Raw genomic sequence first — 49591 nt, 5'->3', positions numbered from 1 at the left:
TGCTCGCTGAAGACGTCTACGCCACGCATGGTAGTGGGGGATGTTCCGACTCAAGTAGTCTACGAGCTGAGAGGTATTTCAGCAGCCTGTTAGGTGCAAGCATTAATTCCGCGACGATAGAATCCACTCAGCCACCACACGGTATCCGGGGCAAGATCCCCCGTGATTTTAATTCTTCCATCCTGTTGTTCTTGTTTTGTTCGTCCTCTTTTTGGCCGCCTGCTCGCGTCGTCGCTCCATGTGGCGAACCTGCTTGAACGCACGATCAAACTGCCCTGGCGTGTAAGCGGGTAGGGGAAGCGGAGGGCCAAACTGCTCAATGGCCGAAAAGCGAGCGGGAACAGAAGGCGGATCAACGTAGTGCTTCAATCCTGGCGGAAGCGTCAACTCGTGGCCGGTGATTTGTTGGGAAATCGGAAGCGACACGCCGTGCTCATTGACCAACGAATTGGACAAAGTGTGTCGGAAGCAGTGAAAGCTTTTGAGCCGTTGGGTCAACCCTTGCTTGATCGCATAGGCCCGGAACTGATCACCCAGCGCGTCGCCGTAGCCGTTTTCGGCGTTGTAGGGAAGGTGCGGGAACAGTCGCTCAAAGCCTGCGTGCTTGACCTCATCCACATAGACCAAGAACCCAGCCTCGATCAGGGATGTGGGCAGGGGCACAAACCGGGAGGAGTGGGGGTTCTTCAAGCGTTGATCTGGCTTGGCTCCCCGGAAATGCACGCCCCAGAAATCGCCGACCTTGCCGATGTCGTCAACATAGAGCTGAGCGACCTCATTGACCCGAGCACCGGTCGCAAATCCCAACAGCGTGCCAAACCATCGGTGTGGATACTTCTTGGCCCAAGAGGTGAATGCATTCAGTTCAAGCAGCGCTTCGAGCTCGGCTTAGCTAAACGGATCACGACTCGGCTCATCGGTGAGCGACTTGGCGCGATTGAGGATGGCTTTGTGAGGCGCCTTGCTGATCAGGTCTTCGTTCGCCAAGGCGTTGAAGAAGGACGCAATACGATCCCGATGTTTTTCCTTGGTGCGCATGCTCAGCAGTTCATGACCACCTTGCCGCGCCTTGCTCAGGATTTCGACAGGGGTGAGACCGGCGAACACCGCCTTTTTGGTGGCGTTGCTGGGGTAGTGCTCAAGTGCATCCAGGAACTTTCGGACATCATCAGTCTTGTAGTCTTCGACAGGCTTGTCCCCGACAAGGGCCACAAACAGTCCCAGGCTGTGTTCGGTATCGAGCACGTTTTTCGCGCTTCGCCCCACCCGTCGCATCTCACTGATGTGGATGGTGGCGCGCTCTGACAGCAGCGGTCCGGCGCTCTTCACAGAAGCCAATTGCTGAAGAGGGAGGTGTTTCAGTGCGTCCAGCAGCCGCGCATGATCGTCCGCTCCGTTGGCAGAGAGCTCCACGCCACCGACTTTGATGGTGTAGGGGCGGGTTTCGTTCCCTTGCAACACGGCCAGAGCCTGGCTCAGCAAATCGTCCCGCATGCCCGCTCCTTGCCGCATCTGATCGAATGCTTCCGAGAGTGCCACAGCAGTTCGAGCTACGGCCAGTCGGGCAGCATCACCAAGGGACAAGCGAACGGGACGGACAAGGTAGCGCGAGCCAATGAGGGCTTGCAGGTCGGTCGGGACGAAGAAGCGCACATAGAGCCCAGCAGGGCGGCGCAGAAAATAAGGCTTTGGCACGGGGTTTGATACCTCGTTTGATACCTAACGCAGGCTCAAACTGAACATCAAACCCCGGGCCTAACCTTCGCGAAATCAAGCACTTACTGCTCTTTTCCGCGATCAGATGGTGGAGGTGGGCGGAATCGAACCGCCGTCCGGAAGCACTCCATCCCCAGCACTACATGCTTAGCCCTCCGTTGGATCTCATTCCCAGGCAGCACGGTTGGCAAAGCGCACCTGGAAACCAGCCTGCTTTATCTAACCGGTAGCTGACAGGCAGCCACTACCGATGGTTCCGTGATAATGACCCTACACCTACGAGCACGGGCACAAGTAGGTTCGGGGGTTCGCCTTAGGCGGCTGTAGAACTACAACTAAAGCCAATTAAGCGGCGATAGCGAAGTCCGAACCGTAGTTGTCATCGTTGGCAACTAAAAGTTTGCTGCTGGATTAACGAGGAAAGCTGCCCCCTCGGCATGCGCCAAGCGACTTCGCGACCCCCGTCGAAACCAGTGCACCCCCGGGGAAAGCAGTAAAACGCTGACCCGATCAGTGTAGGGATCGGAGCGCCCTGTCACAAGTGGTGAGACGTGCGGCGCTTACAGTGGCTTCAGTCCTATCTGACGGAAAAGTCTGGTAATCAAGGAGCGAAGCGATGGCGACAGGCAAGCCCCCAGGTCCGCGGCAGGCACGCAGTACGCCCCGCAAACGCGCACCGGGCGTCGACGCCCCCAGGCCTCGGCCCACAGGCGAAGTCGCGCAGCAGCAGGCGCAGGACACCGCGCTGACGCGCGTGCAGGGCAGGGCGCGCACCGTGATCTACATCCATGGCATCGGCAACAAGCCGCCGGCCGAGGTGTTGCGCTGTCAGTGGGACAAGGCCTTGTTCGGGCGGCCGATGGGCGAGCGCACGCGGCTGGCGTACTGGGTCAATCGCGAGCGCTATCCGGTTGCCGAACCCGGTAACTGCGATGCGCGCGATGTCGGCCCGGCGCTCAATCAGGGCATGCAGCGCGCCTTGAGCACGCTTGGGCTGGTGCCAGGCGAGCAGGATCTGCATCTGCTCGCAGATGCCTTGGCGCAGAGCGAGCAAGAGCGTGTCGATCTGCACCGCCTGCTGGACGAACTGGATGCCGCGCCCGCGATGCCGGCGGCAGGCCAGGTGCAGGCCAAAGGTCCGATCGATGCGATCAACCGCATGCTGCTGCGGCTGATCACCGCTGCGCTGCTGCAGGACGTGCACGATTTGTTCTTCGTGCCCGAGCGTGCGACGTTGATGCGCGACAGCCTGATGCAGCGGTTGCGCTCGGGCGGCGGGCCGTTTGTGGTGGTGGCGCACAGCCAGGGGTCGATGATCGCCTTTGACGTGCTGCGTCAGCTCCAGGCGACCGAGTGCGAGGTCAGCCTGTTCCTGACCCTGGGCTCGCCCTTGGGCCTGCCGCAGGTGCGCAGCATGTTCAAGCGCTGGACCGGCACGCGCAAGCTGCCGTTTCCCGCGTGCGTACGGCGCTGGATCAACGTGGCCGATACGCACGACCCGATTGCGCTGGATCCGGATCTCGGCGACGACATCGTCAATGCCAAGGGGCGTTTCGAAAATCTCGCGCGCGCGCGCCTGAATCCGGACTGGCAGCACAACGCGCATTCGGGCTCGGGCTATCTGTCGATTCCGCAGGTGCGTGCGGTGGTGCGCGAGGCGGTAGGCGTCGGCTTCGATCAGCCGGTCTCCAACGCGGTGCTGATCAAGGATCTCAGCGAGCAGCTGGAAGCGCATGGCGCCGAGTACCGGCACGAAGTGCTGATCGAGCTGGATCGACGGTCGTCGGGCGACGATCCGGCCGCCACACGTGCGCTGCTGTTGGCGCAGTTGCGCCAGAGTGCTGCAGCGACCAGCGGCTTGAGCGGCGATGCACTCGACGAGGCGATCGAGCTGGAAGATGGCTTGCAGCGGTTTGTATCGGCGCGGCTGACGCGGTTCGAGATCGAATCGCTGCAGGACCGCTACCGTGCGCTGGGATTCCGGCGGGTGTGGCGCGATGCCGGCAAGCGCGCCCTGATCAACGTGTCCGGCAACGTCCTGCATGCCGATGCGGCGCGCACCGCGTATCGCGCGCGCGGCCAGCAGATCGGCTGGGCGGTGCTGGACACCGGCATCGCGGCCAGTCATCCGCATTTCTTCGCGAAGGGAGAGCGCGAGACGGTGGTGGCGCAGTGGGATTGCACGCGCCGGGGCGCGGCCAGGCGATTGACGCGTGCCGACGGCGATGTGTTCGCCCGGCTGGATCGGCACGGGCACGGCACGCATATCGCCGGGATCATCGCCGGCCACAGCCATGCGGTGATTGCCGATGCGCAGGGCAACCCGGGCAAACCGCTGGAGTTCGCCGGCATGGCACCCGATACCCAGCTCTACGGGTTCAAGGTGCTGGACGACGCCGGCAACGGCCGCGATTCCTGGATGATCAAGGCGGTGCAGCAGGTGGCGGCGATCAATGAGCGCGCCGGCGAACTGGTCATCCACGGCGTCAATCTGAGCCTGGGCGGCTACTTCGATCCGGAGAGCTACGGCTGCGGTTTTACGCCGCTGTGCAACGAGTTGCGGCGGTTGTGGCGGCAAGGCGTGCTGGTGGTGGTGGCCGCCGGCAACGAGGGCCTGGCCTGGCTGATGCGCAACGACGGCGATGCGTATCCAGCCAACATGGATCTGTCGATCAGCGACCCGGGCAATCTGGAAGACGCCATCGTGGTCGGCTCGGTACACAAGAGCAGCCCGCACAATTACGGCGTGTCGTATTTTTCCTCGCGCGGACCGACCGCCGACGGGCGCGGCAAGCCGGATGTGGTAGCGCCGGGCGAAAAGATCCTGTCGGCCTATTACGACTTCGATCCGGACGATCCGGCCAGCCTGATGGTGGAGATGAGCGGCACCAGCATGGCCGCACCGCACGTCTCCGGCGTGTTGGCCGGTTTCCTCTCCGCTCGCCGCGAGTTCATCGGCTTCCCGGATCGGGTCAAGCAGCTGATGCTGGACACCAGCACCGACCTGCAACGCGATCGCTACGTGCAGGGCAGGGGAGTGCCGAATTTGATGCGGATGCTTGGGAAGACGTGATGAATCGGGAGTGGGGAATCGGGAATCGTAAAGGCAGGATGCTTCTTGCGGATCCCGAAATACCCTCGTCGTGAACTAACTTGAGATCAACGCAGCGAGCCTACCCAGCTCTTGCGATTCCCCACTCCCGATTCCCGATTCACGCATCCCGGTTATGCCGCCGCATCACGCGCTGCTTGTCGCGTTGCCAGTCGCGGTCCTTGGCGGCGTCGCGCTTGTCGTGGTTCTGCTTGCCCTTGGCCAGTGCGATTTCCAGCTTGACCTTGTTGTTGCTCCAGTACAGCGCGGTCGGCACCAGGGTGTAGCCGTCGCGTTCGACGCTGCTCAGCACCTTGTCGATTTCCCGGCGGTGCAGCAGCAGCTTGCGGTCGCGGCGTTCCACCGGCACGGTGTGGCTGGAGGCCTGGATCAGCGGGGTGATCTGCGCGCCGATCAGGAAGATCTCGCCGGAGCGCACGTAGGCGTAACCATCGATGATGTTGGCGCGGCCGGCGCGGATCGCCTTGACCTCCCAGCCCTGCAGGGCCAGGCCGGCTTCGTAGCGCTCCTCCAGGTGGTATTCATGGCGCGCACGCTTGTTCAGCGCGATGGTTTTCGTGGCCGTCGCACCGTTTGCTTTATCCTTGGCTGGTTTCTTGCTCATGCCGCCATTGTCGCCGATTCGGCGTCATCAAACGATCTTCCGTCTTTCACAAGTCAGCGAATGCCTACCATCCGTCGCAGCGCCCTGGTCGAACACAGCGCCACCCGCATGTTCGATCTGGTCAATGATGTCGCCGCCTACCCGCGCCGTTTCGGCTGGTGCGATGCTGCGCAGGTGCTTGAACAGGACCAGGCGCATATCGTGGCGCGGCTGGATCTGGGGCTGGGCTCGTTCCGCACCTGGTTCACCACTGAAAACGTGCTCGAACGTCCGCAGCGCATCGTCATGCATCTGCGCGACGGTCCGTTCAGGCGCCTGGAAGGCCTGTGGGAGTTTCAGTCGCTGGGCGAGAATGCCTGCAAGGTCAGCCTGACCCTGGAAGTGGAAACTAGTTCGCGGCTGTTGGGTCCGGCGCTGGCCCTGGGTTTTCAAGGCCTGGCCGACCGCATGGTCAACGACTTCGTGCGGGTCGCCGATCGCGGCGACGTCTGAGCATGCGGGTCGACGTCGTGCTGGCCTGGCCGGACCGCTGCAGTTCGGTGTCGCTGGAGCTGGCCGAGGGCGCCACCGTGGCCGAGGCGATTGCCGCGTCCGGTCTGGCACCGGATCGACCGCCCGCCGCGCAGGCGATCCATGGGCTGATCGCACGCGCGGATCAGGTGCTGCGCGACGGCGACCGGGTCGAATTGCTCAGACCGCTGTTGCTGGATCCGAAGGAGGCACGGCGGCGCCGTGCCGGACTAGGCAAAAAGGCCGGTCCCAGGGGGTAGCGGCTGGCCGCCGCTGCGTTGCGTACGCGGCATAGCGGACGCTTGCGGTGGCGATTCTGCGGCGTGAACGCACCCTGTTGCCTGGACAGGCGCATGTCGACGCGACATCTGACGAAAAGTTCCAGTGATCGGTATCCAGGTCCGCGCTGCGGTCCGTGATCGGACACGCCTTTCCGATCAGACAAAAGAAAAAACGCATCCATTCGAAGGGATGCGTTCGCTGGTGCAGCCGACAGCTGGGCGATCGCGCAGCGCGCGACCAGGCGCATCAACGGCCGCGCTGCTTCTTCTTGTCGCGGGCCAGATTGCGACCGAACTGCTTGGGCGCCGACTTGGCCAGCTGTTCGTCCTGCGACGGGAAATAATCGCCTTCCCAGCGAACGACCTGCTCGTTTTCGAAGAACACGGTGAAGTTCTTGACCTCGGTACGCGCCAGGCGGTCCACGCGTTGGGTGGAGGTGTAGTCCCAGCGCTGCGAGTGGAATGGGTCGGGGATCGAGGGGGTACCCAGCAACGCGCTGACCTGCTGCTTGCTCTGGCCTACCTGCAGTTGCTCCACGGCGTTCTGTTTGATCAGATTGCCCTGGTAGATCGGCTGCTTGTAGATGATGCCGCAGCCAGCGGTGGAAAGAGCAACGGCGGCGACCAGCAGGAGATTACGCATCGGGGATTAAGTGCTGAGGAAATCACGCCGATGATACACTCCCGCCGGTCGCCGCGACCCGTTTGATGGCAGCTGGCGCTAAATCGCCAATGAACGGAGAACATATGGAAACCCACGACCTGCGCAAAGTCGGGCTCAAGGTGACCCATCCGCGGATGCGGATCCTGGAGTTGCTCGAGCAGAAGAGCAACCAGCACCACCTCAGCGCAGAAGACATCTATCGGCAGCTGCTCGACCATGGCGACGAAATCGGTCTGGCCACGGTGTACCGAGTGCTGACCCAGTTCGAGGCCGCCGGCCTGGTGCTGAAGCACAATTTCGAAGGCGGCCAGGCGGTGTATGAGCTGGATCGTGGCGGCCATCACGACCATATGGTGGACGTGGATACCGGCCACGTGATCGAGTTCGAAAGCGAACAGATCGAGGCATTGCAGCGCCAGATCGCCGCCCAGCATGGTTACGAGCTGGAAGAGCACTCGCTGGTGCTGTACGTGCGCAAGAAGCGTCCGCGCTGAGCTTGGTGTCTTGCAGATATGAACGAAGAGGCGGCTTCGGCCGCCTTGTGCGTTCTGGGGCGTGTTGGTGGGTTTGCTGGATGGCTCATGCCCCCATCCGCCCTTCGGGCACCTTCCCCCGCAGGCGGGGGAAGGGAGCTTCGTCAGCGGGGAGGGAGGGAACGGGAACTCTGAATCTGTGAGCTGCTCGTCGCGATCAGGCGCTCTGCAACAGCTTGCGGGCCGCGGCGCGCGCTTCCTTGCTCACTTCCACCCCGCCCAGCATGCGCGCCAGTTCTTCCTGGCGCGCCTGCGGGCCGAGCAGTTCGACCGCGCTCTGGGTCATGCCGTCCACCGGCGCCTTGCTGACCCGGTAGTGCGCATGGCCCTTGGCGGCCACCTGCGGTAGGTGGGTCACGCACAGCACCTGGCGCTCTTCGCCCAGGGCGCGCAGCTTCTGCCCGACGATGTCGGCCACCGCGCCGCCGATGCCGGAATCGACCTCGTCGAAGACCATGGTCGGCACGCTATCCAGCCCGAGTGCGGCCACCTCGATCGCCAGCGAAATCCGCGACAGCTCGCCGCCGGAGGCGACCTTGCGCAATGCGCGCGGCGGCTGACCGGCGTTGGCGGCGACCAGGAATTCGACCCGCTCGGCGCCGTTGGGGTCCGGACGCAGGGTGTCCTGGGGTTGCAACTGGATCAGGAACTGCCCGCCGCCCATGCCCAGCTCGCCGATCAGGGTGGTGGTGGCGGCCGACAAGGCCTCGGCAGCGGTGGTGCGGCTGGCGCTGAGGGTGCTGGCTGCACTGCGCCAGACGCCAATCGCCGCCTCGATATGCTTGTCCAGCTGCTGCAGGCGCTCGTCGGCACCGCGCAGGCTTTCCACTTCCAGGCTCAGGCGGTCGCGCTGGGCGGCCAGCTCGTCCGGGGTGACGCGGTGCTTGCGGGCCAGATCGTGCAGGCGACCGAGCCGGCGCTCCATCGCTTCGAACTGGGCCGGATCGGCCTCCAGGTCGTCGCGCACGCGGTCGAGCAGGGCCAGCGCCTCCTCGATCTGGATGACCGCGCTGTCCAGCAGCGCATCGACCTCGCCCAGGCGCGGCTCGTGCTCGGCCACGCGCGCCAGGTCGTGGCGGCTGTCCTGCAACAGGCCCAGTGCGCAGGCGCCGTCGTCGCCATTGAGCTGCAGGGCCACGCTGTCGCAGGCGCCGATCAATGCGGTGGCGTGCGCCTGGCGGCGGTGATTGACGTCCAGCGCGGCGATCGCGGCCGGGTCCAGATCCTCGCGTTCCAGTTCGCCGAGCTGGTGTTCCAGGAAGCCGATGCGGTCGGAGACATCGCCTTGCGCGGACAGCGCATCGCGCTCGTCCAGCAGCGCCTGCCAGCGCTGGCTGGCCTGGCGCACCTGCTCGCGTTGCGCGCCGTTGCGGGCGTAGGCGTCGAGCAGGGCGAGCTGGCTATGGCGGGCCATCAACGCCTGGTGTTCGTGCTGGCCGTGGATCTCCACCAGCCGCGAGGCCAGCTCCGCCAGTTGCGAAGAGGTCACCGGGCGGCCGTTGATCCAGGCGCGCGAGCCGCCATCGGCACGGATGATCCGGCGCAGCTGGCATTGCGCGTCGTCGTCGAGTTCGTTGTCCGACAGCCAGGTCAGGCCAGGGTGCTGGGCCGGCAGCTGGAATTCGGCCGACAGTTCGGCGCGGTCGGCACCGTGGCGGACCACGCCGCTGTCGGCGCGCAGCCCGGACAGGAAGCCCAGCGCGTCCACCATCAGCGACTTGCCGGCGCCGGTTTCGCCGGAAACCACGGTCATGCCTGGCCCGAATTCCAGTTCGGTGGCGCGGACGACGGCGAAATCCTTGATGGAGAGGTGTCTGAGCATGGGGTCGAGTGTGAACGCTTTGGGGAAGCTTAGGGTGGGAGCGGCGGGCAGGGAATAAGACGCTTGCCAACCGCAGGGCCAGACATTATCTATGCCCAGTCTCACCGGATGATCCCATGCGCGCGTCACAGTCCCCAACGCTCGATCCCCGCGCACGCCAATTGCTGCGGACGCTGATTGCCCGCTATATCCGCGATGGCGAGCCGGTGGGTTCCAAGACGCTGGCCCAGCACGCCGGGCTGGACGTCAGCCCGGCCACCATCCGCAACATCCTGGCCGATCTGGAGGATGTGGGGCTGCTCAGCTCTCCGCATACCTCGGCCGGGCGGGTGCCCACCGCGCACGGTTATCGGGTGTTCGTCGACAGCCTGGTGCAGATGCAGCCGCCCGGCGAGGAAGAAGTGCGCCGCCTGCGCGCCGAGCTGGCCAACGGCAACGGCACCCAGTCGCTGCTGGGCAGCGCCTCGCAGATGCTGTCGGCGATGAGCCATTTCGTCGGGGTGGTCAGCGCGCCGCGGCGCGAGCAGTTCGCGTTCCGGCATATCGACTTCGTGGCGCTGGACGCGCGCCGGGTGCTGGCGATCCTGGTGTTTGCCGACAACGAGGTGCAGAACCGGGTGATCGAGCCGCGCCGGGCCTACGAGCCGGCCGAGCTGGAGCGGGTGGCCAATTACCTCAATGCGCAATTTGCCGGGCGTGCGCTGTCGGACATCCGCGCCTGCCTGCTGCGCGAGCTGCGCATGGCCAAGAACGAGATGGAGCAGCTGCTGGCGCACAGCGTGGATCTGGCCAGCGAGGCGCTGGTGCCGGCAGGTGCCGAGGACATGGTGATGGCCGGGCAGACCCGGCTGATGGGCGTGCAGGACCTGTCCGACCTGGACCGGCTACGCGAGCTGTTCGAGGCCTTCGCCAGCAAGCGCGAGATCCTGCAGCTGCTCGAGCGCACCATCCAGGCGCCGGGCGTGCGCATCTTCATCGGCGAGGAGACCGGCATGGTGTCGCTGGACGACGTCTCGCTGGTCACCGCGCCGTATGCCGCCAATGGCCAGGTGCTGGGCGTGCTGGGCGTGATCGGGCCCAAACGCATGGCCTACGACCGGGTGATTCCGCTGGTGCAGACCGCCGCCCAGGTGCTGGGCGCGGCCATGGAACCGCCCGGCACGCGATAAGCGGCAGCGATCGATACGCTCGTTTTGCTTGAAACGCGCGCGCGCGCCCACATACGGGGTGACATTGGGGCGGGCGTTCCGCTTGCCCGGGAACTGCACATGAACCAAGACCACCCCGAATTCGACTCCGAAGACCTGTCCCAGAACCCACCCGAGACCGATCCGCTCAAGGCCGAGATCGAGTCGCTGCGCAGCGAGATTGCGCTGGTCAAGGCCGATGCCCTGCGCGAGCGCGCCGATCTGGAAAACCAGCGCAAGCGCATTGCCCGCGATGTCGAGAACGCGCGCAAGTTCGCCAACGAGAAGCTGCTGGGCGAGCTGCTGCCGGTGTTTGACAGCCTGGACGCCGGGCTGACCGCCGCCGGTAGCGAGCCCAGCCCGCTGCGCGATGGTTTGGACATGACCTACAGGCAGTTGCTCAAGGTCGCGGCCGACAACGGCCTGACCCTGCTCGACCCGGTCGGCCAGCCATTCAACCCGGACCAGCACCAGGCGATCAGCCAGGGCGAGGCCGAGGGCATCGCCCCGGGCCACGTGGTGCAGGTGTTCCAGAAAGGCTATCTGCTCAACGAGCGTCTGCTGCGGCCGGCCCTGGTGGTCGTGGCCAGGCACGACTGAACCGGGGCGCCCGGTTGAACTGCCGGGCGCACGCGCGAAACGCAGATTTGCGCAGGTGGCTTGAACACCTGCGCACCACCCCCACATCTCAGCCAGACCCGGCGTCGCCGGACACAGCTGAAGAATCATCAGGAGCGTATCCATGGGCAAGATCATTGGTATTGACCTCGGCACCACGAACTCGTGCGTGGCGATCATGGACGGCGGCAAGGCCCGCGTCATCGAAAATTCCGAGGGCGACCGCACCACGCCTTCGATCGTCGCCTACACCAAGGACGGCGAAGTGCTGGTCGGTGCCTCGGCCAAGCGCCAGGCGGTGACCAACCCGAAGAACACCTTCTATGCGGTGAAGCGTCTGATCGGCCGCAAGTTCACCGACGCCGAAGTGCAGAAGGACATCTCGCACGTGCCGTACGGCATTCTCGCCCACGACAACGGCGATGCCTGGGTGCAGACCAGCGACGGCAAGCGCATGGCCCCGCAGGAAATCTCTGCGCGCGTGCTGGAAAAGATGAAGAAGACCGCCGAGGATTTCCTGGGCGAGAAGGTCACCGAGGCCGTGATCACGGTGCCGGCGTACTTCAACGACAGCCAGCGTCAGGCCACCAAGGACGCCGGCCGCATCGCCGGTCTGGACGTCAAGCGCATCATCAACGAGCCGACTGCGGCAGCCCTGGCCTATGGCCTGGACAAGAACGGCGGCGACCGCAAGATTGCCGTGTACGACCTGGGCGGCGGCACCTTCGACGTCTCGATCATCGAAATCGCCGAAGTCGATGGCGAGAAACAGTTCGAAGTGCTGGCCACCAACGGCGACACCTTCCTGGGCGGCGAGGACTTCGACAACCGCGTCATCGAGTACCTGGTCGACGAATTCAACAAGGATCAGGGCATCGATCTGCGCAAGGATCCGTTGGCGCTGCAGCGCCTGAAGGACGCCGCAGAGCGTGCCAAGATCGAGCTGTCGACCAGCCAGCAGACCGAAGTGAACCTGCCGTATGTCACTGCCGATGCCTCGGGCCCGAAGCACCTCAACATCAAGTTGACCCGTGCCAAGCTCGAAGCGCTGGTCGAAGACCTGGTCAAGAAGTCGATCGAGCCGTGCCGCACCGCGTTGAACGATGCCGGCCTGCGCGCCAGCGACATCAACGAAGTGATCCTGGTCGGCGGTCAGACCCGCATGCCGAAGGTGCAGCAGGCAGTTGCCGATTTCTTCGGCAAGGAACCGCGCAAGGACGTCAACCCGGACGAAGCCGTGGCCGTGGGCGCCGCGATCCAGGGCGGCGTGCTGGCCGGCGACGTCAAGGACGTGCTGCTGCTGGACGTGACCCCGCTGTCGCTGGGTATCGAAACCATGGGCGGGGTGTTCACCAAGATCATCGAAAAGAACACCACCATCCCGACCAAGGCCTCGCAGACCTTCTCCACCGCCGAAGACAACCAGTCGGCCGTGACCGTGCATGTGTTGCAGGGTGAGCGCGAGCAGGCCCGCTTCAACAAGTCGCTGGCCAAGTTCGACCTGTCCGGCATCGAGCCGGCGCCGCGCGGCATGCCGCAGGTGGAAGTGTCCTTCGACATCGACGCCAACGGCATCCTGCACGTGTCGGCCAAGGACAAGAAGACCAACAAGGAACAGAAGGTCGAGATCAAGGCCGGTTCGGGTCTGTCGGATGAAGAGATCCAGCGCATGGTCGCCGACGCGGAAGCCAACCGCGAAGAGGACAAGAAGTTCCACGAGCTGGTGCAGGCCCGCAACCAGGCCGATGGCCTGATCCACGCCACCCGCACCGCGATCACCGAGCATGGCAGCAAGGTCGGTGGCGATGTGATCGGCAAGGTGGAAGCAGCGCTGTCGGATCTGGAAACCGCCATGAAGAGCGACGACAAGGCGCAGATCGAAGCCCGCAGCAAGACCCTGGAAGAAGCCGGCCAGTCGCTGTACGCCGCCGCCGCCGCGGCAGAGCAGGGCGGCAACGCCGATGCGGCCAGCGGCAACGCGCAGGCCTCCAAGGCCGCTGACGACGTGGTGGACGCCGAGTTCACCGAGGTCAAGGACGACAAGAAGGCGTGAGTGGGGAATAGGGAATCGAGAATGGGAGGAGCGGTGCTGCGGCATCGCTCCTTCCCGTTATCTGACCCTTCCACTTTCGATTGCGATTTACTGAGGATGTGCGCTTTGAACGATTCCCGTCTCCCGATTCCCGATTCCCTGTCATGAGCAAACGCGATTATTACGAAGTGCTGGGCGTTGCCCGTGGCGCCAGCGACGAGGAGCTGAAGAAGGCGTATCGGCGCTGTGCGATGAAGCACCACCCGGACCGCAATCCTGGCGATGCTGCTGCCGAAGCGGCGTTCAAGGAATGCAAGGAAGCCTACGAAGTGCTGTCCGATGGCAATAAGCGGCGCGCCTACGACGCGCATGGCCATGCGGCGTTCGAGCACGGCATGGGCGGTGGCGGCGGGCCGGGTGGCCCCGATATGGGAGATATCTTTGGCGATATCTTCGGCAATATTTTCGGCGGTGGCGCTGCCGGTCCGCGCGCCGCGCGGCGTGGTGCCGACGTCGGTTACGTGCTGGAGCTGGATCTGGAAGAAGCCGTTGCCGGCATCGAGCGCCGCATCGAGATCCCGACCCTGATCGAGTGCGAGCCCTGCCACGGCAGCGGTTCGGAAGACGGCAAGGTGGACGTATGCGGGACCTGCCATGGACGCGGCCAGGTGCGCATCCAGCGCGGCATCTTCGCCATGCAGCAGAGCTGCCCGCATTGCGACGGGCGCGGCACGCTGATCCAGAACCCGTGCAAGACCTGCCACGGTGCCGGTCGCGTGGAAGAAGACAAGGTGCTGTCGATCAAGGTGCCTGCCGGCGTGGATACCGGCGACCGGATTCGTCTGGCGGGCGAGGGCGAGGCCGGCCCGGCCGGCACGCCGCCGGGCGATCTGTATGTGGAAGTGCGTGTGCGCGAGCATGCGATCTTCCAGCGCGACGGCGACGATCTGCATTGCGAGGTGCCGATCCGCATCTCGCAGGCGGCACTCGGCGACACCGTGCGGGTGGCGACGCTGGGCGGCGAGGCGGAAATCCGCATCCCGGCCGAAACCCAGACCGGCAAGCTGTTCCGGCTGCGCGGCAAGGGCGTGCGCTCGGTGCGCAGCCGCAGCGAAGGCGATCTGTATTGCCGCGTGGTGGTGGAAACCCCGGTCAATCTCACCGCCGATCAGCGCGAGCTGCTGCAGCAGTTCGAAGCCACGTTCACTGGTGAGGATGCACGCAAGCATTCGCCCAAGTCGGCCACCTTCATCGATGGCGTCAAGGGGTTCTGGGATCGGATGACGTCCTGAGGCCGGGAATGGGGAATCGGGATTGGGGAATCGTAAGGGCGGCGTGGCCCGGCCTGCCGGGGTAGTGCGCCAGTGTGGCGATTCGGGATTCGTGGGAGCGGATGGCGGCTCCCGAATGCCCGGAAAGTTGCACCATTGGAGCGAGGTTCTCCAGACAAATGCCGGCCCCGAGGGCCGGTATTTGCGTTCTTGCGGCAGAAGTCCCAACAGATCGGAGGCGATATCGGCTGCTGCCAGCGCATGGACCGGTCTGGCGAAGACCGGCCTGGCGGCGGTGCACGTAGGCGCGAGCGGGTGCCGGTCGCATTGATCGAATGCGGGCGCGCCGTGGCGCTGGCGTAAAATGCGGCGATGAACAATGCCCCCGACAGTCATCTGGTCCACGGTCGCCGCCAGCGTCCGGATGGTCCTTCGCCGATCGATGTGATCTCGGTGCAATCGCAGCTGGTGTATGGCCATGCCGGCAACAGCGCGGCGGTGCCGCCGCTGCGCGCGCTGGGCCTGCGTGTGGCGGAAGTGCCCACCACGCTGCTGAGCAACGCGCCGTTCTACGCCAGCTTGCGCGGCCGCATCCTGCCGGCCGACTGGTTGGCCGACCTGTTGCTGGGTGCCACCGAGCGCGGCCTGCCGCAGCGTGCGCGCATGCTGGTCTCCGGCTACTTCGGCAGCCTGGCCAATGGCGAGGCGTTTGCCGACTGGCTCGAGCAGACCTTGCCGCAGGTGCCGCAGCTGCGGTATTGCCTGGATCCGGTGATCGGCGACACCCACACCGGCCCGTATGTGGAACCCGGGCTGGAGCGCGTCTTCGCCGAGCGGCTGTTGCCGCATGCCTGGCTGGTGACGCCCAATGCATTCGAGCTCGGTCGCCTGACCGGCTTGCCGAGTCTGCAGCAGGACGATGCCATCGTCGCCGCGCGCGCATTGCTGGCGCGCGGCCCGCAATGGGTGCTCGCACACAGCGTGGCCGGTGCGGCCGGTGAGCTGGTGACGCTGGCGGTCAGCGATACGGCGGTGTATCGCTGGGCCACGCCGCATCTGCCGGTGGATGTGGCCGGCACCGGCGATGTGCTGATGGCCTTGCTGATCGGCTTGCTGCTGCGCGAGGTGCCGTTCGAGCAAGCGGTGGGGCATGCGCTCAGCGGCGTGCACAGCGCGCTGGAAGCGACGCTGGCTGCAGGCTTCGAAGAGTTCGACGTGCTGGCCGCCGCACCGGCCGCACTCGCTGCCGCGCCACGCTTTGCCGTCGAGCGATTGGCATGATGGTGCAGCCGGTGGTCGGCATCGTCGGCATTGCCGGCGCCTACGGACGCTGGCTGGCGCAGTTCCTGCGCACGCGCATGCGGCTGGAGGTGATCGGCTTCGATCCGGCCGGTGATGGCAACATCGACGAAGCCACGTTGGCGCAGCGTGCGGACGTGCTGATTTTTTCTGCGCCGATCCGCCACACCGCTGCCTTGATCGAGCGCTATGTGGACCTTGCCGGCGCGCGCGCTGCCTCGCAGCTGTGGCTGGATGTCACCTCGATCAAGCAGGCACCGGTCGCTGCGATGTTGACCTCGCAGGCGGAAGTGGTCGGCCTGCATCCGATGACCGCACCACCCAAATCGCCGACCTTGAAAGGGCGGGTGATGGTGGTCTGCCAGGCGCGCCTGCAGCACTGGTCCACGTGGGTGCAGGCGCTGTGCACCGCGTTGCAGGCCGAGTGCGTGTACGCCACGCCCGAGCACCACGACCGCGTGATGGCATTGGTGCAGGCGATGGTGCACGCCACCCATCTGGCGCAGGCCGGCACCTTGCGCGACTACGCGCCGCTGCTCGGCGAGCTGCATGCGCTGATGCCGTATCGCTCGGCCTCGTTCGAGCTGGATACCGCGGTGATCGCGCGCATCCTCTCGCTCAATCCGGCGATCTACGAAGACATCCAGTTCGGCAATCCGTACGTCGGCGAGATGCTCGATCGGCTGTTGCTGCAACTGCAGCAGCTGCGCGCCCTGGTCGCGCAAGGCGACGATGCGGCGCGCGCGCAGTTTCGCGCCCGGTTTCTGGACGACAACGCGCAGGCGCTGCGGGGCGAGTCGCTCGCCGCCGGCAATTACACCTATGAGCGCGTGGGCTACCTGCTGGCCGACCTCACCGAGCCGCTGACCTTGAGCGTGTATCTGCCGGAAGACCAGCCCGGGTCGTTGCGTGCGTTGCTGCATGTGTTCGAGCGGCACGGGGTGAACCTGTCGTCGATCCATTCCTCGCGCACGCCGGTGGGCGAGCTGCATTTCCGCATCGGGTTCGAGCCGGGTAGCGATCGCGCGGCGCTGGTGCAGGCAGCCAGCGACATCGACCGCAGCGGCATTGGGCGGGTGCTGGAGCGTTCCGATCGCATCGGGTAGCAGCAGTGCGGGGCGGTCGTGGGCTTGACCGCTGTCGATGGCCGCATCGGGGTGCAGATGTCAGGCACCGGTCATGTGCTGACCGAATGACATCGCATGCGATGCCCCCAGGGGCGAGGGTGATTGTCGCTGGGCGCAATGCCGAACAAGGCGCACAGGTTTCATCCACACAGGGTGTGGATGAAACCTGCACAAGCATGTGGATAACTGTGCGTCGCGATTGCGCTGCAACGGCTGCGGACGGGTTGGTCAAAAAATGACCAGTGCCATGTCAGGGCGTCGACAGGCGCAGCTCGCCACCAGCGGTGATGAAGCGCTGGCCCTGCCGTTGCAGGCGGCGGCCATCGGGCAGTTCGTAGCGTGGCGCGGTGTTCGGTTGCGTGCGGCCTTGCTGCCCGTTGCGGGATGCGAGCTCGTCGCGGAATTCGATGATGACGTAGGACTCGCCATCTGCACCGATTGCGGGAAATTGCCGGAAAGACATACGCACCTCCGAAGGATTTCAGGGTCGCAGTGCGAGCCGCCAGGGACCGCACGCCCGGCGCCGGGCCGGTGCAGGCGAGCATGCGCCGGCAGGTGTTACCCGGGCGTCATTGCGCACTGCGGCACCGCTCGGCAAGCCGTCAGACAGCCTGCTCAACGGCTCAGCTGCAATGCGTCCCGGTCGGCCGTTGCCGCCGCCAGCTCGGCACGCGCCGAGGCAATGCGCGCCTGCGCATCGATCAGACGCACGCGGGCGTCGTTGGCGGTCTCCTCGCGCTGATTGACCAGGAAGAAATCGCCCGAGCCCAGTTCGAAGCGGCGGCGCTCGGCCACGGCCAGGCGGTCGGCCAGGCTGCGTTCTTCGTCGGCGATCCTGGCCAGCCGCTCGGCAGCGGTGAGCGAGATGACGATCGACTCGACCTCCACGGTGATCTGGTCGCGCAGGTAGCGGCTGCGCTGATCCAGCGCCTCGATCTCGGCGCGTGCTTCGGCGACCCGGCCCTTGGCAGCCCTGTTTTCCAGCGGCACGCTGAAGCGGAAGCCGATGATCGCATCGGTCGGCGAGCGGTTCGGGCCGCCGACACCGGGCGCCCCCAGATCCTTGCTGACCTCGAAGGTGACATCCAGGCGTGGTTTGAGCTCGTTCTGCGCCAGCATCAGCCGCGCGGTGGCCTGGTCGATCCGGGTCAGCACCGCGCGGTAGTCGGGGCGCTCCACCGGCGCGGCGATCCTGCTGGCACCGGCCAGACCTTCCAGCGCCGACGTATCGGCCGGCAGGCGTTCGCTGGAGACGATCAACGGCATGCCGGCATCGTCGCGCAGGTAGAGCGACAAGGCATTGGCGGCGTTGGCGAAGTCCTGCTCCGAGCGCACCACCAGGGCGCGCCGGCGGACCAGGTTCTGGTCGTTTTCGGTCAGCAGGATGGTGGGCCGCGCGCCCAGCGTCACCTGCCGGGAAATCGCATTGCGACGTCGTTCGGCCAGCTGCAGCAGGTCGTTGTACGCGCGCAGCTTCAGGCCGGCCGCGACCCAGCTCTGGTAGGCATCCACCGCGCGGCGCTGTACGCCGATGGCAACCATTTGCGCCTCGTACTGGGCGACATCGATATCGGCGCTGGCAACGCTGCGCTTGGTGCGGCGTTCGTCGATCACGCGGTCGCGCAGCAACGCGTACAGCGCGCCGACTTTCACTTCGCCGCCGCGGTCGGTGTAGGACCTGTCTTCGTAGACCGGGAACGAGCCCCGCGAGGAACGATAACCGCCGTAGTAATAGCCGCCGTTTTCTTCGAACGGCCGCTTGGCGCCGGTTTCGATCGTGCTGCCGTCGTAATAGCCGGCCTCGCGCGAACGGCCTTCGATATCGAACACGGTATCGAAGGCGCCATCGGCCGAGAGCCCCTTGCCTTCGGCCTGGCGGACCTTGGCCAGCGCTTCGACGATCTGCGGGGAAGCGCGGGCAGAGGAGCGCAGCACTTCATCCAGCGTCAGCGGGGTGGTCTGGGCGGCGACCACGCCCGGTGCGAGCGCGATCAGCAAGGCGACAAGACGGCCAATCATTTCTTGCCGGTCTCGTCGTCTTCGGCCTTGGGCGCTGCCTTGGGCTTGCCCTCATCCTGCGTCGTCGCTGCCGCCGGACGGCGACCGAACTCCAGCGGGAAATTATTGAGCTGGCGCCACAGTTCGTAGCCGACCTTCACCGTTTCGCCCTGCACCCAGCCGCGCACCTTGCCGCCCTGGCGGGCGAATTCCTGCGCCGGCCAGGCCGGCTTGCCCGGCTGCGGTTCGACCAGGATGCGGAACAGGCCATCGGGCGCGGCATTGGGGTCGATGGCGCGCACGCGGCCATCGAACATGCCGTGCGCCACCGACGGCCAGCCGCTGAACTGGATCGCCGGCCAGCCTTCGAACTCCAGCCGCACCGGGCGGCCGGGGCGGATCAGCGGCACGTCGCGGCCGTCGATAAACAACTCGACCGCACGCTCCACCCGCTCCGGCGCGATCACCGCCAGCACCGTGCCGGGCGAGACCATCGCACTGCCGCTGGCGGCGTTGAGCTGCTGCACGCGGCCATCGCGCGGTGCGCGCACCAACTGCGCCGACTGGCGGTTCAACTGGATGTCGATGCGGGTCAGCTTGGCGCGCGATTCGGCCAGCTTGGCATCGGCCTCGCCGACCTTGATCTGGGTCAGCTCGTAGTCGCGGCGGCCGGCCAGCCCTTCGGCGAGCAATTGCCTGCTGCGCGCCACATCGATGCTGGCGACCGCGCGCGATTGCTGGATCGCGCTGATTTCCGCCTGCACCTGGGCCCGCTCGCTGGCCAGGCGGGCGAGCAGGTCGGGGTCCAGATCGCCGACGCGCGCGATCGGATCGCCGCGCGAGACATGCTGGCCATCGTGCACATACCAGCGCTCGACCCGGCCGGGCACGAAGGCGGTGACCTGCTGCTGGCGGTCGCCCGGATCCAGCGAGACCACCTGGCCCTTGCCGCTGGCGGTCTGCACCCAGGGCGCCAGTGCCAGGATCGCGCTGGCAATGACAATCCCGATCAGCAGCATCCAGGCCAGCGCCTTGGCGATGCTGGGTGGGCGCATCGCCGCCAGGGTGGGGAAGTGCGCGATCCGGTCAGAGGCGTGCTGCATGGGTCGCCTCCTGGGTGGACGCGATCAGTTCCGCACGCGTGGCGTAGCGCTGCTGACGCTCCGGTTCCAGACGGAACCAGCCGTCCAGGGTGATGTCCTCCGGCCGGCCGGTGCACAGCAGCACCGTAGTTCCTGCGTCCTTCAAGCGCCGCAGGACCCGGGTCAGACGTTCTGCCGGGAGCAGGTCATACAGTTGCGACAACATCAGCACCCGCGGGCGCACCAGCAGCGCATTGGCCAGTTTCAGCGCCATGACATCGCCGATCCACAACGGGAAACCGGATGCGGCGAGGCGGGTGTCCAGGCCTTGCGGCAATGCGGCGATGCGCGCGCGCAGGCCCACCGCATCGATGGCCTGAAGCATCGCATCGGATGTCACGTCGGCGGCGGCCATCGCCAGGTATTCGCGAATGGTGACCTCCACGATGGTCGGCCGGTCGAGCACGGTGACTTCCGAACGCAGCAGGTACATGTCGAAGGTGGCCATGTCGGCGCCGCCCACCATCACCAGCCCGCGATCGGGAACGACGTGGCGCTTGAGCACCATGGCGAGCAGGCGGTCGGCACCGCCGTCGGCCAGGGTGACCAACTGCTCCCCGGCTTGCAGCGCGAAATCGAAACGCGCGCCCTCGATCACCACGCCATCCAGGCGCACCGCACTGTTGCCCGGCGCTTCGCCGGCGGCCACCACCGGACGCTCCTGCGGGATGGCGTACAGCAGCGACAATTCCTCCGCGCTGGCGACCAGGTCGTAGAACACGTCCAGATAGGTGCCAAGCTGCGCAATGCCGTAGAACACCGCGCTCAGGATCAGCTCGGCCGCCACCAGCTGGCCGATCGACAGCTCGCCGCGCAGGATCAGGCTGCCGCCCAACGCCAGCAGCGCCGCGCTGGCCACCGCATAGGTGAGCAGGAACGCCAGCGTCTGGGTGAAGGTGTAGCGGAAATGGCGCCGATGCCGGTCGACATACGTCGCAGTCACCGCCTCGGAACGATTCATCGCGAAGTTGAGATGGCGGCTGGATTTATAGAAACCGTTGGAGCCGCCCACGCTTTCCAGCCAGTGCGCGGCGTTGTGCTTGGCGTGGCTCAGTTCGACCGCCGAACGGATCGAGCCGCGCGACCAGATCATCCAGATTGCGAAGATCACCAGCAGCAACAGCGCATTGAAACCCAAGAAAAACGGGTGGTAAAAGCTGGTGACGATCAGGCCGACCGCCGATTGCAGCACGATGGTGAACGCACCGATGGCCAGACTGGGCACTGCTTTTTGCACCACCACCAGATCGAAGTAGCGGTTGAACACATCGCCGCGGTTCTGGTCGGCGAAGAACGGGTTCTGCGCATGCACCGCACGCACGGTGATTTCCGCCACCACCCGCGCAAACAGCCGGCGTTCGAATAGCGCCATCACCCACACCCGCATCGCGCTCAGTGTTGCCACCAGCAACAGCAGGCCGAGCAACAGGCTAGACAAGGTCCATAGCGGCGTGGGCAGCGCGGTGTTGGCAACGCTGTTGATCAGCAACTGCACCGAGATGGGCGTTGCCAGCGACAGCAGGCTGATCGCCACGCCATACACCATGGCCAGGCGCACATACGGCATGTCCGGGCCGACGATTTCCGCCAGCCAGCTTGCCGCTTCCCGCCATCCGATCCGCTTGGCCGCCATTCGATATCCGTTGATGAGTTCAGTGAAGCATTGACGAGTTGCAGGGATTGGACAAGGCTGCAGCGCTTATTCACCGCATAGGATTTTCCTATGCGGCGACCGCACGCAGCAGATTGGCGATCAAACCGAAGGCCGGCGCGCGACCGGCGCCTTGCCGCCACAGCAGGCCGATCTCCCTATAGTAGCGCCCGCCTTTGATCGGCCGAACCACCACGTCGTCGCCTTCGCGGATTTCCTGGCGGACGTACAGGTCCGGGAGCAATGCAAGGCCCATGCCCATGCCGGCCATCTGGCGGATGGCGTCCAGGCTGGTGCCTTCGTAATCGCGCAAGACATGCGCCCCCACATCCATGGCGATCGCAGCGACCTGTTCCGCCAAGCGATATTCCGGCATCAAGGTCAGCAGATTGGCGCCACGCAGATCGGCCGGGGTGATGCAGGCCTTGGTGCGCAACGGATGGTCGGCGGCCATGGTGACGTGCAGCGGTTCGCGGAACAGCCGCTCGCTATGCAGGCCGCGGCCGGCCACCGGCAGTTGCGCAAGAATCAGATCGTGCACGCCGCTGCTCAGGCCTGCGGCAAGCGCGGTCGGCAGGCCTTCGCGCACGTGCACGCGCAGCGCCGGGTGTTCGCGATGCAAACGTGCCACCAGGCTCGGCATCAGATAGGCGCCGAGCGTGGGCGAGACCCCGAGCCGGATGGTGCCGATCAAGCTGTCGGCAGCGGTCGCGCGCACATCCTCCAGATCGGTGACGTCGAGCAGGATGCTGCGCGCGCGGTCGAGCAGGTCGCGGCCCAGCGGGGTCAGGATCGCCTGCGCGCCGCGTTCGAACAGCGGCGCGCCGATGATGGCTTCCAATGCGCGGATCTGCTGCGACAACGAGGGCTGCGAGACACCCATCTGCTCGGCTGCGCGGGTGAAGCTGCCGGTGTCGGCCAGCGCGACGAAATAGCTCAGTTGGCGAAGGGTGGTTCTGGGGCGGGGCATGGGTCACATCGCGACGTCGGATTGCGTGGGAGCGCACGGCCGGCGTGGCCGGTGGGACAGTACGGGCGAACAGCAGCGGATAGCGTGGCGACCAGTCGTCGCGCAGATAGGGACGGTGTGCAACAAACGCAGTGTACGCGTGGCACCTGGCGCACCGAGCACGGGCCACGCGCGTTGGCGATGCGCGCAGTCGTCTTGTCGGCTGTGCCAAGTGCCAGTGCCGGCAGCAGGCGTCAGGCGTCCCTCACTGGTCGATGAACTGCAGCCGCGCCAGTTCCGCGTACAGACCGCCTTCGGCGATCAACTGCGCGTGGGTGCCCTGCGTGACGATGCGGCCGGCATCCATCACCACGATGCGGTCGGCCTTGAGCACGGTGGCCAGGCGGTGGGCGATGACCAGCGTGGTGCGGCCTTCCATCAACCGGTCCAGCGCCTGCTGCACGGCGCGTTCGCTCTGAGCATCCAGCGCGCTGGTGGCCTCGTCCAGCAGCAGGATCGGCGCGTCCTTGAGCAGGGCGCGCGCGATCGCCACCCGTTGCTGCTGGCCGCCGGACAGGCGCGTGCCGCGTTCGCCCAGTTCGCTGGCGTAGCCCTGCGGCAGGGCGCGGATGAAACTGTCGGCCTCCGCGGCCGCGGCGGCGGCTTGCACCTGCGCATCGCTGGCGTCCAGGCGCCCATAGCGGATGTTGTCGGCGGCGCTGGCGGCAAACAGCGTGGGTTGCTGCGGCACCAGCGCGATGCGTTCGCGCAGCAGCACCGGGTCGGTCTCGCGCAGGTCGATGTCGTCGATGCGCACCTTGCCGCTGACCGGGTCGTGGAAGCGCAACAGCATCGACAGCACCGTGCTCTTGCCAGCCCCGGACGGACCGACCAGCGCCACGGTTTCGCCGGGGCTGACATGCAGGTCGAAGCCATCCAGCGCCGGCGCATCGGGGCGCTGCGGATAATGGAACACCACCCGATCGAAATGGATCGCGCCGCGCAGCGGCTGCGGCAAGGGCTGCGGCGTGGCCGGGGCGACGATCGCCGGCCGCTCGTCGAGCAGTTCGCCGACCCGGCCCATGCCGCCGGCCGCGCGCTGCAACTCGTTCCAGACCTCGGCCAAGGCACCGACCGAGCCGCCGCCGATCAGCGCGTACAACACGAACTGTCCCAGCGTGCCGGGGGTCATGCGTCCGGCGATCACATCGTGCGCGCCCAGCCACAGCACACCGACGATGGCGCCGAAGATCAGCATGATCGCCACCGCCGTCACGGTGGCCTGGGTGCGGATGCGCAGCCGTGCGGTATCGATCGCGGCGAACAGGGCCTGGCTGAACCGCTGGCTCTCGTAGCGCTCGCGCGCATGCGCCTGCACGGTGCGCACCGCGCCCAGCGTTTCGGCCGCCAGCGTGTTGGCATCGGCCACGCGGTCCTGGCTGACGCGCGAGATCTTCTGCAGGCGGCGTGCGCCCAGCACGATCGGCAGCACCGCCAGCGGAATGCCGATCAAGGTGAAGCCGGCCAGCCGCGGGCTGGTGACGAACAGCATCACCATGCTGCCGATCACCGTCACCGAGCTGCGCAACGCCACCGACATGGTGGTGCCGATCACCCCGCGCAGCAACTCGCTGTCGGCCGACAGACGCGACACCAGCTCGCCACTGCGGCTGCGATCATGGAAGCCGGCGTCCAGCCCGATCAGATGCGCATACAGGCGGCCGCGCAGGTCGGCCACCACTTTTTCGCCCAGCAGCGCGACGAAATAGAAGCGCGCGGCCGTTGCCACCGCCAGCACCACCGCCACCGCGAACAGCAGCGCGAAGGCGTGGTTGATCTGCGAGCCGCCGGAGAAACCATGGTCGATCATCTGCTTGACCGCCGCCGGCAGGCTCAACGTGGCCGCCGAGGAAATGGCCAGTGCGATCAGCCAGGCGGCGAACAGGCCACGCTGGCGCTGCACGAACGGCCACAAGGTGCGCAGGCTGCCAAGCTTCCGCAACGGGTTGGGCCTGGCGGCGGCTGGCTGGGTCATGCGGCTTCCGGTGATGAGAGATGGACACGGTTGCGAGTGGCGTCGCACAGGCGCGTTTTCAAGCCGGCCAGCTGATCGGCAGGCAGTTGCACGCGCAGTGCGGCGCCTTGCGCGTCGAAGCGCTCGTCCAGCTTGTCGGCGTGGAAGGCGCTCAGTGCAGCATGCACCAGGCCCAGGTCGTCGAACCGGCATTGCAGGTCGAGCAGCGACACCGCGATCAATGGCTGTCGCGCCGCCAGTCGCAGGCATTCGGCCGCTGCGCCGCCGTAGGCACGTACCAGCCCACCGGCCCCGAGCTTGATGCCGCCGTACCAACGCGTGACCACCACCACCACGCGGTCGTAGCCTTGGCCATCGATGGCGGCAAGAAGCGGCCGCCCGGCGGTGCCGCTGGGCTCGCCGTCGTCGCTGGAGCGGTAGTCCTGCCCGAATCGATAGGCCCAGCAGTTGTGGGTGGCATCGGCAACGGACACGCGCTGCACGATCTCCAGCGCCTGCGCGGGAGAGTCCAGTGCCGCAGCGTTGGCCAGGAAGCGACTGTGCTTGATGTCCAGGCTGTGGTGCGCGTCAGCGGCGAGGGTATCGAGCATCGTCGCCATTCTATGCGAGCCGGTCGGGCCGGACGCTGCGGCCATCGTGACTGCCGTTGCAAGCTTGCAGATCGGCAGGGTGTTCGTTGCGGCGTTGCGACGGGGGAGTGGATGCGCAATGGGTGCGCGCAGGCCCTGGGGCCGTTACACGCAGGCGCTGTGGCTGCTCCGTCGACCTGGCGAACAACGTGACGCACGGTTCGGGTCGTGGCAGGTGCCGCCGGGTGCGGCATCGCGCCGGAGCGATGGCCGCATATGTGAGAGATGGCCCGGTGCATCACTGCACTTCCACGCAGCTGACGTATGACTACAGCGCCGCTGCGCGCCTGCTGTTGTGCATGCCTGACCCCGACGCCGGGCCTGCCTGCGAGGGGGCAGGGAGGGTGCGTCGCCGCGCATCACACCAGGGTGGAGCGGCGCTTCTCGTCGATCCACTTGGAGGCCTGCGCCGGCGTGTAGTGCTGCATCCACTCCAGCATCTGTTCGATATCGGCGCCGTACCACAGGTCGCTGCGCTGGTCCGGATGCAGGAAGCGCTCTTCCACCATGCGATCGATCATGCCGATCAGCGGTGCGTAAAACCCTTCGATATCCAGGAACGCGCAGGGTTTGTTGCCGATGCCGAGCTGGCGCCAGGTCAGCATCTCGAAGATCTCTTCCATGGTGCCGAAGCCGCCGGGCAGGGCGACGAAGGCATCGGACAGCTCGAACATGCGCATTTTGCGCGCATGCATGGAGCCGACGATTTCCAGCGTGGTCAGCCCACGGTGCGCCACTTCCCAATCGGCCAGTTGCTGCGGAATCACCCCGGTCACCTCGCCACCGGCCGCCAGCACCGCATTGGCCACGGTGCCCATCAGCCCGACGTTGCCGCCGCCATACACAAGCCGCAGACCCTGCTCGGCGATGCGCTGGCCCAGCGCGGTGGCGCGCTCGGCGTAGGCGGGTTTGTTGCCGGCATTGGAGCCGCAGTAGACGCAGATGCTTTTCATGGGAACGGAAATCGGGAGTTGGGAATAGGGAATGGGTCAAAGCAAACACAGCAGCCAGAACGCATGACGCCGGACCTAGGTCCGGCGTCAGCATGAAGAGTGAGGTCATGGGAACGCTCTTACGATTCCCGATTCCCCACTCCCGATTCCCGGCTTAGTTGGCCTTATGAATCGCGCGCTTGCTCACTGCCATCGCGGCATCGTGGATCGCTTCGGACAGCGTCGGGTGCGCATGGCAGATGCGCGCCAGGTCGTCGGCCGAGCCGTTGAATTCCATCGTCAGCACGCCTTCGTGGACCAACTCGGACACGCCCACGCCGACCAGATGCATGCCCAGCACGCGGTCGGTTTCGGCATCGGCGATCACCTTGACGAAGCCGGCCGGCTCGCCCATGGCCACCGCACGGCCGATCGCCGCGAACGGGAAGCTGCCGGCCTTGTAGGCAACGCCTTCGGCCTTCAGCTGCTGCTCGGTCTTGCCGACCCAGGCAATCTCCGGCTCGGTGTAGATGACCCACGGAATGGTGTCGAAGTTGACGTGACCCGGCAGGCCGGCGATCAGTTCGGCCACTGCGATGCCTTCCTCGAAGCCCTTGTGCGCCAGCATCGGGCCGCGCACGCAGTCGCCGATCGCCCACACGCCATCCACGCCGGTGTGGCAATGCCCGTCGACCTCGATCTGGCCGCGGTCGGTGACCTTGACGCCCGTGCCTTCGGCCAGCAGGTTCTTGGTCGCGGCCTTGCGGCCCACGGCCACCAGCAGCTTGTCCACGGTCAGGGTCTGCTCGCCGGCGGCGTCGGTGTAGCTGAGCACCACCTGCTTGGCATCGCCGCTGCCGGTGATCTCGGTCTTGCCGACCTTGGCGCCCAGCTTGATGTCCAGGCCCTGCTTCTTGAATTCCTTCAGCGCGGTCTTGGCCACTTCGGCATCGGCCAGCGCCAGGAAGTCCGGCAACGCTTCGAGGATGGTGACCTCGGCGCCCAGGCGCTTCCACACGCTGCCCAGCTCCAGGCCGATCACGCCGGCGCCGATCACCGCCAGACGCTTGGGCACGGCGGTGAAATCCAGGCCGCCGACGTTGTCGACGATGGTGTCGCCGTCGAACTTGGCGAACGGCAGTTCGATCGATTCCGAGCCGGCTGCAAGGATCACGTTGGTGCCCTTGAGCTCGATCTCGCCGCCTTCGTGCTGGGCGACCTTGACGATGTTGCCCGGCAGCAGCTGGCCGAAGCCGTAGTACGGGGTGATCTTGTTGGCCTTGAACAGCATCGCGATGCCGCCGGTGAACTGCTTCACGATCTTGTCCTTGCGGCCGATCATGGTGGGCACGTCCATCTTGGCGTCGTTGAAGCTGATGCCGTGGTCGCCGAACAGGTGGCCCATGTTCCAGAACTGGCGCGAGGAATCCAGCAGCGCCTTGGACGGAATGCAGCCCACGCGCAGGCAGGTACCGCCCAGCGCCGGCTTGCCGTCCTTACCGATGGCCGCGTCGATGCAGGCGACCTTCATGCCCAGCTGGGCCGCGCGAATCGCAGCGTGATAACCGGCCGGACCGGCACCGATGACGACGACGTCGAATTGTTCGCTCATTTCATTTGCTCACGGGAATGGGGAATAGGGAATGGAGAATCGCAAGAGCGCATGCGTGCGCCTGCCGCGTCCCATCCAGGTCCAGGCGGGAATGGAGTGGTCGATGGGCGCTTGTCCCATTCCCGAATCTCCATTCCCGATTCCCGGCTCTTACAGACCGAACAGCATGCGGCCCGGGTTTTCCAGCTGGTTCTTGATGTCCACCAGGAACTGCACCGAGTCCTTGCCGTCGATGATGCGGTGGTCGTAGGACAGCGCCAGATACATCATCGGGGCGATCACGACCTGGCCGTTCTCGGCGATCGGACGTTCCTTGATCGCGTGCATGCCCAGGATGGCGCTCTGCGGCGGGTTGATGATCGGGGTGGACAGCAGCGAGCCGAAGGTGCCGCCGTTGGTGATGGTGAAGGTGCCGCCCTGCAGGTCGTCCAGGCCCAGCTTGCCGGCACGCGCCTTGGCGGCATAGTCGGCGATGCCCTGTTCGACGTCGGCGAACGACTGGCGCTCGACATTCCGCAGCACCGGCGTGACCAGGCCCTTCTCGGTCGACACCGCGATCGAGATGTCGCTGTAGCCGTGATAGATGATGTCGTCGCCGTCGATCGAGGCGTTGACCAGCGGGAAGCGCTGCAGCGCATTGGCGGCGGCCTTGACGAAGAAGCTCATGAAACCGAGCTTGATGCCGTGCGCCTTCTGGAACTCGTCCTGCAGCTCCTTGCGCGCGGCCGAGACCTTGGCCAGGTTGACCTCGTTGAAGGTGGTCAGCATCGCGGTGGAGTTCTTGGACTCCATCAGGCGCTTGGCGATGGTCTTGCGCACGCGGGTCATCGGCACGCGCTCTTCCGGACGGGCGCCGGAGGCCTTGCCCACGCCGCCGGCCTTGGCGAAGTTGACGATGTCTTCCTTGGTCACCGCGCCACGCCGGCCGGTGCCTTCGACCTGGGCCGGATCCACGCCCTGGGTGATCGCGGAAAAACGCGCACCCGGCGGCAGCGCATCGGCAGCGGACTTGGATGCAGCGGCCGGCGCAGCGGCAGCAGCCGGGGCCGGGGCGGCTGCCGGAGCAGCAGCAGGCGCCGGTGCCTCGGCCTTCTTCTCGTCGGCCGGTGCGGCCGCAGCCACGGCGCCTTCTTCGATGATCGCCAGGATCTGGTTGCTGGTGACGGTGTTGCCGGCTTCGAACTTGATTTCCTTCAGTACGCCGTCGACCGGCGAAGGAACTTCCAACACGACCTTGTCGGTTTCCAGGTCGACCAGATTCTCGTCACGCTTGACCGCTTCACCGGCCTTCTTGTGCCAGCTGGCGATGGTGGCGTCGGAAACGGATTCGGGCAGTACCGGAACTTTGACTTCGGTGGCCATTCGGGGAGCGTCCTAGGGTTTTCGTTCTTTGGGGAAGAGGAGTTATTCAGCGACTTGGTCGTTGAATGGATTGAGGAGCGCATCGGCGACCAGCTTCTGCTGTTCGACGATGTGGTCGGCCATGTGGCCGGCGGCAGGCGAGGGCGAACGGGCACGGCCGGCGTAATGCAGGCTCTGGCCGCTGGCCAGGCAGAAGTTCAGGTGGTGGCGGATCTGGTACCACGCACCCTGGTTCTGCGGTTCTTCCTGGCACCACACCACGTCGGTGGCGTTGGCATAGGCCTTGAGCGCGGCGGCCAGCTGCGCACGCGGGAACGGATACAGCTGCTCCACGCGCAGGATGGCGACATCGTCCTGGCCACGCTTGGTCTGGTCTTCGAGCAGGTCGTAATAGACCTTGCCCGAGCACAGCACCACCCGCTTGACCTTGCCGGCATCGGCCCTGGCGTCGGGAATCAGATGCTGGAACTCGCCCTCGGCCAGTTCTTCCAGGCTCGACACTGCCAGCTTGTGGCGCAGCAACGACTTGGGCGTCATCACCACCAGCGGCTTGCGGGTGGTCATGCGCATCTGGCGGCGGATCATGTGGAAGCACTGCGCCGGCGTGGTCGGCACGCAGACCAGCATGTTCTCCAGCGCGCACAGCTGCAGGAAGCGCTCCAGGCGCGCGGAGCTGTGCTCCGGGCCCTGGCCTTCGTAGCCGTGCGGCAGGAACAGCGACAGGCCCGCGATGCGACCCCACTTGGCTTCGCCGGCGGCGATGAACTGGTCGATCACCACCTGCGCGCCATTGGCGAAGTCGCCGAACTGCGCTTCCCAGATGCACAGCGCATTCGGGTCGGTGGTGGAGTAGCCGTATTCGAAGCCCATCACCGCTTCTTCGCTGAGCAGCGAGTCGATGATGGTGGCGTCTTCGGGGTTCTGCACCAGCTGGCGCAGCGGCAGGTAATAGCTGTCGGTCTTCTGGTCATGCAGGATCGCGTGACGGTGGAAGAACGTGCCGCGACCGGCGTCCTGGCCGACCAGGCGCAGCTTGTGGCCTTCGGCCAGCAAGGTGGCGTAGGCCAGGTTTTCGGCGAAGCCCCAGTCGCCGGCCTGCTCGCCGGCGGCCATCTTGACGCGATCTTCGTAGATCTTGGCGACACGAGCGTGCAGCTCGACCCCTTCCGGAATCGTGGTGATCAGCTTGGCCAGCCGGTCCAGCTGCTCGCGCTTGACGCGCGTGTCGACCGGATCGGCCGCGGTGCCGACCAGATACTTGGACCAGTCGATGGCGAATTCGTCCGGCTTGCGCGTCGCCAGTTCGGTGGTGTACTCGCCCGAATCGAGCTTGTTGCGGTAACCGTCGACCAGCGCCTTGGCCTCGTCGGCGCTCAGCACACCATCGCTTTCCAGCTTGGCGGCGTACAGCTCGCGGGTGGTCTTGTGCTTGCGGATGGTCTGGTACATCACCGGCTGGGTCGCTGCCGGTTCGTCTGCCTCGTTATGGCCCCAGCGGCGGTAGCAGACCAGGTCGATGACCACGTCCTTCTTGAACTGCTGGCGGAATTCGTAGGCCAGCTTGGACACGAACATCACCGCATCCGGGTCGTCGCCGTTCACGTGGAAGACCGGCGCGCCGATCATCTTGGCCACGTCGGTGCAGTACAGCGTGGAACGGGCGTCGTCGCGGGCGCTGGTGGTGAAGCCGATCTGGTTGTTGACCACGATGTGCACGGTGCCGCCGACGGCGAAACCGCGCGCCTGCGACATCTGGAACAGCTCCATCACCACGCCCTGGCCGGCGAATGCGGCATCGCCGTGGATCAGGATCGGCAGCACGCTCTTGCGCTCGGCATCGCCGAAGCGCTCCTGACGCGAACGCACGCTGCCGACCACGACCGGGTCGACGATTTCCAGGTGCGAGGGGTTGAAGGCCAGCGCCAGATGGACCTGCTTGTCGCCACCGACCGCGATGTCGGCCGAGAAGCCCATGTGGTACTTGACATCGCCGGTGTGCGCGCGGTCGTCGTGGGCGTGCTCGAACTTGCCTTCGAACTCGTCGAACAGCTTGCGCGGGTTCTTGCCCAGCGTATTGACCAGCACGTTGAGGCGGCCGCGGTGGGCCATGCCGATCACGATGTCCTTGACCTGATCGTTGCCGGACTGGCGAATGATCTCGTCCATCATCGGGATCAGCGCGTCGCCGCCTTCCAGCGAGAAGCGCTTCTGGCCGACGTACTTGGTGTGCAGGTAGCGCTCCAGGCCTTCGGCGGCGGTGAGCCGCTCCAGCGTGCGCTTGCGGCTGGCCGCGTCGCCGGCGATCTTGCCGCCGGCATCTTCCAGGCGCTTGTAGATCCACTGCCGCTGGTCGAACTCCTGGATGTGCATGAACTCTGCGCCGATGGTGCTGGCGTAGGTCGCCTTCAGGCGGGTCAGCAGATCCTTCAGCTTCATGCGCGGCTGGCCACCGACGCCGCCGGTGCTGAACTCGCTGTCCAGATCGGCCTGCGACAGGCTGTGGAACGGCAGGTCCAGGTCGGGCGGGTTGACCGGCGGGGTCAGGCCGAGCGGATCGAGCTGCGCGCCGAGGTGGCCACGCGCACGGTAGGCGGTGATCAGGCGGCCGACGTTGCGCTCGCGCTCGTCACTGGCCGCTGTGCCGGTGCCGGTGTTGGCAGCCTGCTTGGAGGCGGTGAGGATGTGGGCAATGGCCGCCGAATGCGGCACATCACCGGCATCGCGACCCTTGAAGCCATCGAAATAGCTCTTCCACTTCGGGTCGACACTGTCCGGGGCGACGAGGTACTGCTCGTACAGATCCTCGATATAGGCGGCGTTGCCGCCGGCGAGCTGCGATGACTGTGCGAACTGCTTTAGGAGATTATCCACGATGGTAAGTCGGGTCTGCTGTGGGGATGATCGTGCGGAAGCGCCAGGGCGCAATGCCCTGGCGGTCGGTCTCAAATCTCGAAAAATTATACCCCCTTGCGCTAGTGAGGGGGCGTCTGCCAGCTGACCGGCGGGGTAGACCAGTTGCGTTCGCGCCTGGGTGCGAAGGGCGCTGCGGCCTCAGATGCCGAGTGCGCGCGGTTCGTTCCAAAGCGCGCTGCGCTCCCATATCTGCGCGAATTCGCGCTCCAGCTGGCGGCTGCGCGCCGCGCCCGACAGCCAGGTTTCGCCATCGTCGAAGCGATGGCCTGTTGGACGAAAGTAGTAGGCATCATCGCCCACCACATAGGCCGACGCGTAGCTGGCATCGACCGGATCGCTGACCGCACGGAAGCGGAACACGCTGGGCAGACGCTGGGCCAGCCTCAGCATCGCGCTGCTGTTGGCGCCCGCGACGGCGGTGTCCTGCACCAGTACCTGCACGCGCTTGTCGTGGCGGGCGGTGGCGAAGCGGCGTAGCGCATCGAGCACTGCGGGGTTGTCGAACAGCGGCGGATCCAGTGCCCGCGTATAGATCAGCACCTGGCGGCGTGCGGCGCACAGCAGGCCGGTGGTGGCGGCCTGGGCCGCGCGCAGGTCGTCCACCGCCATCGGGCCGTCGAGACGGCGGTGCAGGGGCCTGCCCGGGTGATCGCCCGCCGTTGCGGCGCGAGCGGGGCGCAGGTCGGAAGAGGTGTCCGGCAGGAAGCCCAGGCGTGCGAACACGGTCTCGGCGTCTGTGTTCACGCGGGTTTGCAGGCCGGGCCAGCCGCGTTGTTGCGCGCTGGCGACGGCGGCTGCGAGCAAGCGGTCGGCCAGGCCGCGGCGGCGCCAGCCCGGCAGCACGCCGAGCCGGTCGATGCGCCGATCCGCCGTCAGCCGTACCGAGCCGATCAACTGGCCGTCCTCGCCGCGCAGCGCCAGGTGCAGGCTGAGCGGGTCCAGGGCGTCCCAGGCGGCAGCGCTGTCGTCGCTGCTGCCGGCGCCGCAGGCCAGGCGCAGCGCACGCAGGGCCGCGGCGTCGGACGCCGCCTCCAGCGAAACGATCTGCGGCCCGGCCTGGGAACTCATGCGCGCTGGTCGGACCCGTCGTCGTCGCCAGCGTCCGATGCCGCGTCGTCGTCGGCCAGCCCGCTGTCGTCGTCCTGGTCGGCATCCTCGCCTTGTTCGGCCTCCTCAGCCCGGGCCGGGCCGTCCGCGGCATCGGCGTCGATCTCGTCGTCCGCGTCCGGCGTGGCGGCCCCGTCGTCGGCATCGTCATGGTCGGCCGACAGGCTCAGGACGTGGGCCTGGTCGTCGTCGATGTCCTCGATGTCGTCCTCCGCGTCCTCGTGGGCGCGCTGGTAATGGCCCTGCGCCAGCAGCTCCAGCACCACCTCGCGGCCACGGTTGGACAGCTGCGCGTACAGCGCGCCGTCGATCTCTTCGGCCGCGGCCAGCCGTGCGGCGTCCTTGGCCGACAGCGCGAATTCCAGGCCGCTGCAGAACAGGGTGGCGCCACGCTTGGCGCGCCGCCAGGCCAGCCGCGACCAGGGGTGACGGTGCAGCAGCACGCCTTCTTCCAGCGCCTGCTCGACCGCCTCGCGGGGAATCGGTTCAGGTGCCGGCACCACGTCGCCGGAGGCGCGGTAGGTGGTCATGAAGCGGCCGAACCAGTCGCCCAGGCGATCCGGATCGTTCATGCGCAGCGCGTTGAGCGCTTCGACCACGCGGTTCATCGCGGTGGCGTCGATCTCGTACGGATCGGCCGGCACCTTGAGGTCTTCGTCGTGATAGCGCACGGCCTCGTCGGCATCGGCGATCAAGGTGTCCAGATAGTCGCCGATCAGCTCGGCCGAGGACGGCGCGCGGGTGCCGATGGAGAAGGTCAGGCAGGCGTCTTCGGCCACGCCGTGGTGCGGCACCAGCGGCGGCAGGTAGAGCATGTCGCCCGGGCCCAGCACCCAGTCGTGGGTGGGCTTGAAGTCGCGCAGCAGCTTGAGCTCGACATCGTCGCGGAACGCCAGCGGCGCGGCCTTGCGGCCCTGCTGCGCGCGTGCGTCGATCTGCCAGCGGCGGTGGCCCTGGCCCTGCAGCAGGAACACGTCGTAATGATCGACGTGCGCGCCGACCGAGCCGCCGGTGGCGGCGAAGCTGATCATGATGTCGTCGATGCGCCAGCGCGGCAGGAAGCGGAACTGTTCCAGCAGCGCGCGCACGTCGGCGTCCCACTTGTCCACGTCCTGCACCAGCAGGGTCCAGTCGTGGTCGGGCAGGCCGGGGAAGTCGGTTTCCTGGAACGGGCCGGTGCGCACGTTCCAGTCGTCGGTGGCGCGGTCGTGGCTGATCAGGCGTGCCAGCACGCCGTCTTCGCAGGCCAGCCCGGCCAGGTCTTCGGGCTGCAGCGGGGACTGGAACTCCGCAAACGCGTTGCGGATCAGCAGCGGGTGCTTGTGCCAGTAGTTGCGCAGGAAGCGCTCGACCGGCACGCCCAGCGGCTGGTCGCGGGTGGCATGGATCTCGAAGGGCAGTGGCGCGCCTTTCCTGGCGGCGATCTTTTTTGCGGGGGTCTTTTTCATGGTGTCACGGGTCCGACTGGAGGGCCGGCGCGGTGCGGCCGGCGAGGTGGCTTATTGTCGCCCAGCCCGCCATGCGCTGCCTTGCATGCGGGTGTCGCGGTGAGGTTGCGGTGCGCGTCCGGGCCATGCACGGCCGGGGATGCACCTGGGTGTCTCGGTGTCAGCAGATCAGCGGGTGGAGATCTGGTTGTTGCTGCCGTAGTCGTTGACCATCGCAGTGCCGGATTGCTGGGTGATGCGGTTGCCGCGGCCGTGCAGCGTGGCGGAGGCGATCGCCTGCGCCTGTACCTGGTTGTCGTCGCCCGGCACCAGCAGCGTGCCGATGCGGCCGGCCTTGAGCGTGGAGGTGCGGCTGAACAGTTCGATGGTGCTGGCATCGCCGGCGAGGGTGACCTGGGCATCGTTGCCGACCATGCGCACTGCCTCGGCGCGCTCGATCTGCACGATCGCATGCTGGCCCAGCACTGCGATCGTGCCGCAGTCACCCTTGAGGACCAGATTGGCGTTCTGGCCGGTCAGATCGACGTTATGGCCGTCGCAGCTGACCGTGCCGCTGGTCGAGGTGACCATCAGTGTCGGCCGCTCGCCATTGCTGGCGACCTGGGTGGCGCCGTCCATGCTCGGAACCGACGGAACAGACGGAACAGACGGAACAGACGGAACAGACGGAACCGGTGCGGCCGCCACGCCGGCCGGCGCGTGCGGCGCGGCAGCGGCGGAGTCAGGCTGCGAGTCGGGAGTGGCCTGCTTCCCGCAGGCCAGCAATCCGCAGGCCGCCGACGCAAGCAGGGAGACAGACAGCAGCGCGCGCAATGCCATGGCAATACTCCTGACAGCTGGATACAAGGGCGTGATACCGGTGGGTGGATACCGCTGCTTAGATCGCGCGCGCCAGCTGTTCGGCCAGCCCGGTGTAGGCACCCGGCGTCAGCGCCCGCAGCCGCTGCTTGTCCTGCTCCGGCAACTGCAGGCTCTCGACAAAGGCCTGCATGGACGCGGCAGTGATGCCCTGGCCGCGGGTCAGCGCCTTGAGCTGTTCGTAGGGGTTGGGCAGGCCGTGGCGGCGCATCACCGTCTGCACGGCTTCGGCAAGTACTTCCCAGGCCGCATCCAGATCGGCATCCAGGCGCTGCGGATTGACGGTCAGCTTGCCCAGGCCCTTGGCCAGCGAATCCAGCGCGACCTGGGTGTGGCCGAACGCGGTACCGAGCGCGCGCAGCACGGTGGAATCGGTGAGGTCGCGCTGCCAGCGGCTGATCGGCAGCTTGGCGGAAAAATGCTCGAACAGCGCATTGGCGATGCCGAAGTTGCCTTCGGCATTTTCGAAGTCGATCGGGTTGACCTTGTGCGGCATGGTCGAGGAGCCGACTTCGCCCTCCTTGAGCTTCTGTTTGAAGTAGCCCAGCGAGATGTAGCCCCAGATGTCGCGCGACAGGTCGATCAGGATGGTGTTGGCGCGGCGGCTGGCATCGCCGATTTCGGCCACGTTGTCGTGCGGCTCGATCTGGGTGGTGTAGGGGTTGAACACCAAGCCCAGGCTTTCGACGAAACGCTGGGCGAATGCGGCCCAATCCAGCTGCGGGTACGACACCAGGTGGGCGTTGTAGTTGCCGACCGCGCCGTTGATCTTGCCGGTCAGTTCGACCGCGGCGATCTGCCTGCGCTGCCGCTCCAGGCGCGCGACCACGTTGGCGATTTCCTTGCCCAGCGTGGTGGGCGAGGCGGTCTGACCATGCGTGCGCGACAGCATCGGCTGGCCGGCCTGGGCATGGGCGAGGGTGCGCAGGCTGGCGGTGATGCCGTCCAGCGTCGGCAGCAGCACCTCGCGGCGGGCCTGTTCCAGCATCAGGCCGTAGCTGAGGTTGTTGATGTCCTCGCTGGTGCAGGCGAAATGCACGAATTCCAGCGCCGGGCCGAGTTCGGCATCGTCCTTGAGCTGCTCCTTGATAAAGTACTCCACCGCCTTGACGTCGTGGTTGGTGGTGCGCTCGATCTCCTTGACCCGCGCGGCATGGGCAACGCTGAAACCGTCGGCCAGCGCGCGCAGGCGCTGCGTGGCAGCTGCCGAGAACGGCGCCAGCTCGGCGATGCCCGGCTCGGCCGCCAGGGCCAGCAGCCATTCGATTTCGACCTTGACCCGTGCCTTGATCAGGCCGTATTCGGAGAAGATCGGGCGCAGCGCATCCACCTTGGTGGCGTAGCGGCCGTCGAGCGGGGACAGGGCGAGCAGGGCGGAATCCGACATGGGCAGGGCACTGGGAAGCTGGCGGGGGTACGTATTCTACGCCGCGCCGGTGCCGGCTTCGCCCACCGGCCGCACCGTAATCGCCTGGATACGGTGGCCGGCCATGCGTCGCACGGTCAACGCGTGGCCGTCCAGCTCCAGGGTTTCGCCTTCTTCGGGCAGCCGCTGCAATTGGTGCACGATCAGCCCGCCGACCGAATTGACGTGGTCCGGCGCGCTCAGGTCCTGGCCCAGCAGACGTTCCAGGCGGAAGATCGAGGTGCTGCCGGCCACCAGCAGCGAGCCGTCCTGGCTGCGGATCGGGGCATCGCGCACCACGTGGCGGTGCTCGTCCTCGATCTCGCCGATCACCACTTCGAGCAGGTCTTCCAGGGTGAAAAAGCCCAGGATGCGGCCCTCGTCCTCCACGCACAGCGCCAGATGGGTGGTGCCGGTGCGGAACTGCTCCAGCGCGCTGGGGATCGGGGTTTCCAGGGTCAGCAGGGTGGGCGGGCGCAGCAACGGGCGCAGATCGTCCAGGTCCTGGCTGCGTGCCATCGCCACCAGCAGATCCTTGGTATGCAGGATGCCCAGCACCTGTTCGCCATCGGCGTCGAACCACGGGTAGCGGCTGTAGCGCGACTGGCTGAACTCGGCCAGCACCGATTCCAGCGTCATGCCTTCGCGCAGGCTGCGCAGGTGCTCGCGCGGGCGCATCAGGTCGCCGGCAACCAGGTCGGGCAGTTCCAGCGCGTGGCTCATCAGGGCCAGCCCGTGATCGGGCGTGGCGGCGTTGGGATCCTGGCGGCCGACGATCAGCATCAGTTCCTCGCGCGAGTAGCGATGCGACTGGTGTTCCACATCGCCCCAGCCCAGCACCCGCAGCAGGCGGTTGGCGCTGGTGTTGAGCACCCAGATCGCCGGGTACATCAGCCAATAGAACACGTAGAGCGGCGCGGCGGTCCACAGCGACATCCGCTCCGGGCGGCGGATCGCCATGGTCTTGGGCGCCAGTTCGCCCAGCACGATGTGCAGGAATGAAATCAGGCTGAAGGCGATCGCCAGTGCGGTGAACTGCGCCGCTTCCGGCGCCAGGCCTGCGGTGTCGAACAGCGGCTGCAGCAGATGCGCGAAGGCCGGCTCGCCGACCCAGCCCAGGCCGAGCGAGGCCAGGGTGATGCCGAGCTGGCACGCCGACAGGTAGGCATCCAGATGCGCATGGACCCCGAGCAACAACCGCCCACGCCAACCGTTGTTCTGCGCCAGGCCCACCGCCTGCGTGTGGCGCAACTTGACCAGCGCGAACTCGGCGGCGACGAAGAAGCCGTTCAACAGCACCAGCAGCAGTGCGACGAACAACAGCAGCACATTACCCAACATGGCGTCGGCCCCCTTGTCGCGTAACAGCGTTGACGCTGCGTGTCAGCCGCTGCGCGCAAGTGCCGGGGCGGTGTGCAAGCAAGCAAGACGCAAACGATGCGTTTCTACAGTCAGGGTCGTCGCCCATGGCGGCGTGGTACCTCGTATGGATCATTGGGCAGTCTAGCCCACGGCTTGCGACGACACGGTCGCAACGCCGCGAGCGAGTATCGTAGGCAGCCTCGCCAGCGTGGGTGCGCCCGCTGCCAGCCATCCATCACCACAAACCAACCATGTGCGGAGAGTGCAGATGAGCGAACGTTTCAGGACCGAACACGACAGCATGGGCGAGCTGCAGGTGCCTGCCGATGCCTTGTGGGGCGCGCAGACCCAGCGTGCCGTGCAGAATTTCCCGGTGTCCGGCCAGCCGCTGCCGCGCGGCTTCATCCGTGCGCTGGGGCTGATCAAGGCTGCTGCGGCCGGCGTCAATGCCGAGCTCGGGCTGCTGCCCAAGTCGATCGGCAAGGCCGTGCAGGACGCGGCGCTGCAGGTCGCCGACGGCGCGTATGACGCGCAGTTTCCGATCGACGTCTACCAGACCGGCTCGGGCACCTCGTCCAACATGAATGCCAACGAGGTGATCGCCACGCTGGCCACGCGCGCCGGCAAGGACGCGGTGCATCCCAACGATCACGTCAATCTCGGCCAGAGTTCCAACGACGTGGTGCCCACCGCGATCCGGGTGTCGGCGTTGCTGGCGGTGCAGGAACACCTGCAGCCGGCGCTCAAGCATCTGCGCAAGACCATCGACAAGCGCGGCAAGGGGCTGGACAAGGTCGTCAAGACCGGGCGCACGCATCTGATGGATGCGATGCCGCTGACCTTCGGCCAGGAATTCGGTGCATGGTCGGCGCAGCTGAGTTCGGCGCAGGAGCGCATCGACGATGCCCTCAAGCGCCTGCGGCGGCTGCCGTTGGGCGGCACCGCGATCGGCACCGGCATCAATGCCGATCCGCGTTTTGGCGGCAAGGTGGCCAAGGCCTTGTCGGGCTTGAGCAAGTTCAAGTTCGAGAGTGCCGACAACAAGTTCGAAAGCCTGGCTGCGCAGGACGATGCGGTGGAGCTGTCCGGTCAGCTCAATGCGCTGGCGGTGGCATTGATCAAGATCGCAAATGACTTGCGCTGGATGAATGCCGGCCCCCTGGCCGGGCTGGGCGAGATCGAGTTGCCGGCACTGCAGCCGGGTAGTTCGATCATGCCGGGCAAGGTCAACCCGGTGATTCCCGAAGCCACCGTGATGGCCTGCGCGCAGGTGATCGGCCACCATACCGCGATCACCGTGGCCGGGCAGACCGGCAACTTCCAGTTGAACGTGACGCTGCCGTTGATCGCCTACAACCTGCTGGATTCGATCAACTTGCTGGGCAATGTGGCGCGGCTGCTGGCCGATAGCGCGATTGCCGGGTTGAAGGTGCGCCAGGAGCGCGTGCGCGAGGCGCTGGACCGCAATCCGATCCTGGTCACCGCGCTCAACCCGATCATCGGCTACGAGAAGGCCGCGGCGATCGCCAAGCGTGCCTACAAGGAACAGCGCCCGGTGCTGGACGTGGCACTGGAAGACAGTGGGCTCGGCGAGGCGGATCTGCGCCGTTTGCTGGATCCGGCTGCGCTGACCCGCGGTGGCATCCAGGCCGGCAGCACGGGCGGCGGTGGCTGACCACCGCAGCGTGCGTGCGTAGGAGCGCACCTGGGCGCGATGGGGCTTTATCGACAACGCCCCGTCGCGCCCAGGTGCGCTCCTACACGGCTTTGCGCGAATCTGCGGCGTCGCCGGGACTCAGTGCCGCTCGGCCTGCACGTTGCCGAAGCTTTCGCGATACGGCTGCAGCGACGGGATTTCATCCAGCAATTCGCCGCTGAGCTTCTGGATCTCCGGCGTGGCGGTCAGCTTGATCGACTTGTATTCCGGATCCGCGCCAGCCTCGTTGACGGCCTGCTGGCGCAGCATCTGCAGGTGCCCGAACAGCAGCTGCAACTTGGCGCGCGTCGGCTCTTTCTGCGGCAGCGCGATATCGTCGATCTTCAGCGTGCCGTCGGGGGTGATTTCCGCATTGGCGGCCGGTGGGCGGCGGATCATCACCGACTGGGTGGTGATGGCGACGCGCGGCTTGCCGCGTTCGGCGCGCCGCGACGACTGGTCGCCGCAGGCGGTCAGGGCGCATAGCAGGAGCGCCATGCAGAGCATCACCAACTTGTTCATGGGGTCGCCGGGTTCAGGGAAGCGCACTAGTGTAATCCCGCTCCGGCCAGCCCACCGGCGCCTGCGGCACACCGCGCGGCGGACAAGATGTCGCAGGCGGTATCGGGTGCCTGGCGTGCGCGCAGCAATCGGCGTGACGATCGATCCGGTTGCGGTCAGCCGCTGCGCCCGTCGATGGGGGCGCAGCGGCGATCGGGGCCGCGCCTAATGGCGGCAGTCGTCGACATCGTGCTGGGTGAGGGTCGAGTACGGCGCGAATGCCGGCACCAGTTGCGCGGCGGCGTCCTGTGCGTCGCGCAGCTTGGCCAGCTGATCGCAGATCTGCATCGCCTTGTGTTTGAAGGTGTCCGCCTGCGCTTCGATCTTGTCGCCGATCTGGTCGGTGTTGCCGCTGAGCACACCCTTGAGCGCTTCGCCGGCGGCATGCGCACCGAAGGCCGCGCCCTGCGTGCCGATGTCGATGCCTTTCTCGGCAACGCCCCGGATCTGCCCGTAGAAACCGCGCATCGCCTGCCGCTGCGCATCGTCCAGGCTCACCGGCTTGCCGGCGATGCTGAGCGCGCCATCCGCGCCGATGGTGGCCGCGGGCAGGCCGTCACGCTTGAGCGTCACGCTCTTGCCGTTGAAGATCACCCCGCTCGCGTTGGTCTGGCCCGACACCACGACCGTGGGTTCGGACTTGCCGCAACCGACCAGCAGCGCACCCATCAATACCGCACAAAGCAACAGTTTCATCAGCCGTTCCCCTCTCGAATGGTCAATGCAGCGGTCAGTTGTCGGTCGGCACGCGGGTGCTGCCGGCCACATCGCCGACGTCGATATCGCCGCTGCCCTTGCGCGCGACGCTGACGTCGCCGCGCACCTTGTGCACGCTCAGGGCGCCGGAGTTGACCGCTTCCACGCCGACATCGCCTTGCACATCGTCGATGTCGACGTCGCCGGAGCCGATCGTGCCGAACTTGACGTTGCCTGCAACGCCGCGCAGCTTGACGTCGCCCGAACCGACCTTGCCGACCTCTGCCGCGCCACGCACCTGCCTGGCCTTGAGATCGCCCGAGCCGACCGCCAGCACGCGCAGCGACCCCATCTCTTCCAGTTCGATATCGCCGGAACCGACCTTGGCGGTGACCCGGCCCCTGGTGCGGCGGATGGCCATGTCGCCGGAACCGACATCGGCACTCACGGCGGCAGCGCCGCTGATCTCGGCGTCACCGGAGCCCACGTCGAACTGCACCAGCAGCGTGTCCGGCACGCTGCCGCGCAGGTCCAGGTACGCGTAGCTGTCGCCGATGGAGATGCGCAGTGGGCGGTCGTCGGCCAGCGTCACCACCAGCTTGTCGCCGACCCGCTTCTGGGTGACGGTCAGGCCCTTGAGCAGCTCGGCCCTGGCGGCGCAGGCACGGCCGCCCAGGCGCCCGCCGTTGCCCGGCGCGGCGTCCAGATGCAGGTCGTTGGAGCCGACCTCGAACAACACCGACTTCACTCCGCCCAGCTTCAACTCCAGGCTGCGCGGTTCGGAGAACTTGCATTGCTCCTCGGCAAACGCAGCGCCGGGCACGGCGAACAGGATGGCCAGACTCAGCAGACGACGCATGGGATGTCCTTCAGGCTTCGGAGCGCCGACGGCGCAGGTAGATGGAGGCGGCGATCAGGACAACGCCGATTGCAGCGCCGATCCAGATGTCCGGATTGCCGTAGACCAGTGCGCTGTCGGTGTGCTGCAGCGCCCACTGCACCAGATCGCTGGGGTTCTGCATCGCGCTGCTGTCGAGGTTGCCGCTGACCGCACGCGGCGACCAGGTGCCGGGCAGGGCGCTGAGCAGGCCGCGGTAGCCGACGATGTACCAGATCCAGCCGATCGGCAGCGAGATACCCGGCATCGCCGAGAGGATGCTCAGCATCACGCAGGCCAGCAGCGGGAACAGCACCGCCCACAGGAACGGCTTGCTGGTGGCCCAGGCCGAGCAGAACATCAGCCAGCCCACCGTCGGCAACGCCCATAGCAGGCTCATCGGCACGGTCTTGAGCAACAGCCACAGCAGCGAGAACGGGTGCGAATGGGTCGCCAGTGCCCAGGGGCTGGGCACGCCGGCGATCGAGGCGCCCACGATGGCGATCAGCCACAGGGCCAGGCCGACCAGCACGCCGATCGCGATGGCGATCAGCGGCGCCAGCAGCAGCGCCCAGGCGGCCTTGGACAGCACCGTCTGCACATCCGACACCGGCAGCGATTTCCAGAACAGCACGCTGCGGTCGCGGCGGTCGTCGTACAGGCTGCCCAGCGAATAGAAGAACACCACGAACGCCAGGACCACCGAGGCGATGCCGATGCCGCCGAGCAGCAGGCCGTCTCCAACTTGGCCCAGGGTGCGCGTGTATTCGGCCAGATCGTCCATGGTGATGCTGTCGCCGATCATGTTGCGACGCGCGCTGATCGCGCCGATCACCGCGCCCAGCAGCGCGAAGAACACCGCGATGCCGCCGGTGATGAGCTGTGCCCAGACGAAACCGCCGCGGTGTTCCCAGTACTCGCGTTTGAGCAGCCAGCCGAACGTGCGTGCGGGAGAGGCTTGGTGGGTGAGTGCATTCATGCGTAGGTCCCCTTCATGACCGCAACGAACAGGTCGGCAAGGCCGGGATTGCGGGTTTCGCCCACACGGGCGAGCTGCGCTTTCGGCACGCCATCGAACAGCATCACGGTCTTGCCGAACGGCAGGCTGCGCTCGTCGATCGGCTGCAGGCCTCTGGCGGCGTCGAGATGCTCGGCACCCACCAGCACTTCGGTGTAGCGCTCGGCCACGTTTTCCATGTCGGCGGTCAGCACGATGCGGCCGTCGCGGATGAACATCACATCGGTGAGGATGTGTTCGATCTCTTCGACCTGGTGGGTGGTGACGATGATGGTCTTCTGCTCGTCGAAGTAGTCCTCCAGCAGGCGCTGGTAGAACTGCTTGCGATACAGGATGTCCAGGCCCAGGGTGGGTTCGTCCAGCACCAGGATGCGGGCATCGATGGCCATCACCAGCGCCAGGTGCAGCTGCACGATCATGCCCTTGGACAGTTCGCGCACCCGCGACTTGCGGTTGAGCTGGGTATTGGCCAGGAAGCGCTCGCACTTGGCGCGATCGAAGCGCGGGTGCACGCCGGCGACGAAGTCGATCGCCTCGCCGACCCGCAGCCAGCGCGGCAGTACCGCCACGTCGGCGATGAAGCAGACCTCGTTCATCAGCGCGTTGCGCTGGGTACGCGGATCCATGCCGAGCACGCTCAGTTCGCCATCGAAATCGGTCAGCCCCAGCACCGCCTTGAGCGCAGTGGTCTTGCCGGCGCCGTTGGGGCCGATCAGGCCGACGATGCGCCCGGCGGCGATGGTGAAGCTGGTGTTGTCCAGCGCGAGCCGATGCTTGTAAGCCTTGCGCAGGCCACGTGCGTCGACCACATGGTCGGAGGAGACGGCGGTCATGGTGTTTTTCCCTGTGGCAACAGATCGTCGATGGACAGTCCCAGACGCTGGATGCGTTCCAGCACTGCGGGCCATTCTTCATTCAGGAAACGCTCGCGCTCGCTGCCGCGCAATTTCTGCGCGGCCTCCGGGGTCATGAACATGCCCAGGCCGCGGCGTTTCTCCACCAGGTTCTCGTCGGCCAGTTCCTGGTAGGCGCGCGAGACGGTGATGGGATTGAGTTGGTAGTCGGCTGCTACTTGGCGTACCGAGGGCAGGGCGTCGCCAGGCTTGAGGATTCCGTCGAGCATCATGGCAATCACCCGTTCCTTGAGTTGGCGGTAGATGGGAGCGCCGTCGCTCCATTGGATGTCGTTCATGGTCAGCTCCGTGGGCGCAGAGCCTGCGCGAAGGAGAAATAGGGCATCGACAGCGAAGCGCGCAGATGCCGGGCGGGCCGGGCACGTGCTTCGGGGGGAGTTGTCGCGTTTTCCGTAACCGCCTCCGACACGCCATAATCGGCGCCGGACTCCGTGACCTGACTGGAAGCGGCTCCCAGGCAACCAATGGCGAACAGGGCGCTGCCGAACAGCAGCAATGGAGCTGGCCGCGTGAAGCGTGTGCTGTTCATGCTTTCCCCCTGCGTTGGATGACTGGTGTTGTATTCAACTATAACACCGACACGCAGGCAGTCAACTGCCTGTCATACCCAACTGATGGCACCCCGCGTCGGTGGGTGGCCGGAACTATCGAAAGGGATCGCTCATGTTGCTCAAGCGTCTGCTGGTCGTTGTATTCGCTGGCTTTTTCTCCGTCTCGGCGCTGGCCGCCGGCGCGCCGCTGCTGGATCTGGACTACCGGCCGCTGGCCGGCAAGGCGCCAATCAACCTGAACCGTACCTACGGCGGCAAGGTCGTCATGGTGGTCAATACCGCCAGCAAGTGCGGCTTCACCCCGCAGTACGAAGGTCTCGAAGCGCTCAATCAGCGTTTCGGCAGCCGCGGCTTCACCGTGCTGGGCTTCCCTTCGAACGACTTCCAGGGCCAGGAACCCGGATCTGAGAAACAGATCCAGGAATTCTGCACGCTGACCTATGGCGTCAAGTTCCCGATGTTTGAGAAGGTGCATGTACTGGGTGCGCAGGCCACGCCGCTGTATCAGCGCCTGACGCAGGCCACTGACGTGGCGCCGGGCTGGAACTTCCACAAGTATCTGATCGGTCGCAATGGACGGGTGGTGGCGCAGTTCCCCAGCAAGATCAAGCCGGACGATCCGAGCGTATTGGCGGCAATCGAACGCGAGCTCAACGCGCCGTCGCGCTGAGCGCGGCGTTCGCAACGCCACGCGCACATGCGACAATGCGCATTCAGCGCCGGCGTCGGCGTGTCTTTTCACTTTCGGGAAGTGCATCGAATGAAGATGGGAAAGCGCGGCGCGGCGGCGTCGCTACTGATGGTGGCACTGTCGGCATCGATGCCGGCGATGTCGCAGCAACCGGCCGCAGCGGCCACCAAGGAGAAGCCAGTTTTGAATGCATCGTCTGAGAAGAGCACGCGCGACAACGTCAGCTACGCCATCGGTATGGACGTGGCACGTTCGTTCGAGCCGATCGCGCAGGACATCGATGTGAGCGCACTGCAACGCGCCATCGAGAATGCATTCAAGGGCGGCAAGCCGCTGTTGTCCGACGAGCAGACCCAGGCCACCGATACCGCACTGCGCACCGCGCTGGCGGCGCGTAACGGCCAGCAGGTCCCGGGCATGGCGCCGGGTAGCGCGCCGGCCGCGCCCTCCAAGGAAAATGTCGGCCTGATGCTGGGCGATCGCGCGGTCGGTCCGTCGCTGGCCGGCATCAAAGACGAGATCGACCTGTCGATCCTGATGGAAGCGGTGCGCACCGTGTTCGCCAAGGGCACCACGCGTCTGACCCAGCAGGAAGCCGCGGCCACCATGCAGGCGTTCGCCTCTGCCAAGCAGGGCGCCGCCGGTGCCAAGAATCGCGAGGAAGGCAATGCCTTCCTGGCCAGGAACAAGACCGAAAAGGGCGTGATCACCACCGCGTCGGGCCTGCAGTACATGGTGCTGCGCCAGGGCAGCGGCGAGCGTCCGATGCCCACCAACACGGTGCGCGTGAACTACGAAGGCAAGCTGCTCAACGGTCAGGTGTTCGACAGCTCCTACCAGCGCGGTCAGCCGGCCGAATTCGGTCTGAATCAAGTCATTGCAGGTTGGACCGAGGGCGTCGCGTTGATGCCGGTCGGTTCGAAATACCGTTTCTGGATTCCATCCAACTTGGCCTATGGCCCGAACGGCACGCAGGGGGGGCCGATCGGACCAGACGCAACGTTGACGTTCGATGTCGAACTGATGGGTATCCTTCCCTGATCCCCCACAGGAGTACCCCCACCCATGCGAGTTGCGATCTTTGGTACCGGCTATGTTGGTCTTGTCACCGGTACCTGTCTGGCGGAAGTAGGTCATCACGTTATCTGCGTGGATATCGACCAGGCGAAAGTTGATGGTCTCAATCGTGGGGTGATTCCCATCTATGAACCCGGCCTGGAGCCGATGGTGAAAGCCAACCATGCCTCTGGCCGGTTGCGCTTCACCACCGATGCGGCCGAGGCCATTGCGCACGGCGAAATCACCTTCATCGCCGTGGGCACGCCGCCGGACGAGGATGGCAGTGCCGACCTGCAGTACGTGCTGGCGGTTGCGCGTACCGTCGGTCGCCATATCGATGGCCCGTCGGTGGTGGTCAACAAGTCCACCGTGCCGGTCGGCACCGCCGACAAGGTGCGCGTGGCGATCCAGGAAGAGCTGGACGCGCGCGGCGTGGACCATGAGTTCGACGTGGTCTCCAACCCGGAATTCCTCAAGGAAGGCGATGCGGTGGCCGACTGCATGCGTCCGGATCGCATCGTGATCGGTGCCAAGAAGCCGGCTGCGATTGCCCGCATGCGTCGTCTGTACGCACCTTTCAATCGCAACCGCGATCGCATCGTGGAGATGGACGTGCGTTCGGCCGAGCTGACCAAGTACGCGGCCAACGCGATGCTGGCAACCAAGATCAGTTTCATGAACGAGATCGCCAATATTGCCGAACGCGTCGGTGCGGACGTCGAGCACGTGCGTAACGGCATCGGTTCGGATCCGCGCATCGGCTGGCACTTCATCTATCCCGGTGCCGGTTACGGCGGCTCGTGCTTCCCGAAGGATGTGCAGGCACTGGCCAAGACCGCCGAGCAGTACGGCATGGAGCCGACCCTGCTCAACGCGGTGGAAAGCGTCAACAATGCGCAGAAGGGCCATCTGTTCGAACTGGTGCAGCGCCACTACGGCGCCGAAGGCACCGGCAGCATCGCCGGCAAGACGTTTGCGGTATGGGGTCTGGCATTCAAGCCCAACACCGACGACATGCGTGCCGCGTCCAGCCGCCGTTTGATGGCGCAGTTGTGGGAAGCCGGTGCCAGCGTGCGTGCCTACGACCCGGAAGCCACCCATGAAGCCAAGCGCATCTTCGGCGAGCGCGACGACCTGACCTTCTGCGACGAGGCATTTGCCGCACTGGAAGGCGCCGACGCCCTGGTCGTGGTCACCGAGTGGAAGCAGTTCCGCAGCCCGGATTTCGGCAAGATCAAGCAGGCCTTGAAGGACGACGTCGTGTTCGACGGCCGCAATCTTTACGACCCGCAGGAAATCGAAGCCGCAGGTCTGGCCTACTACGCCATCGGACGAGGCCGTTCGTTGCATGCATGAGCAACTCTCGCCACGTGACCAGGAACTGGAAGCGCGGTTGGTTGAACTGGAAACGCGCCTGTCCTTTCAGGAGCAGGCGCTCAATGAACTGAGTGAAGCACTTGCGGACGCCCGTTTGACGGGCGCCCGCAATGCCGAACTGATCCGCCACCTGCTCGAGGATCTGGGCAAGGTGCGCTCCACGTTGTTTGCCGATGCAGCGGATGAACCGCCGCCTCCGCATTATTGATTGCAGATTGCCACCGCCATGAGCGATACCTTACGTGACCAGTTGCTTGGCTTGGGCTTCAAGTCCGCACCCAAGCCCGAACGCAAACCCGACGCACGGCCTGCCGCGCGTCAACATGGCCACGGTGGCAGGCCCGCGCCCGGCGGCAACAAGCCGGGTGGCCAGGGCAGGGGACCGCAGCGGCCGCATGCCGCTGCGGTGACCGACGGCAAGGGCGAGCGCAAACACGACGGCAGGCCGGAGCGTCGCAACGATGGCAAGCCGGCAGGATCGCAACGTCCGCCGCAGTCCACGGCCGACCGCCGCGGACCCAGGCCGGCACGCACGCATGAGGACATCGACCTGGCCAAGGCCTATGCGATCCGCGCGCAACGCGAGAGGGACGAGCGCATCGAAGCCGAGCGGCTGAAACAGGAAGAAGCACGCCTGCGTCGCGAAGCCAAGGCCAAGCTCGAAGAGCTGCTCAAGGACAAGGGGCTCAATCATGCCGATGCGGATATCGCCCGGCATTTCCCGTATGGCGGCAAGATCAAGCGTATCTACGTGACTGCCGATCAGCTCAAGGCGCTCAACGCCGGCGAGCTCGGCGTGCTGCAGCTCAACGGCCGCTATGTGTTGGTGACTGCCGAGGTACTAGCCGAGGCCGAAGCGGTATTTGCGCCATCGGTGGCATTGAAGGTGGACCCGAATGCGCCGGCAGGCGAAGACCCGTATGCGGATCCGCAGTATCAGGTACCCGACGACCTGGTCTGGTAAAACCGAACCCCCGGACGTGTGGTGTGCATGGGCGCCTGCGGGTGCCCATTTTTTTGCGTTGTTCCTGGGCGTGAGAGGCAAATCGGGAACGAGGTAGGCCTGGCGCGCCTGCAGGGTCAGCCGAATGGCGGCTATCGAATTATCGAATCAGAACGTGCTGGTCCTGGCCACGGTTTTCCCATGTGACGCCGTCATGGCGACCCATAACCGAGGGCGTGGAAGAGAAGGGGCAACGCGCTGCTATACAAACCGGTCACGGCCCGCGCGGCACCATGCGCGCCGTTGCTGCTCGATGCAAGCGGCTTGTCGCGCCGTGGCATTGTCCCCTGCTTGCCCGCTCCGTCCTTGCCACTGGTGCTGCGTATGTCCATCTCGTCGAAATCGTTGAAGTGCTGCGCCGTTGCAGCTGCGGAATCTCCCATGTCTGGTGCCGTGCATTTGCGGGCGCATCGCCGACGGCTGTCGGCGGCAGCGCTGCTTGCGTTGTGCGCGGTCAGCGGGCAAGCCGCTGCACAGGCGGACCAAGCGCCGGCATTTGACCGTCCCGGCATTCCGTTTGCCGCGGAGGCGTTGCAGCCCGGTGCGTTTGCCTGGGAACAGGGCCTGCCGGATGCGAGCACCGACCGCAGCGACGGGCAGCGCACCACCCAGTACACCGCCGATACGCTGCTGCGCCTGGGGCTGTTCCAGAACGTCGAGCTGCAGCTCGGGAGCGACAGCTACAACTGGCAGCATGGCGGCGGCGGGCGGGTGCGTGGCGGTGGCGACAGCCATGTCGGGTTGAAGGTGGCCTTGCCATCGCGCTCGGACACGTTTCATTGGGCGGCTCTGGGAACCTATAGCGTGCCGACCGGCAGCCCTGCGTTCAGTGCCGGCTACGCGCGCGAACTGGGTGTGACTGCGTCCTGGGATCTGGCGCAGCAACGCGCCATTGCGCTCTACGTCAATTACGCGCGCGACGACGATGGCCACACCTGGACCTTTGCGCCCAATTACACGTTTTTTTCC

General features: G+C 66.0%; 44 protein-coding genes, 1 other RNA gene and 1 pseudogene (1 of these 46 cut by a window edge). 17 read left to right on the top strand and 29 right to left on the bottom strand.

The features are described 5' to 3' along the window. Positions 1-168: 168 nt before the first annotated feature. Together XarbCFBP7408_RS06510 and ssrA are read right to left on the bottom strand one after the other, a co-directional pair. Positions 169-1695 (bottom strand): annotated as a pseudogene (locus tag XarbCFBP7408_RS06510) (tyrosine-type recombinase/integrase). A gap of 107 nt (positions 1696-1802) precedes the next feature. Then, positions 1803-2199, bottom strand: a transfer-messenger RNA (tmRNA) gene (gene ssrA, locus XarbCFBP7408_RS06505). 133 nt (positions 2200-2332) lie between these two features. On the opposite strand from ssrA, the gene XarbCFBP7408_RS06500 reads away from it, so the two are divergent. Further along, a complete protein-coding gene (locus tag XarbCFBP7408_RS06500; protein WP_104562255.1) occupies positions 2333-4789 on the top strand; it encodes a S8 family peptidase in 2457 nt (818 codons plus the stop codon). Between the two features lie 139 nt (positions 4790-4928). On the opposite strand, the gene smpB is transcribed toward XarbCFBP7408_RS06500, so the two are convergent. Then, the gene (gene smpB / locus XarbCFBP7408_RS06495) at positions 4929-5432 is read right to left on the bottom strand and encodes an SsrA-binding protein SmpB (protein ID WP_006449452.1); all 504 of its coding nucleotides are present in this window, start codon (positions 5430-5432) and stop codon (positions 4929-4931) included. 60 nt (positions 5433-5492) lie between these two features. Here smpB and XarbCFBP7408_RS06490 point away from each other — a divergent pair, with 60 nt between their 5' ends. Both XarbCFBP7408_RS06490 and XarbCFBP7408_RS06485 read left to right on the top strand, forming a co-directional pair. Then, positions 5493-5924, top strand: coding sequence for a type II toxin-antitoxin system RatA family toxin (locus tag XarbCFBP7408_RS06490; protein WP_104562254.1), 432 nt, complete (start codon positions 5493-5495; stop codon positions 5922-5924). A 2-nt stretch (positions 5925-5926) separates the two neighbouring features. Then, positions 5927-6202, top strand: a complete 276-nt coding sequence (locus XarbCFBP7408_RS06485) for an RnfH family protein (RefSeq protein ID WP_104562253.1) — start codon at positions 5927-5929, stop codon at positions 6200-6202. A gap of 268 nt (positions 6203-6470) precedes the next feature. Here the strand turns inward: XarbCFBP7408_RS06485 and XarbCFBP7408_RS06480 are convergent, their stop codons facing one another. Further along, complete coding sequence (locus XarbCFBP7408_RS06480) at positions 6471-6866, bottom strand: outer membrane protein assembly factor BamE (protein WP_016901565.1); 396 nt, start codon at positions 6864-6866, stop codon at positions 6471-6473. Between the two features lie 104 nt (positions 6867-6970). Here XarbCFBP7408_RS06480 and fur point away from each other — a divergent pair, with 104 nt between their 5' ends. Further along, a complete protein-coding gene (gene fur, locus XarbCFBP7408_RS06475; protein ID WP_181106322.1) occupies positions 6971-7381 on the top strand; it encodes a ferric iron uptake transcriptional regulator in 411 nt (136 codons plus the stop codon). 196 nt (positions 7382-7577) lie between these two features. Here the strand turns inward: fur and recN are convergent, their stop codons facing one another. Next, positions 7578-9242 (bottom strand): DNA repair protein RecN, encoded by a 1665-nt coding sequence (recN, locus tag XarbCFBP7408_RS06470; protein ID WP_104562251.1) that lies wholly within the window; start codon positions 9240-9242, stop codon positions 7578-7580. A gap of 116 nt (positions 9243-9358) precedes the next feature. On the opposite strand from recN, the gene hrcA reads away from it, so the two are divergent. The 6 genes from hrcA (at position 9359) to XarbCFBP7408_RS06440 (ending at position 16755) form a co-directional block, all read left to right on the top strand. Further along, the gene (gene hrcA, locus XarbCFBP7408_RS06465; RefSeq protein WP_104562250.1) at positions 9359-10411 is read left to right on the top strand and encodes a heat-inducible transcriptional repressor HrcA; all 1053 of its coding nucleotides are present in this window, start codon (positions 9359-9361) and stop codon (positions 10409-10411) included. Between the two features lie 99 nt (positions 10412-10510). Next, positions 10511-11029 carry a nucleotide exchange factor GrpE gene (gene grpE, locus XarbCFBP7408_RS06460; protein ID WP_181106320.1) on the top strand — a complete coding sequence of 173 codons (519 nt, stop codon included), beginning with the start codon at positions 10511-10513 and terminating at the stop codon, positions 11027-11029. Positions 11030-11171: 142 nt separating this feature from the next. After that, positions 11172-13100 (top strand): molecular chaperone DnaK, encoded by a 1929-nt coding sequence (gene dnaK, locus XarbCFBP7408_RS06455; protein WP_104562248.1) that lies wholly within the window; start codon positions 11172-11174, stop codon positions 13098-13100. A 143-nt stretch (positions 13101-13243) separates the two neighbouring features. Beyond that, positions 13244-14371 carry a molecular chaperone DnaJ gene (gene dnaJ / locus XarbCFBP7408_RS06450; RefSeq protein ID WP_104562247.1) on the top strand — a complete coding sequence of 376 codons (1128 nt, stop codon included), beginning with the start codon at positions 13244-13246 and terminating at the stop codon, positions 14369-14371. Positions 14372-14722: 351 nt separating this feature from the next. Then, positions 14723-15631 (top strand): pyridoxal kinase, encoded by a 909-nt coding sequence (gene pdxY, locus XarbCFBP7408_RS06445; RefSeq protein ID WP_104562246.1) that lies wholly within the window; start codon positions 14723-14725, stop codon positions 15629-15631. Then, positions 15628-16755, top strand: a complete 1128-nt coding sequence (locus tag XarbCFBP7408_RS06440) for a prephenate dehydrogenase (protein WP_104562245.1) — start codon at positions 15628-15630, stop codon at positions 16753-16755. Before pdxY ends, XarbCFBP7408_RS06440 begins: the two co-directional genes overlap by 4 nt. A 271-nt stretch (positions 16756-17026) precedes the next feature. Here the strand turns inward: XarbCFBP7408_RS06440 and XarbCFBP7408_RS06435 are convergent, their stop codons facing one another. From XarbCFBP7408_RS06435 to XarbCFBP7408_RS06360, 16 genes are all read right to left on the bottom strand, one after another. Further along, the gene (locus XarbCFBP7408_RS06435; RefSeq protein WP_104562244.1) at positions 17027-17239 is read right to left on the bottom strand and encodes a hypothetical protein; all 213 of its coding nucleotides are present in this window, start codon (positions 17237-17239) and stop codon (positions 17027-17029) included. 152 nt (positions 17240-17391) lie between these two features. Then, on the bottom strand, positions 17392-18795 hold the full coding sequence (locus tag XarbCFBP7408_RS06430; RefSeq protein WP_104562243.1) for a TolC family protein: 1404 nt from the start codon (positions 18793-18795) through the stop codon (positions 17392-17394). Further along, positions 18792-19877, bottom strand: a complete 1086-nt coding sequence (locus XarbCFBP7408_RS06425) for an efflux RND transporter periplasmic adaptor subunit (RefSeq protein ID WP_104562242.1) — start codon at positions 19875-19877, stop codon at positions 18792-18794. The genes XarbCFBP7408_RS06430 and XarbCFBP7408_RS06425 overlap by 4 nt, the downstream gene beginning before the upstream one ends. Continuing rightward, complete coding sequence (locus tag XarbCFBP7408_RS06420) at positions 19861-21549, bottom strand: ABC transporter ATP-binding protein (protein WP_104562241.1); 1689 nt, start codon at positions 21547-21549, stop codon at positions 19861-19863. Before XarbCFBP7408_RS06420 ends, XarbCFBP7408_RS06425 begins: the two co-directional genes overlap by 17 nt. Positions 21550-21637: 88 nt before the next feature. Continuing rightward, a complete protein-coding gene (locus XarbCFBP7408_RS06415; RefSeq protein WP_104562240.1) occupies positions 21638-22537 on the bottom strand; it encodes a hydrogen peroxide-inducible genes activator in 900 nt (299 codons plus the stop codon). Positions 22538-22781: 244 nt separating this feature from the next. Continuing rightward, the gene (locus tag XarbCFBP7408_RS06410; RefSeq protein ID WP_104562239.1) at positions 22782-24551 is read right to left on the bottom strand and encodes an ABC transporter transmembrane domain-containing protein; all 1770 of its coding nucleotides are present in this window, start codon (positions 24549-24551) and stop codon (positions 22782-22784) included. After that, positions 24548-25150 (bottom strand): IMPACT family protein, encoded by a 603-nt coding sequence (locus XarbCFBP7408_RS06405; protein ID WP_181106332.1) that lies wholly within the window; start codon positions 25148-25150, stop codon positions 24548-24550. The genes XarbCFBP7408_RS06410 and XarbCFBP7408_RS06405 overlap by 4 nt, the downstream gene beginning before the upstream one ends. Before the next feature lie 389 nt (positions 25151-25539). Then, a complete protein-coding gene (locus XarbCFBP7408_RS06400; protein ID WP_104562238.1) occupies positions 25540-26133 on the bottom strand; it encodes a TIGR00730 family Rossman fold protein in 594 nt (197 codons plus the stop codon). Between the two features lie 154 nt (positions 26134-26287). Next, positions 26288-27724 (bottom strand): dihydrolipoyl dehydrogenase, encoded by a 1437-nt coding sequence (lpdA, locus tag XarbCFBP7408_RS06395; RefSeq protein WP_104562237.1) that lies wholly within the window; start codon positions 27722-27724, stop codon positions 26288-26290. Positions 27725-27874: 150 nt separating this feature from the next. Then, on the bottom strand, positions 27875-29086 hold the full coding sequence (gene sucB, locus XarbCFBP7408_RS06390; RefSeq protein WP_104562236.1) for a dihydrolipoyllysine-residue succinyltransferase: 1212 nt from the start codon (positions 29084-29086) through the stop codon (positions 27875-27877). 42 nt (positions 29087-29128) lie between these two features. Then, complete coding sequence (locus XarbCFBP7408_RS06385; protein WP_104562235.1) at positions 29129-31957, bottom strand: 2-oxoglutarate dehydrogenase E1 component; 2829 nt, start codon at positions 31955-31957, stop codon at positions 29129-29131. Between the two features lie 180 nt (positions 31958-32137). Further along, complete coding sequence (locus tag XarbCFBP7408_RS06380) at positions 32138-33067, bottom strand: GNAT family N-acetyltransferase (protein WP_104562234.1); 930 nt, start codon at positions 33065-33067, stop codon at positions 32138-32140. Next, on the bottom strand, positions 33064-34530 hold the full coding sequence (locus XarbCFBP7408_RS06375; RefSeq protein ID WP_181106329.1) for a cupin domain-containing protein: 1467 nt from the start codon (positions 34528-34530) through the stop codon (positions 33064-33066). Before XarbCFBP7408_RS06375 ends, XarbCFBP7408_RS06380 begins: the two co-directional genes overlap by 4 nt. Positions 34531-34722: 192 nt before the next feature. Beyond that, positions 34723-35373, bottom strand: a complete 651-nt coding sequence (locus tag XarbCFBP7408_RS06370; protein ID WP_104562232.1) for a DUF3060 domain-containing protein — start codon at positions 35371-35373, stop codon at positions 34723-34725. Between the two features lie 58 nt (positions 35374-35431). Continuing rightward, positions 35432-36799, bottom strand: a complete 1368-nt coding sequence (purB, locus tag XarbCFBP7408_RS06365; protein ID WP_104562231.1) for an adenylosuccinate lyase — start codon at positions 36797-36799, stop codon at positions 35432-35434. 36 nt (positions 36800-36835) lie between these two features. Beyond that, positions 36836-38158: a hemolysin family protein gene (locus XarbCFBP7408_RS06360; RefSeq protein ID WP_104562230.1), complete on the bottom strand. Its 1323-nt coding sequence runs from the start codon at positions 38156-38158 to the stop codon at positions 36836-36838. Positions 38159-38447: 289 nt separating this feature from the next. On the opposite strand from XarbCFBP7408_RS06360, the gene XarbCFBP7408_RS06355 reads away from it, so the two are divergent. Further along, positions 38448-39854 carry a class II fumarate hydratase gene (locus XarbCFBP7408_RS06355; protein ID WP_104562229.1) on the top strand — a complete coding sequence of 469 codons (1407 nt, stop codon included), beginning with the start codon at positions 38448-38450 and terminating at the stop codon, positions 39852-39854. A 120-nt stretch (positions 39855-39974) separates the two neighbouring features. On the opposite strand, the gene XarbCFBP7408_RS06350 is transcribed toward XarbCFBP7408_RS06355, so the two are convergent. From XarbCFBP7408_RS06350 to XarbCFBP7408_RS06320, 7 genes are all read right to left on the bottom strand, one after another. After that, positions 39975-40397: a hypothetical protein gene (locus XarbCFBP7408_RS06350; protein WP_016901538.1), complete on the bottom strand. Its 423-nt coding sequence runs from the start codon at positions 40395-40397 to the stop codon at positions 39975-39977. A 204-nt stretch (positions 40398-40601) separates the two neighbouring features. Further along, positions 40602-41132 (bottom strand): DUF2884 family protein, encoded by a 531-nt coding sequence (locus XarbCFBP7408_RS06345; RefSeq protein ID WP_104562227.1) that lies wholly within the window; start codon positions 41130-41132, stop codon positions 40602-40604. Positions 41133-41166: 34 nt separating this feature from the next. Beyond that, positions 41167-41991, bottom strand: a complete 825-nt coding sequence (locus tag XarbCFBP7408_RS06340; protein ID WP_104562226.1) for a DUF4097 family beta strand repeat-containing protein — start codon at positions 41989-41991, stop codon at positions 41167-41169. 10 nt (positions 41992-42001) lie between these two features. Continuing rightward, positions 42002-42988 (bottom strand): ABC transporter permease, encoded by a 987-nt coding sequence (locus XarbCFBP7408_RS06335; RefSeq protein ID WP_104562225.1) that lies wholly within the window; start codon positions 42986-42988, stop codon positions 42002-42004. Continuing rightward, positions 42985-43860, bottom strand: a complete 876-nt coding sequence (locus XarbCFBP7408_RS06330; protein WP_104562224.1) for an ABC transporter ATP-binding protein — start codon at positions 43858-43860, stop codon at positions 42985-42987. The genes XarbCFBP7408_RS06335 and XarbCFBP7408_RS06330 overlap by 4 nt, the downstream gene beginning before the upstream one ends. Continuing rightward, complete coding sequence (locus XarbCFBP7408_RS06325; protein WP_003483692.1) at positions 43857-44219, bottom strand: GntR family transcriptional regulator; 363 nt, start codon at positions 44217-44219, stop codon at positions 43857-43859. The genes XarbCFBP7408_RS06330 and XarbCFBP7408_RS06325 overlap by 4 nt, the downstream gene beginning before the upstream one ends. A 2-nt stretch (positions 44220-44221) precedes the next feature. Beyond that, positions 44222-44470 (bottom strand): hypothetical protein, encoded by a 249-nt coding sequence (locus tag XarbCFBP7408_RS06320; RefSeq protein WP_104562223.1) that lies wholly within the window; start codon positions 44468-44470, stop codon positions 44222-44224. 134 nt (positions 44471-44604) lie between these two features. Here XarbCFBP7408_RS06320 and XarbCFBP7408_RS06315 point away from each other — a divergent pair, with 134 nt between their 5' ends. The 5 genes from XarbCFBP7408_RS06315 to XarbCFBP7408_RS06295 all read left to right on the top strand — a co-directional run bounded on the left by XarbCFBP7408_RS06315 (position 44605) and on the right by XarbCFBP7408_RS06295 (position 48583). Further along, on the top strand, positions 44605-45162 hold the full coding sequence (locus XarbCFBP7408_RS06315) for a glutathione peroxidase (RefSeq protein WP_104562222.1): 558 nt from the start codon (positions 44605-44607) through the stop codon (positions 45160-45162). Positions 45163-45252: 90 nt separating this feature from the next. Next, positions 45253-46224, top strand: coding sequence for an FKBP-type peptidyl-prolyl cis-trans isomerase (locus XarbCFBP7408_RS06310; protein WP_181106316.1), 972 nt, complete (start codon positions 45253-45255; stop codon positions 46222-46224). Positions 46225-46248: 24 nt separating this feature from the next. After that, on the top strand, positions 46249-47598 hold the full coding sequence (locus XarbCFBP7408_RS06305; protein ID WP_104562221.1) for a UDP-glucose dehydrogenase family protein: 1350 nt from the start codon (positions 46249-46251) through the stop codon (positions 47596-47598). Then, entirely contained in the window at positions 47591-47827 is a 237-nt protein-coding gene (locus XarbCFBP7408_RS06300) for a SlyX family protein (RefSeq protein WP_104562220.1), read from the top strand. The genes XarbCFBP7408_RS06305 and XarbCFBP7408_RS06300 overlap by 8 nt, the downstream gene beginning before the upstream one ends. Positions 47828-47845: 18 nt before the next feature. Beyond that, positions 47846-48583: a DUF2058 domain-containing protein gene (locus tag XarbCFBP7408_RS06295; protein WP_343125358.1), complete on the top strand. Its 738-nt coding sequence runs from the start codon at positions 47846-47848 to the stop codon at positions 48581-48583. Between the two features lie 191 nt (positions 48584-48774). Here the strand turns inward: XarbCFBP7408_RS06295 and XarbCFBP7408_RS22680 are convergent, their stop codons facing one another. Beyond that, entirely contained in the window at positions 48775-49005 is a 231-nt protein-coding gene (locus XarbCFBP7408_RS22680) for a hypothetical protein (RefSeq protein ID WP_181106334.1), read from the bottom strand. Here XarbCFBP7408_RS22680 and XarbCFBP7408_RS06290 point away from each other — a divergent pair. Next, positions 48935-49591, top strand: the 5' portion of a protein-coding gene (locus XarbCFBP7408_RS06290; RefSeq protein ID WP_181106325.1) for a transporter. The gene runs 189 nt beyond the window's last position; the window shows 657 of its 846 coding nt (coding positions 1-657); its start codon is at positions 48935-48937; its stop codon lies off the right edge, out of view. The genes XarbCFBP7408_RS22680 and XarbCFBP7408_RS06290 overlap by 71 nt on opposite strands.

The organism is Xanthomonas arboricola pv. guizotiae (assembly GCF_002940205.1).
GTDB classification, from domain to species: domain Bacteria; phylum Pseudomonadota; class Gammaproteobacteria; order Xanthomonadales; family Xanthomonadaceae; genus Xanthomonas; species Xanthomonas arboricola_C.
This window is presented reverse-complemented; position numbering and strand designations above follow the sequence as displayed.

What these genes read in the sequence shown, in the direction of transcription:
- dnaK (WP_104562248.1), top strand. Translation starts at nt 11,172, where the DNA reads ATGGGCAAGATCATTGGTATTGACCTCGGCACCACGAACTCGTGCGTG.
- XarbCFBP7408_RS06335 (WP_104562225.1), bottom strand. Translation starts at nt 42,988, where the DNA reads ATGAATGCACTCACCCACCAAGCCTCTCCCGCACGCACGTTCGGCTGG.
- XarbCFBP7408_RS06500 (WP_104562255.1), top strand. Translation starts at nt 2,333, where the DNA reads ATGGCGACAGGCAAGCCCCCAGGTCCGCGGCAGGCACGCAGTACGCCC.
- XarbCFBP7408_RS06300 (WP_104562220.1), top strand. Translation starts at nt 47,591, where the DNA reads ATGCATGAGCAACTCTCGCCACGTGACCAGGAACTGGAAGCGCGGTTG.
- pdxY (WP_104562246.1), top strand. Translation starts at nt 14,723, where the DNA reads ATGAACAATGCCCCCGACAGTCATCTGGTCCACGGTCGCCGCCAGCGT.
- XarbCFBP7408_RS06380 (WP_104562234.1), bottom strand. Translation starts at nt 33,067, where the DNA reads ATGAGTTCCCAGGCCGGGCCGCAGATCGTTTCGCTGGAGGCGGCGTCC.
- XarbCFBP7408_RS06350 (WP_016901538.1), bottom strand. Translation starts at nt 40,397, where the DNA reads ATGAACAAGTTGGTGATGCTCTGCATGGCGCTCCTGCTATGCGCCCTG.
- XarbCFBP7408_RS06440 (WP_104562245.1), top strand. Translation starts at nt 15,628, where the DNA reads ATGATGGTGCAGCCGGTGGTCGGCATCGTCGGCATTGCCGGCGCCTAC.
- XarbCFBP7408_RS06355 (WP_104562229.1), top strand. Translation starts at nt 38,448, where the DNA reads ATGAGCGAACGTTTCAGGACCGAACACGACAGCATGGGCGAGCTGCAG.
- XarbCFBP7408_RS06415 (WP_104562240.1), bottom strand. Translation starts at nt 22,537, where the DNA reads ATGCCCCGCCCCAGAACCACCCTTCGCCAACTGAGCTATTTCGTCGCG.
- XarbCFBP7408_RS06360 (WP_104562230.1), bottom strand. Translation starts at nt 38,158, where the DNA reads ATGTTGGGTAATGTGCTGCTGTTGTTCGTCGCACTGCTGCTGGTGCTG.
- grpE (WP_181106320.1), top strand. Translation starts at nt 10,511, where the DNA reads ATGAACCAAGACCACCCCGAATTCGACTCCGAAGACCTGTCCCAGAAC.
- hrcA (WP_104562250.1), top strand. Translation starts at nt 9,359, where the DNA reads ATGCGCGCGTCACAGTCCCCAACGCTCGATCCCCGCGCACGCCAATTG.
- XarbCFBP7408_RS06320 (WP_104562223.1), bottom strand. Translation starts at nt 44,470, where the DNA reads ATGAACAGCACACGCTTCACGCGGCCAGCTCCATTGCTGCTGTTCGGC.
- XarbCFBP7408_RS06310 (WP_181106316.1), top strand. Translation starts at nt 45,253, where the DNA reads ATGAAGATGGGAAAGCGCGGCGCGGCGGCGTCGCTACTGATGGTGGCA.
- XarbCFBP7408_RS06420 (WP_104562241.1), bottom strand. Translation starts at nt 21,549, where the DNA reads ATGGCGGCCAAGCGGATCGGATGGCGGGAAGCGGCAAGCTGGCTGGCG.
- XarbCFBP7408_RS06345 (WP_104562227.1), bottom strand. Translation starts at nt 41,132, where the DNA reads ATGAAACTGTTGCTTTGTGCGGTATTGATGGGTGCGCTGCTGGTCGGT.
- XarbCFBP7408_RS06425 (WP_104562242.1), bottom strand. Translation starts at nt 19,877, where the DNA reads ATGCAGCACGCCTCTGACCGGATCGCGCACTTCCCCACCCTGGCGGCG.
- XarbCFBP7408_RS22680 (WP_181106334.1), bottom strand. Translation starts at nt 49,005, where the DNA reads ATGGGAGATTCCGCAGCTGCAACGGCGCAGCACTTCAACGATTTCGAC.
- XarbCFBP7408_RS06480 (WP_016901565.1), bottom strand. Translation starts at nt 6,866, where the DNA reads ATGCGTAATCTCCTGCTGGTCGCCGCCGTTGCTCTTTCCACCGCTGGC.
- recN (WP_104562251.1), bottom strand. Translation starts at nt 9,242, where the DNA reads ATGCTCAGACACCTCTCCATCAAGGATTTCGCCGTCGTCCGCGCCACC.
- XarbCFBP7408_RS06305 (WP_104562221.1), top strand. Translation starts at nt 46,249, where the DNA reads ATGCGAGTTGCGATCTTTGGTACCGGCTATGTTGGTCTTGTCACCGGT.
- XarbCFBP7408_RS06315 (WP_104562222.1), top strand. Translation starts at nt 44,605, where the DNA reads ATGTTGCTCAAGCGTCTGCTGGTCGTTGTATTCGCTGGCTTTTTCTCC.
- XarbCFBP7408_RS06325 (WP_003483692.1), bottom strand. Translation starts at nt 44,219, where the DNA reads ATGAACGACATCCAATGGAGCGACGGCGCTCCCATCTACCGCCAACTC.
- lpdA (WP_104562237.1), bottom strand. Translation starts at nt 27,724, where the DNA reads ATGAGCGAACAATTCGACGTCGTCGTCATCGGTGCCGGTCCGGCCGGT.
- XarbCFBP7408_RS06410 (WP_104562239.1), bottom strand. Translation starts at nt 24,551, where the DNA reads ATGACCCAGCCAGCCGCCGCCAGGCCCAACCCGTTGCGGAAGCTTGGC.
- XarbCFBP7408_RS06430 (WP_104562243.1), bottom strand. Translation starts at nt 18,795, where the DNA reads ATGATTGGCCGTCTTGTCGCCTTGCTGATCGCGCTCGCACCGGGCGTG.
- XarbCFBP7408_RS06340 (WP_104562226.1), bottom strand. Translation starts at nt 41,991, where the DNA reads ATGCGTCGTCTGCTGAGTCTGGCCATCCTGTTCGCCGTGCCCGGCGCT.
- smpB (WP_006449452.1), bottom strand. Translation starts at nt 5,432, where the DNA reads ATGAGCAAGAAACCAGCCAAGGATAAAGCAAACGGTGCGACGGCCACG.
- XarbCFBP7408_RS06435 (WP_104562244.1), bottom strand. Translation starts at nt 17,239, where the DNA reads ATGTCTTTCCGGCAATTTCCCGCAATCGGTGCAGATGGCGAGTCCTAC.
- XarbCFBP7408_RS06370 (WP_104562232.1), bottom strand. Translation starts at nt 35,373, where the DNA reads ATGGCATTGCGCGCGCTGCTGTCTGTCTCCCTGCTTGCGTCGGCGGCC.
- XarbCFBP7408_RS06400 (WP_104562238.1), bottom strand. Translation starts at nt 26,133, where the DNA reads ATGAAAAGCATCTGCGTCTACTGCGGCTCCAATGCCGGCAACAAACCC.
- fur (WP_181106322.1), top strand. Translation starts at nt 6,971, where the DNA reads ATGGAAACCCACGACCTGCGCAAAGTCGGGCTCAAGGTGACCCATCCG.
- dnaJ (WP_104562247.1), top strand. Translation starts at nt 13,244, where the DNA reads ATGAGCAAACGCGATTATTACGAAGTGCTGGGCGTTGCCCGTGGCGCC.
- sucB (WP_104562236.1), bottom strand. Translation starts at nt 29,086, where the DNA reads ATGGCCACCGAAGTCAAAGTTCCGGTACTGCCCGAATCCGTTTCCGAC.
- XarbCFBP7408_RS06490 (WP_104562254.1), top strand. Translation starts at nt 5,493, where the DNA reads ATGCCTACCATCCGTCGCAGCGCCCTGGTCGAACACAGCGCCACCCGC.
- XarbCFBP7408_RS06295 (WP_343125358.1), top strand. Translation starts at nt 47,846, where the DNA reads ATGAGCGATACCTTACGTGACCAGTTGCTTGGCTTGGGCTTCAAGTCC.
- purB (WP_104562231.1), bottom strand. Translation starts at nt 36,799, where the DNA reads ATGTCGGATTCCGCCCTGCTCGCCCTGTCCCCGCTCGACGGCCGCTAC.
- XarbCFBP7408_RS06405 (WP_181106332.1), bottom strand. Translation starts at nt 25,150, where the DNA reads ATGGCGACGATGCTCGATACCCTCGCCGCTGACGCGCACCACAGCCTG.
- XarbCFBP7408_RS06485 (WP_104562253.1), top strand. Translation starts at nt 5,927, where the DNA reads ATGCGGGTCGACGTCGTGCTGGCCTGGCCGGACCGCTGCAGTTCGGTG.
- XarbCFBP7408_RS06330 (WP_104562224.1), bottom strand. Translation starts at nt 43,860, where the DNA reads ATGACCGCCGTCTCCTCCGACCATGTGGTCGACGCACGTGGCCTGCGC.